Below are 57,671 nucleotides of genomic sequence, written 5' to 3'. Positions count from 1 at the left end.
GAAACTCTGAATCGAACAACCTTAGGGCAACAACATCATTCCGCTGCCTATGTCAATTTAGAAACCTCAGTACGAGTGGGTAGCAAACTCGGTGGACATTTCGTTACAGGTCATGTTGATGGCATTGGCTGCTTGCAGGAAACCGTACAAACACCTAATTCTTGGGAAATGTGTTTTGCTGCCCCTCCCGCATTAGGGGAGGTGTGGCAACGCCAAATTGCCCGCTACTTAGTTACCAAAGGTAGCATTGCCGTCAACGGCGTTAGCCTAACTGTGGCAGATTGCGACCCTCAAGGAAACTGGTTTAAAGCCGCCGTCATTCCCCATTCCTATGTCCAGACCAACCTCTCCCATCTCCAAATCGGCAGTTGGGTGAACATTGAAAGCGATATTTTAGGCAAGTACGTCGATAAACTCCTCGGTCATCGCCCAACAGCCGCTACCTATGCCGGAGAAGAAATTTCCCCCACTTTCCTAGCAGAACACGGTTATCTATGAAGTATGAAGTATGAAGTATGAAGGGTGAAGTATGAAGGGTGAAGGATGAAGGATGAAGGGTGAGTGTAGTTATCCTCTGCTCCCCTCTGCCCCTTATCTCCCCTGCACCCCTGTCCCCTATCTCCTCATCCCCCTGCTCTCGGTGCTCCCGACTCACCGACTCAGCCCTCAGCCCTCTTTTCATCCTTCATACTTCATCCTTCACACTTTCCTAAACGCCTCCAACGCGAGAATTTGCCTGGGCGGTTTGCAAACTTTTTACAAACTCAGCTAGGGAATAGTCAAGATGATTAGTAGCATCAACGGCAATCCAACCATCTGAGGTCTGGTGTCGCCATTCAAAGTGGAGGTGAGGGCCAGTAGAATTACCCGTACTGCCGACACGACCAATGACGGTTCCTTGTTCTATCCACTCACCGGGTTGAACATAGACTTCTGATAGGTGGGCATAACGAGATTCTTGCGTACCGTCTTCGTGGCGGAGAACGACCATCAAGCCATAGCCACCTTGGAAATCCGCCACTGCGACTTCACCCTCATAAGCGGCTAAAACAGGTGTTCCCATTGCTGCTCCGATATCTGTACCGTAGTGGAAGCGGCGATTCCCACTAATTGGATGCACCCGCCAGCCAAAAACTGAGGTGATCGAAGCGGGAATGGACAACGGGAAGATCAGACTTGTCTGACCATTACCAGGCAATGCCTGAGGGCGACGAATGGCATTGTATAAGATGGAATCTTTGGGCGGCTGCACCGTCTGGAATAGTGCTCGTGTCGTGCGTCGGGCAGTTTGTTGGATGCCAACAGAACCAACTGAGGTAAATCTCCGGTTGACGCGGGGCACAGCCGCAACAGATCTTTGTCTAACGGGAGGTCTGACGAATTGCGGTGTTGATGTTGATAGAGAACGCCCAGAGTTGATTATCGGTTGAGCAATGCTAGCGGTTTGTTGTCGGAGGATAGCTGTGCCTTGATTAGACCGGGCGACTGAACGAGTGGGTACAGTGACGCCACAGACTGCACTGGTGAGCCGACCATTTTGGGAAACTGTTTTGCACCCTGTCGCGCGATCGCTCAACACTACTGAAGCGGGGCTTTGGTTCCTGCGAGTTGTCCCCACACTATAATCTGTACGGTCGATATAGGCACTGCTGGCATTTCCTGGGGTACTGGCATTCTCTTGCGGGAAAGTGGGGCTGAGAATGACCTGAGGAGGTCTAGCGATCGCATCAGAAGGTACTGATATGTTGGGAGCACTCAGCGTTGGTTTCTTCGGGGCTGAGGCTGCCGTTGGCGCAGGGGTTGAAACGGATGGGGCAGGTTTGCGGAGAGCCGATGCCGGAGCGGGTTTTGGTGCCCGAGGAGGTGGAGCCTGCACGACGGGCGCGGGTTTACGACGAACCGGGGCGACTGGCGCAGGGGGAGCAAGTTTTGGTACCGCCCTAGGTGCTGGTGCTGGGGGAGGTGGAGCTTGCACTACAGGTGCTGGTGCTGGAGGCGGTGGAGCTTGCACGGCAGGTGCTGGTGCTGGGGGAGGTGGAGCTTCTGGGATAGCGGGGACAATCACATCTATAGGTGAGTCACTTTGTGCCATCACCAGACTGCCACTTAAAAAGCCGAGACTGCCCACTAAACTCAGTCCTTGGATCAGCCGAGGATGCCGATAGAAGACGCTTAAAAGTGTGTAAACCTGCTTATCTTTGGTCATTTCCGACTCACTTCTCATCACTCACTGCATAAAGTATTGTCAACGTCAGACAGCCGCTTACAGTCTTAGAAACCAACATGCTTTTACCCTGGAGTTAGAAGAATCAGCGACCGTAACCCAGACTGATTGTACCGGGCTTGAGGCATATTTCCGAAGGAGTAGTTGCTGAGTTTAGACGAACTTGCAACTCGCCTGTCGATGTAACACCGACTACAACACCCGATTGCCCGTTCACGACAACGGGACATCCCTGATGACTCAGAAGTTCCAGGTAAGACGGCAGCAAGGCTTCAATTCCGGCTTCTGACCAGCGTTGGTAGCCAAACAACAACCCCTGTAAGGTAATGGCGGCTAGGGTTTCTAGGGAGGTTATTGGAGGAGATGGGGAGAGGGGGAGATGGAGAGAGGGGAAGTTTTTTCTCTTTGTTTCTTCGTCTCTCTCCCCAGACAGACTGTTTAATTCCATCCAAGATTTCAGAGTAATGCCAGTTTCAGGGACGGAATTGTCCCAATTGATGCCGATGCCGATCACAGCTTTGGTAATTTGCCCGGAAGCAATGCGGGTTTCGGTGAGAATGCCACCAAGTTTGCGCCCATCTAAAAGTAAGTCGTTGGGCCACTTGAGGAAAGCTGGAATGCCGTAAACTCTTAAGGCTGTGGCAATTCCCCAGGCACTACAGAGGGTTAGTGGGGTACTGTTAGCGGCAGGAATGTTGGGAAAGAAGGCGGCTGAAAGGTAGAGTCCACCCAAACTGGACTGCCACTGGCGTCCCCACTGACCTCGTCCGGCTGTTTGTTGTTCTGCAATCACAATTTCCGTTGTTGCACCTTGGTCGAGAAGTTGCCAAAGGGTTTGATTTGTGGAGGGCAGGGTCTCAAAAATTTTCACCTCAGGCAGTGGAGGCAGTGCTTTGAAAAGGGCTGTTGAGGTGAAGGCGGCGGCAAACTGTTGCTGATGAAAGACCACGACAGCAGGTCAAATCAATTGTTGCTTAAGTTAGCATAGATTCAACCCTTGCGATTAAGTTTATTTGCCCTCAGGGGAGTTTTTGCCTCGATATCAAGCGAATTTGACTAAATTTCAGCAAAATCATTTTATGCATACCTGGCACTGGCACACTTGGGAAGGATTACCCTACCTAACCTGTAGCCTCTTAAAATCCTGGTCGCACGGCTTTTTTACCCAGCAGTTTTCGCCGCGCCTTCCTACAGAATTAGTTGATGTTCTCCAGCCGGGTGCTGCGGTTTATCGAGTCAAACAGGTACACGGTAATACTGTGCTAACACCGACTGAAATTGAGCAGGTAGAGGCGGTACAGCAGGACGCGGAAGTAATGGAGCGATCGCCTGCCGATGGCATTGTTACTGAACAAATAAATCAAGCGGTGTGGGTTTGTAGTGCCGACTGTACTCCGGTACTGATTGCCGATACTCAAACGGGACAGGTGGCGGCGGTTCACGCAGGTTGGCGGGGAACGGCGACGCGGATTGTCCCGGAAGCGATCGCGCGGATGATTGATTCGGGTAGCGAGTTAGAGAACTTGCTAATTGCCATGGGGCCAGCGATCGCGGGAGAAGTCTATCAGGTTTCAAATACCGTTGCGGCGGAAGTTGGAGCCAGCCTTATCGATTCCGATTCTCCAGAGGAAATTCTCTACGCCTTGCAGCAACTGCAAAATTCACCCATCCTTGATGACCCCAAACCGGGACGAGTGCGTTTAGATGTGCGGCGGGTGAATGCCTTGCAGCTTGAGCAACTGGGGATCAGCGATCAGCAAGTAGCGATCGCACCTCAATGTACCTACTCCGAACCCGACTATTTCTTCTCTTATCGTCGCGATCATCTCAAAAAAGTTCAGTGGTCAGGAATAGTAAGTAAGAAATCAGATTAATGGCTAGTATTTCCACAACTCCTCTCTACTTAACCCAAACACCTCACCGTGGCTATCACTGGGAGGGTAGTAGCGATCGCTTCTTTGAAGGTTGGTACTACCGCGTTACCTTGCCTGATTCTGGGCAAACCTTCGCGTTTATGTATTCCATGGACGACCCCATTGGAGGGAAACCCCATAGCGGCGGCGCGGCACAAGTCCTGGGCGCTGACGATGGCTATGTATGGCGTACTTTTCCAGACGTTAGTAAATTTTGGGCATCCCAGGGAGTTTTGGCGTTAGGGCATTGGGGAAAAACAGATTTAGCTGTAAAACCCACTTATCTCAACCCCGTTGAGTTTGAGCGCCACGTTCAAGAGGGCTATCAGGCAACAGCAACCCTCAATCAAGGCTTCATCCAAAATCCCGGAGATGGCTCATACTGTCGCTGGCAGTACGAAATTAAGCCGATTTACGGCTGGGGAGATGCGGGCAAGCCACAGCAGTCCACCGCAGGCTGGCTATCTTCGTTGCAAATTTTTGAACCCGGCTGGCAAATCTTGATGGCCCATGGATTAGCGACAGGCTGGATTGACTGGAATGGTAAGCGTTACGAGTTTACAGACGCCCCAGCTTATGGTGAGAAAAACTGGGGTCGTGCATTTCCTAAAAAATGGTTTTGGCTCAACTGCAATAGCTTTACCGATGCCACTGACCTAGCTTTGACGGCTGGCGGTGGCAGTCGGGAAGTGCTGTGGTGGCAAGAAGCCGCTGCCTTAGTGGCGATTCACTATCAAGGAGAGTTTTATGAATTTGTCCCCTGGAACTCTCAAGTTTATTGGCAGATTGAGCCTTGGGGAAGCTGGCAAATGCAAGCCCGCAATGAGCAGTATGACGTTACCTTAACGGGGAAAACTAATAAACCTGGAACACTCCTGCGGGCACCAACGGAGGACGGTTTACGCTTTTTCTGCCGCGATACCATGCACGGTCAGCTAACGTTGGAGCTTAGAGACAGACGCAGGAGACAACCCCGAACCATCTTGAAAGCCAACAGCTCGGTTTGTGGGTTGGAAACGGGAGGTAGCCCTTGGGAGGAGCCTTGGATATCCAGTGCCGACTACTCTTTGATTCGCCGTGTCATTCAAGCAACGGGTATGGTTTAGAATTAAATCGTACTGCCGTGGGGCTGTGGCTCAGATGGATAGAGCAAGCGCCTCCTGAGTTAATTGGGCACCGTGGAGGAAACTTCATGTGTGAATGTGGTCAAATTCGGTGAACCCTAAAGAGTGAGACTACTAACACTCCAAGGCAATACCGAACCAAGCCGAATCATCAGGGATAAAGATGTTAAGCAAGATCTATATTCCTGAAATTCGGAAGGTCGAGAGACTAGACGGCCACCACCTAACGGCATTGCTGCCAATGGTGAAGGTATAGTCCAGAGAGTGGGGAAACTCACACAAATCTGAAGCGCTAGGTCGCCGGTTCAAATCCGGCCAGTCCCGTTCTTTAGCTAAATTTCAGGCAAGTTATTGGTTGCGGCTGTTAAAGGCTTGACCGATAGACTTTTCTGGCAGCTTTTGGTGGGAGTTCGCTCTATTAGAGAAAAATTTCCTTAAATTTGCCCTGAAATAGAGCGTAAGGGTCAGAAAAGTTTTATTATGCGGCTGAAGTTAATTTTTTTTCCCTTCTCAGAGCCGATTCCCCGTATCCATAGACGGGTAGGTTGGTAGGCGATCGCCATATTTCAGCAGGAGCGATCGCACTATATGTAAATCTGCACAGATTACTCACGTCACTGGTTCTCTGATTCATAACCAAGGGCTAATGACTATTGAGGAAATGCGATAAATCATCAATGTAGTGATTAAACGGGCGTGACAGTTCCCATGATCTTGAGGATTTCTTCTGGCAAGCAACGCAATTTATTTTCCCCGCCTCGGTCGTCAAAAACCCGATTATTTACCTGGTTCATGCCCTTGATGGTGGTTTCGATCTGGTTAGGTTATAAGCCGATTCAGAGCCATTTTGTCCAGCCGGAAGCGGTGTTGGTATTAGGGGGTGCGGAAGAGCGAGAACATTTTGCGGCAAAGTTGGCGCGGCGCAACCCACAACTACGAGTCTGGGTGTCTTCTGGCAGCCCAGAAGGCTATGCCAAACGGGTATTTACCAAGCACGGCATTGATCCCCATCGCCTTCACTTGGATTATCGGGCTGTAGATACGGTGACAAACTTCACCACCCTAGTTGATGACTTAGAAGCGGCGGGGATAGATAGTGTCTACTTAGTCACCTCAGATGATCACATGCGACGCGCTCGCGTGATTGGAGAGATCGTCTTAGGGAGTCGGAAAATTGTGATCAAGCCTCTCCCGGTGGCTTCGGGGCGATCGCCAGAACCAATTGAAAAAGCCCTAAGAGATGGAGCAAGAGCTGTTCTTTGGGTGACAACAGGTCATACAGGTGCCACCCTCGCTCAAATCGCTGCGAAGCTTAAGTAGCCGTCGTCTAGACAGAGGGTTCTTGCACTAGGACGTAGGGCTGTACTATCAGGGCTTGAAAGCGCTTACTTTGGTCATTATTCCACTTAACGATCTGCTCTACAGAAGGCTTTTGGATTAGTTGTTCGCTAATCCAATGCTGGACAGATAACGCATCATCGCTAGCGAGTGCCACTCCGACATCAAGCAAATCTAAATTTTGATCCACTACAACAACCACATCCCTCTGGATATGGGGTTTCAACCAATCTAATTCGGCTTCATCTAAATTTTCTGCTAATTCAGCTCTTAAATCCTTCATTTTGATATTACTAAGCGTTGACGGGAGTGCTTATTCTAGCGTCCTAGATCGTGCAGTGTATGAATTGCCTCCGTACATTGTTGAGTTACGGCTTCCAATTCCCCACGTTTTGTCGAACTAGGGGGCGCAATTATATCTCCAATCCTCACGGTGACTGGCACTGGACGGGGTATTGGTGAACCTTTTTTTAAAATTGCCTCCGTCCCCCACAGACTGACGGGCAATATCGGCACTTGTGCTTTGGCGGCAATCATCATTGCCCCTAATTTGGGTTCAGTAATCCGGGCGTCTGGTGTGCGGGTTCCCTGCAAGAACAAGCCGATTGCCCATCCTTCTGATAAACAATTGAGGGCAGCACGAATCGCACTGCGGTCGGCTGATCCCCGCTTGACGGGATAGGCACCGTACAGCTCAATTCCTTGCTTTAGAAGTGGGACGCGAAACAACTCTTCCTTTGCCATGTATGCCACAGGTCTTCTCATACAGCAGGAAAGAATTGGCGGGTCAAAGTCACTTGCATGATTACTTACCACCACCAGTGGCCCTGCTTGGGGCACCTTTTCGGCACCATAGATGCGACCGCGCAGGTATCCCTGAAAGACAGGACTAACCACTGACCATTTAAACAGGCGGTACAGGACTAAGCTGGCAAAGGGTTCGCGGTTTTTAGACATGTAATTCTTGAGAGTAAGTTTATTCAGAGCGATCGCGGACTTTTCTGTTATTTCCTAACAGGTCTACTACTTAAGGGGGTAGTAAAGCCAACTGAAAACAGTTGCATAAGCTCTTCTAATTGGGAGATATTACTACCTCAGGAGCTTAACTTGAAGGGGCGTTAACAAGGATCTGAAGCCCCTTTTCTAAACAATTCTTTTGTCCTAAGCTTTGCTTCCCTTGCTATAACTCTGTGGAGAGTGTGGGATTGTTCGCCGCCAGTTTGCATCCGTTAACGGCGACGTTTGGCGAGCCAAGAGTAGGGAGTAGAAAATTAGGGACTTCCAACAAATAAACCATCCAGAAGAGAGTTGTGCAAGGGCGGGACTTTGACCAGGATTATAATGATTTGGAAACCTACACCTACGAGCCAATAACCAAAAGTCACCGCTGGGGTACTATGGGGACTTTTGCAAGAGGTCTATTTGGAGTGATGGATAACTTCGGATTGTGCAGCTTTAATGAAAAGCTTGAAGGACATTCAGTATGACATCGAAGCGTTTTATTCCCCTGAGCGAATACCATCGCCTGCCCCAGGAACCACTGAGCGCAGAATTCTACAAACGCCAGCTGGAAGTGGTCTGTAACAATGCAACGCTCGCCCTCTTCATCATGGATGAGAAACAGCAGTGCGTGTACATGAATCCGGCGGCTGAAAAGCTGACAGGTTATAGTCTCGGTGAAGTCAAAGGGCGCATTCTCCACGATGTCATTCATCATACTCACCCCGATGGGAGTCCCTATCCTCTGTGCGAATGTCTGATCGACCAGGCTTTTCCGCAGAACAATCAAGAGCAGGGTGAGGAAGTATTTGTCCACAAGGATGGCAGCTTTTACCCCGTTGCTTATACCGCCAGTCCAATCCGAGAAGGGGACGGCACTATCGGTACGATCATTGAAGTTCGAGACATCACTCAGGATAAGTTAGACGAGCAAGCACGGCAGGAGCTAGACCGGGCGAAAACCGAGTTCTTCAGCAATGTCAGTCATGAGTTTCGCACGCCACTGACGCTGATGCTAGGGTCGGTAGAGGATGCCTTAGCCGATGAGTCAGAACCGCTGTCCCCCCGGCAGCGCGAGCGGATGGATATGCTGCACCGCAATGGTCTGCGTCTACTGAAGTTGGTCAATACGCTGCTCGATTTCTCCCGCGTGGAAGCCGATCGGATGCATGCAGTCTACCAACCAACCGATTTAGCTCAATTCACAACAGACCTTGCCAGTACGTTTCGCTCGGCAATCGAGCAGGCAGGATTAAGCTTAAGGGTCGAATGTCCGGCATTGCCAGAACCAATGTACGTCGATCGCGATATGTGGGAGAAAATTGTTTTAAATTTACTCTCTAATGCGTTCAAGTTCACGTTCCAAGGCGCGATCGCCGTGCGGCTTTGGGCAATTGAGAATCACGTTGAGTTGCAGATTGAAGATACGGGGGTTGGCATTCCGCCAGAAGAGTTACCGCATTTATTTAAGCGATTTCATCGGGTTAGTGGCACCCCGTCCCGCACCCATGAAGGCTCCGGTATTGGATTAGCGTTAGTGCAGGAGTTAGTCAACTTGCATGGTGGCGCGATCGCAGTTACCAGTCAGGTCGATCGTGGCACCACATTTACTGTGACCCTTCCTTTTGGCAGAGCGCATTTACCGCCCGATCACGTTCGAGTCACGCCGAGCCAAGAAGTTAGCGATCGCCTCCAACCCGTATCCACCGCTGTTCGAGCCGAAGCCTTTGTGCAGGAAGCTTTAAGTTGGCTTCCAGACAACATTCCTGATGGGGTGCCAGATGAAATTATTTCCTCAACCATCACGACCTCTATTCCCCCCTCCTCCACCCGAATTCTGATTGCCGATGATAATGCAGACCTGAGAAACTACCTTAAACGGCTACTGGGCAACCATTACCAGATTGAAGCCGTGAACGATGGGTTAGCTGCCCTAGCTGCGGTTCGGCAATCTCCACCGGATTTAGTCCTCTCCGATGGGATGATGCCGGAAATGGATGGGTTTGAGTTGCTGCGATCGCTGCGCTCAGATCCGCAAACACAACATATCCCGATCATCTTGTTGTCTGCCCGTGCGGGGGAAGAGTCTCGCATTGAAGGCTTAGAGGCTGGAGCCGATGATTATCTCATCAAACCTTTTTCTGCCCGCGAACTCTTAGCACGGGTGGAGGCAGCCCTGAAACTGGCTCGGCTGCGTCAGGAAGCAGCGCGTCGAGAGCAGGAATTGCGGGCGGACACAGAGTTAGCGCAACGTCAGCTCGCTCAAATTCTGGAGAATATGACCGATGCCTTTATCGCCTTGGATCGAGACTGGCGAATCACCTATCAAAACGCCGCAGGAGAGGATCTAAACGGCAAACCTCGAAGCGAAATTATCGGTAAGACGCAATGGGAGGAGTGGCCCGCTTCGATGGGGACAAATGTGGAAGTTCAATACCGTCGGGCAATGGCTGAACAGGTTCCCGTCCACTTTGAACATCATTACTACTCACCACCCACCTATGACATCTGGGTTGAGATCCACGCTTACCCTTCCGAAGAAGGTCTGGGAATTTTTTACCAAAATATTACCGATCGTAAACAGGCAGAAGCAGCCCTGCGAGAGAGCGAGGAGCGTTTCCGCACCTTGGCTGACAACATCGCCCAGCTTGCCTGGATGACAGACGAGAACGGATGGATCTTCTGGTATAACCGCCGCTGGTTTGACTACACAGGCACGACATTAAAGGAGATGGAAGGTTGGGGCTGGCAGAAGGTGCATCACCCGGAACATATTGAGCGCGTGACGGAGAAATTTCGCAACTGTGTTGAGACGGGGGAAGCCTGGGAAGACACATTCCCCCTACAGGGCAAAGATGGGCAGTATCGCTGGTTTCTCTCGCGTGCCATTCCTATTTATGACGAGCAGGGCGAGGTGCTGCGCTGGTTTGGCACAAACACTGACATTACGGAGCGCCTGCAAGCAGAACAAGAACGGGAGCGACTGTTACAGCGAGAACAGGCAGCCCGCGTCGAGGCGGAAGCGGCTAATCGCATCAAAGATGAATTTTTGGCAGTGTTGTCCCATGAGTTGCGATCGCCCCTGAACCCGATTTTGGGTTGGGTGCGGTTGCTCCAGACGCGAAAATTTGATGAAGAAAAGACGGCTCAAGCCCTAGCCACCATTGAACGCAATGCCAAACTACAGACTGAACTGATTGAAGACTTGCTGGATGTCTCTCGAATTCTACGCGGCAAACTCAGCTTGAATGTTGAGCCAGTCGATCTAGCATCCACAATCTGGGCGGCAATGGAAACCGTGCGATTATCGGCAGAAGCAAAATCAATTCAAATTCAGACCAAACTAGACCTAAATATTGGACAGGTTTCAGGGGATGCCAACCGATTGCAGCAAGCGATCTGGAACCTCTTATCGAACGCTATTAAATTCACATCCGCAGGGGGACGGGTGGAGATTCGATTAGAACGCATTGATTCTCAAGCTCAAATTACCGTCAGCGACACAGGCAAAGGCATCGCGGCTAATTTTCTCCCCTGTATCTTTGACTACTTCCGCCAGGAGGATGCTAGCACGACGCGCAAGTTTGGTGGACTGGGGTTAGGGTTAGCGATCGTCCGGCACCTGGTTGAACTGCATGGAGGAACTATTGAGGCAGAGAGTCAGGGTGAAGGACAGGGAGCCACGTTTACCCTTAGGCTGCCGCTGATGTTGACTCAACCCAGTCCAGCCCAGGATAGGGGGAGTATTGAGCTATCCACCAACTTGAACGGCATCAAGATTTTAGTGGTTGATGATGATAACGATTCGCGTGATTTTGTGGCGTTTCTGCTGGAGCAATCGGGTGCACAAGTAACGGCAGTTGCTTCTGCGATCGCGGCAGTCACGGTTCTCAAGCAATCCAAACAGGATATGCTAATCAGCGACATTGGTATGCCCGATATGGATGGCTATGCGTTGATGCGGCAAATTAGAGCCTTACCCCCAGAGCAAGGAGGACAAATTCCAGCGATCGCGCTGACGGCTTACGCGGGTGACATGGACTATCAACAGGCGATCGCCGCAGGGTTTCAAAATCATGTATCCAAACCCGTAGAACCAGCAGAACTAGTTGCGAGAATTGCAGCAATTCAACAAGCGCATTAATACTTCATTGCACAACTCTCCTAAGTAGAGAGCGATAACTGTAGCAATTATTTCTACACCAGTAGTCTGATCTGAACAAAGAATCAGACTATAGTCTGGAAAAACAATGAGGGTATTCTACATGTGTCAAGAGTGCCAGCAGGTTGTAGAACAGCTAAATATCAATGTCGATCTTTTCTTTGAAGATTTAAACAGGATTTCAGAAAAATTAGGTTTCACTAAACTCGAAGAACTTGATAAGAAAATTATTTGCCAATCTCTGTTAGGTCACTCTCCTCAAGAGATCGCTAATCTCCTAGCCAATTTCCCTTATCAAACTATTAGAGATCGATTGAGCAAGCGTATCTATGGCGCGATCGCGGAATTAATGCAAGTTGAGCAAAAGCAGATAGCCCGTAACTGGACTAGAATTATTAACTTTATACTTAATCCCCACAACGGCTACAAATTGAATCCTGCTCCTCAACTAAACAGCGATAACTTCCAGGGCAGCTTTGGCAGACAAATTTTTCTTTACCCCCCCAATCAAGAAATCGTTCAGTTTCAAATTAAAGGAACGCAACTCTATCAACGAGGGCTTTATTATCAAGCTTTGTTGTGCTTTTTAGAAGCTTGGGAACAGGAAAAAAAGATTTATGGCAGGGGAAACCCAGAAGTTTTAATCTATATCAATAATTGCTTGCTTGAATATAAACAAGCCCGTTTGCAAGAGAGGAATATCAAAACTTATACCCTTGCTGTAGTTGCTCCATTTCATCACAATCAGGGGCATGTTGCTAATGAAATTTTGCGAGGAGTTGCTCAAATTCAGTTACAGATAAATTTGCAAAGCTTTGATATGAATTACCTCAAGAGACAAGGGATTTTAGATACAGTTCTACCTAATCCGTTTTTCCCTTTAAGTAGAATGGATAACCGAATTGCCTTACGAATCCTAATTGTCAACGACCCTAATAACTTATACGATCCCTATAACCAAACAGCAGAAAATCTAGCGAACTTAGCACCTCAATTAAATCTTATTGCTGTTCTTGGTCATTATTCCAGTGAAATGACTAAAAAGGCATTAAGTTTCTATTCAAGGAATGGGCTGATTCTAATTAATTCTAGCAGTACATCTAATGAACTTTCTCATTTATCTGTGGATAAAAGTTCATCTTTTTTTAGATTGACTACTCAAGATAGTGTTAATGCTGCACAATTAATTCGTTACTTAGCAGAAACAGGTTCAGCCGCAAGTCCGAAGAAAGTAGCTATTATTTACAACAAAAATAGTAGCTACAGCACGTCCTATAAAACTACTATCAAAAAACATCTTGATCGACATAGCGAGCAGTTTGTTACCCTAAAAGAATGCGACTATATCAGCGAACATTATTATCAAGTCAAAGATTATCTAGAAAATATTAGGCAAGAGGGCGTTGATATTATTATTATCGTTCCTGATGGAGGAATCGAACCAAATTCCCTTAACAATGCGGCATTGATTAGCAGACTAAATCTCAAAAACTGCCTAGTCGCTGGTTCAGCAACATTTTACCAAGAGAATGTTTTGCATTGGATTCATGAGCAAAGTCAGTATAGTTCAATTAATCCAGATGAATGTCGGATTATCGCTTGTATTCCTTGGCACTGGAATAGCGAGAGAAATGGTTGCAATAGTTCTAATCTTCTAGCCCAGCATTTTTGTAAGCTTGGCACTCAACTCTGGGGAGACGAAAATTTAACATGGCGCAGTGCAACAGCGTTTGACTCTGTATTAATCCTTCTAAGAGTTTTAGAACAGCACCATAGTCAAGACAATCAACCGCTGCTGAACAGTCAATCTCTACTAGAGCGCATGGATTTGTATTTCAAAAGACAGGGAAGGGTAGAGGCGGGAGTTACGGGAAATATCGAGTTTGATCGAAGTGGCGATCGCATCGAGCCTCCAGCAGAAATAGTAGCTGTAAAATGGAGCGCACAACAGCAAAAATGGAAATGGACTCCACTTGGAACTTACGCCAGTAATTTGTATGTCCGCTAGTTGACTTGATAGTAGAGGATAGGAGTTTGGGAGTTTGCAGAGGTTTAAAACTTTTGTAGTCTTACACAAGATACTGCTCACGGAGTCCACGTCAACCAACATTGATTACCTTTCTGTTCTGTAATTCGGGCACCCAAGCGATGGTAAAAACTCAACCCGCGAATGTTTCGAGCGTCAGCGTTCCAAGCAAGATGAGTACAGTCATTTTCCTTAGCAATTTGAGCCAGATGGCTCATTAATGCTGCGCCTGCTCCTTGACTTCTTATCTCTTCATCTACGTATAAATCATCTAGCCATATGCTTGGTTGACCTGCAAATGATGAGTACCTGAATCCATATAGAGCGAAGCCAACCTCACGCCCGGAATCTTCTACAAACAAAACGTAAGAAAAAGGAATTGCTCCAAAAAGCGTTTTGCGGATTTTTTCCTCGGATACTCGCAAGCTCCCAGAAAAAGCACCAATATTTCGATCAAATTCTGCCTTCTTCTTGATTAACGAGAAAATCAACGACACATCATCAGGGGTAGCAGTTCTGACTTTCATCGGCAGATTCTCACCAGTTTCATGATTTTTCCCTCATCGTCTAACTTGATGTCATCTGTCTATCTATATTCAATATCACACCTGTAGTTTAAATATCCACACCTGAAGTAGAACTATTATAAATCTCATTGCTATCCTACCTCTAGAGTCGCAGAGTAAATAAAGCAACGTTAAAAGTTTCTGCTGACTGAAGTAGTGCATTTGTCGATGTTGTTGCTGTTAATAATAACTAGGCGGATCGTGCTTTTGTTTCCTACAGTTTGAGTTTAGCTAACTTCAAGAAATTTATTAGGAGATTTGTATTGTGTCAAACCTTTATTCTCTTCCTTCTGAAATACGCCAACTTTGTAGAACTAGCATGCTAGATACCCCTACCCCTGGGATGGCGTTGGGGTTTGTTCAAGCTAACTTAGTTGTATTGCCCTACTCTTTAGCCTTTGAATTTTTACTTTTTTGTCAACGAAATCCAAAGCCTTGTCTAATACTTGATGTCACAGAGGTTGGTGACTATGAACCTAAAATAATCGCTCCGGGTGCGGATATTAGGACAGATCTTCCCCGCTACAGAGTTTTTCGACACGGTGAGTTAGTTGAAGAAATAACTGACATAAGCTCATTTTGGAGAAGCGATCTGGTAGCCTTTCTCGTTGGTTGTTCCTTTTATTTTGAAAATGCCATGCTCAATTCTGGATTACCAGTACGGCACGTAGAGGAGGAGAAAAATGTCCCGATGTATAAGACAAATATTGAATGTATTCCGACTCAGAAGTTTTCTAGTCCCTTAGTAGTTTCTATGCGTCCCCTTCCTGCTAATCAGGTCGTTCGTGCTGTAGAAGTAACCAGTCGATATTACAAAGCACATGGATCTCCTGTGCATATTGGAAGTCCGGATGCGATCGGTATTAAAGAGTTAGAAAGACCTGATTATGGTGATGCTGTCACTGTTCGTGAGGGTGAGGTTCCTGTTTTTTGGGCTTGCGGTGTCACTACTCAAACTGCAATTTTTCAAGCCAAGCCTGAGCTAGCAATTACTCATTCCCCTGGGCATATGTTTATTAGCGATCTCAAGGATGAGTTTCTGACTTTTTGAAGTCAGGAGGTGTGTGAAGTACAAGGTTTTGCTGTATTCACTTCGCTACCGCTCGATTAGATGTAGCGATCGCGCTTTTAATGCACGCCTGTTTGCAGTCCACATCTGTCGCAAAACTATTCCACACCTGAACTAGAAATCCTCTAAATCCGATTGTTACTTTACCCCTAGACCATTGAGGAAATTGAGCAATGTCAAATACTAATCATTCCGCAACCGGACGCTGGCAGTTTTGGATCGATCGCGGCGGCACATTTACTGATGTGGTGGCGCGACGCCCGGATGGTGAGATCGTTGTCCACAAGCTACTCTCGGAAAACCCAGGACGCTACACCGATGCGCCGATTCAGGGCATTCGCGATGTACTGGGCATTGCCGCTGATGCGCTAATTCCGGCAGAGCAAATCGCGGTGGTGAAAATGGGAACCACCGTCGCTACGAATGCGCTGCTAGAGCGAAAAGGCGATCGCACTCTCCTGTTGATCACCAAGGGCTTCCGCGATGCGTTGTCAATTGGTTATCAAAACCGTCCCAATATCTTCGCTCGTCACATCGTTCTTCCCGAAATGCTCTATGAGCGGGTGATTGAAGTGGAGGAACGTTACACCGCTCAGGGAGAGGAGTTGCTCCCGGTTCAGATTAACGAGGCGCTGATGCAGTCACTGCAAGCCGCGTATAAAGATGGCATTCGAGCCTGTGCGATCGCCTTTTTACACAGCTACCGCTACCCCAGCCACGAACAACAGATTGAGAAAATCGCCCGCGAAATCGGCTTCACCCAAATCTCGGTTTCCCACAAAGTCAGTCCGCTGATGAAGCTAGTCAGCCGAGGCGATACCACCGTTGTGGATGCTTATTTGTCCCCCATCTTACGGCGCTATGTAGATCGCGTTGCCGCAGAATTGGAGGGCACAGGGGAGCAGGGGAGCAGGGGAGCAGAGGGGCTGGGGAGCAGGGGAGCAGGGGAGCAACAAACTATTGACACTCCTCAGGACTCAGGACTCAAGACTCAGGACTCTTTTCCTAAGCTCATGTTCATGCAGTCCAATGGAGGACTCACCGATGCTCGACTGTTCCAGGGGAAAGACAGCATCTTGTCAGGCCCGGCAGGGGGAATAGTGGGAGCGGTCAAAACTAGTGCTATGGCGGGTTTTGACAAAATCATTGGCTTTGATATGGGGGGAACCTCCACCGATGTCTCCCACTTCAATGGCGAGTACGAGCGCACCTTTGAAACTGAAGTGGCTGGAGTGCGGCTGCGTGCGCCGATGATGTCTATTCACACGGTTGCGGCTGGAGGGGGGTCAATTCTCCTGTTCGATGGTTCCCGTTATCGCGTCGGCCCCGATTCTGCTGGAGCCTATCCTGGCCCAGCTTGCTATCGTCGGGGCGGTCCTTTAACCGTAACAGACTGTAATGTGATGGTGGGCAAGCTCCAGGCAGACTTCTTCCCGACTGTGTTTGGTGAGGCAGGGAATTTGCCCCTGGATGCGGAGATTGTGGGTCAAAAGTTTGCCCAATTGGCGGCAGAGATTGGCGAGAAAGGTGGAGATCGACGCACTCCAGAACAGGTAGCGGAGGGATTTTTGGCGATCGCCATCGACAAAATGGCAAACGCGATTAAAAAAATATCCATTCAGCGCGGCTACGATGTGACGGAATACACCCTCTGTTGCTTTGGGGGTGCCGGGGGTCAACACGCCTGCTTGATTGCCGAAGCTTTGGGTATGACCCAGATTTTTCTTCATCCCTACGCTGGCGTGCTATCTGCCTATGGGATTGGTTTGGCGGATTTGCGATCGCTTAAAGAAAAGGCTGTGGAAGTCCGATTAACCGAGGACGAAATCCCCACCTTAAAGCAGGTTCTAGACACGCTGACGGCGGCATGTAGAGATGAAATCGCCGGACAGGGGATGGATGATGCTCGCATCCGCATTCTCCTAAAAGCCCATCTCCGCTACGAAGGCACGGACTCGGCTTTGGTTGTGGATTTTGGCGATACAGAAGTGATGCGCGAACACTTTGAGCAAGCTTACCAGCAGCGGTATGGCTTCACAATGCGCGACAGAACGCTGATTGTGGAAGCAGTTTCTGTAGAAGCCATCGGACAAACCACCACCTCGGAAGAACCGATTCTCCCATCAGGCAGAACCACTCCTCTAGAACCCGTTGCTACGGTTGAGATTTACACCAAAGGAAACTGGCATAAAGCTCCTATCTATCAGCGCCAAGATTTAAAACCTGGCGATCGCATCTCCGGTACTGCCCTAATTATCGAACCCACCGGAACCAACGTCATCGAACCCGGATGGGATGCAGAGTTAACCGAGCGAAATCATTTGATTCTTAGAAAAACTAAGGATTTAGCACTCAACACTCAACACTCAGCACTCAGCACTCAGGACTCAGGACTCTCCAAGCCCGATCCCGTTCTCCTGGAAATCTTCAACAACCTGTTTCGAGCGATCGCTGAAGAAATGGGCATCACCCTACAAAACACCAGCTACTCCGTCAACATCAAAGAACGCCTAGATTTCTCCTGCGCCATTTTTGATCGCCAGGGGCAACTAGTTGCCAACGCACCCCACATCCCGGTACACCTAGGCTCCATGAGCGAGAGCGTTCGTAGTCTGATCCAAGCACAAGGCAACACCCTCAAACCTGGCGATGTCTACATCTCTAATAATCCCTACAATGGCGGCACCCATCTCCCAGATGTGACGGCGATTACTCCTGTGTTTGCTGTAGAAACGTTGCCTGTAACATCTCCACAGCAGCCATTGTTCTACGTCGCCTCTCGCGGACATCATGCTGACATCGGCGGAATTACTCCTGGTTCCATGCCACCCCACAGTACCTCGGTGAATCAAGAAGGTGTGTTGCTTGACAACTTCCAGTTAGTTGACCAGGGACAATTCCGCGAACGGGAATTACTACAACTCCTGACATCCGGCACCTATCCAGTTCGCAATCCCGTGCAAAATATTGCAGATTTACAGGCACAAATTGCGGCTAATGAACGAGGCGCACAAGAATTGCTTGGCATGGTGAACCATTACGGATTGGAAACAGTGCAAGCCTATATGCAGCATGTTCAAGATAATGCTGAAGAGTCGGTGCGGCAAGCGATCGCTGTATTAAAAGATGGCGGCTTTAGGTATCGGATGGATGATGGCTGTGAGATTGCAGTCAAGATTGCCATCAATCATCAAAACCGCTCTGCCTGTATTGATTTCACAGGAACTTCACCGCAACAATCAACGAACTTGAATGCACCATTAGCCATTTGTAAGGCAGTCGTTCTGTATGTATTTCGGACTTTGGTAAATGATGACATTCCCCTCAATGCCGGATGTCTCAAACCCTTAGACATTATTGTTCCGGAAGGCTGTCTGTTAAATCCCCAATACCCAGCAGCAGTAGTGGCGGGTAATGTGGAAACCTCCCAAGCGATCGCCAATGCCCTCTATGGTGCCCTCAACATCATGGCAGCATCCCAAGGCACAATGAACAATTTCACCTTTGGCAATGATCAACACCAGTATTATGAAACCATTTGCGGCGGTTCTGGAGCTGGGGCAACCTTTAACGGAACTGATGCGGTGCAAACTCACATGACTAACTCACGCCTCACCGATCCGGAAGTACTGGAGTGGCGATTTCCCGTTTTGGTGGAAAATTTTGCCATTCGCTCTAATAGCGGGGGTAAAGGACAACATCATGGCGGGAATGGCGTCATTCGCCGGATTCGGTTCCGGGAGGCAATGACGGCGGCAATTCTATCAGGTCATCGGGTGATTCCGCCCTTTGGGTTAGATGGCGGGGAACCGGGGGCGAGAGGTCGCAATTACGTTGAGCGCAGTCATGGCGCGAAGGAACCCCTGGAAAGTAAAGCTGAAGTCCAGATGCATCCGGGGGATGTCTTCGCGATTGAAACTCCTGGGGGAGGAGGATTTGGTCAAACCTTCTGATCCCTTGTAATGCTATGGCAGCCCCCATCTTGGCTCATCCCTATGACAAAGAACATTGTTGTTTTTGCAATGTGATAAATCTGTAAACAAAAGTAACAGTACTAGAGGTCAGCAATGTACGTATTAATTGGCGGAGCTGGAATGATGGGGCTACGCTTGGCACAACAGTTGTTAGAGATGGGGCATACCGTTGCGGTCATTGATACAGACCCCCTTGCCTGCCAGTATGCTCGCGAGAAAGTCGGCGTCATGGCATTTGAAGGTAGTGCCGTCAGTACGACAGTCCTGGTAGAAGCCGGAATTTCCAAAGCTGACGCAGTGGCGGCTACCCTCAGAAATGATGCTTTGAACTTAGCCTTAGTCATGCTGGCTAAACACTACGGCGTTCCCCATATCGTAGTTCGTATGAGAGAGCGCGATTTTGCCGAACCCTATCGGCTTGCCGGAGCAAGCCACATCATTAGCACGATTGACCTAGCAGTCACGACAATGGCAAATGCCATTGAATATCCCGAAATCCAATCGATGATGCACTTCGAGCAAGGTCAGGTAGAGGTACTAAAACTCCCAGTTCCAGGCGATTGCTATGTTGCTGGTCGTACAGTTGCTCACATCGCTCAAGACCCTCGATTTCCCGCTGGCTCTTTGATTATTGGCTATCAGTGCCATTCATGTGCTGATCTGGTGATTCCGAATGGCAGTACTGTTCTAGAGTCAGGGTCAACCATTCTGGTCGTCACTAAGCCGGGGTTGATGCACCAGATGATTGATTTTCTGGGGCTTTGTACTAGTCATCTTCCAACCCAAGAAGTTGCTCATTAAGGTTTTTGATATACGCTTGCACCCGATCTTCCGAAAGGATGCGCTTGCGTAGAGCATCATTCACTGCCCCTTTTTCTGCCAGAAGGAGTCGCCGACGAATAACATCCAGTTGGTTCAGGTTCCCGTCGAGCGATCGCAACTTCATTGAGCGCTGGTTGTAGAGGTCGCGTAGAATTCTTTCAGAAGTCGCCACTCGCGCTTGGTAGGAAGCTCGCATCTCTTCGTAGACAGCCTTTGGCAAAACCCCTGTTTTCAAGAGGCTGTCTAACTCATCTTGAGCGGCTTTGGAAGCAATCAGTTGGAGTTGTAACTCCTCAATCTGCTGGCGAGTCTCAGAAATGTGAGATAACTTCAAGCGTTTTACCAGCCAGGGCAAACTCAGCCCCTGTCCGACTAAGGAAATTAGAACACTGCCATAGACTAAGGCAATCAATCCTCCTCTCCCTACTAGAGTGAGGGGGATACTTAATGCCAAAGCCATTGAGAGAGAGCCTTTGATATTCCCCAAAAATAAGACGTGCTGCCAACGCAAGGGGATAGGGCGGTCAAACCAACGAACCCCAGCCAACAGCAAATAGACCGAGAGAACCCGTGCCACTTGGTAAGCTAGAACGGCAAACAGAACTGCGGGCAGCGTCCTCCAAAGTGTCACCAGATCTATTTCTAAGCCAATTAGCAGAAAAATAAAAGTATTAACACTAAAGCCAGCATATTCCCAGAAACTCAACAACGTGATCCGATCAGAAGCGGAAGTACTGCGAGAAAGCCCAAAATTCCCGAAAATTAATCCAGCTATAACCACAGCCACCGCACCTGATACACCTAAAAATTGCCCAACTTGAAAAGTTCCTAATGCAACGGCAACCGTCAGTAAGAGACTACTTAGGGGATCATTCAATCGGGTAAATACAGGTATGCTCAAGTAGCCCAAGATTAACCCCAGGAGGCTGCCTCCCAGAGCGACAAATATCAGTTGTTGGATTCCCTGTAATACCGTAAGTGAACCTGTCGAATAGACTGTTAAAATCAGGTTGAATGAAACTAAGGCAGCGGCATCGTTGAACAGGGTTTCTCCTTCAACAATAGTAGAAAGCCGGGAGGGTATATGTATCTCTTTAAAGACGGCGATCATTGACACCGTATCATTGTTTGCCAAAATTACTCCTACAAGTAGCGCCGGTATCCAATCCAACCCCAGCCCCAACTTCAACAGAGCGGCAATAATCGCAGAGGAAAACACAGCTCCTGGTCCAGCCAAGAGGGCAATTGGTTTAAACGTGCTTCGTAGGCGGCTGATATCTGTGTTGATGGCAGCTTCAAAGATGAGAATTGGTAGGAAAAGATTCAAAATCAGGGAAGGGTCTAGACCAATGCGGCGGGGCAAAAGTTCAGTAATTGCTAACCCTGCCAAAACTAAACCTGTGACGTAGGGAGTACGCAGCCGCTGCGTCAGCAGCGCCACCCCTGTAGCAACTAGCAGCAGAATAATCAGAATCGTTACTAATCCTGCAACATCTCCTTGATTTTCGCTAGCTATAGAACTCAGGTCTGCTAAAAGTAACTGTCTCCAAGACCAATCCATTACTGATTCCACCCCAAATAAACTCCTGATGCTAAGTTAGTCTTGAGTTGAGCAACTTACCGCTTACTTAAGTTTCTGAGCAGCCCAGGAATTTCAGCAAAAAAAATTGCTGTGGTACAGTAAATTGCAAACTCAATCCTAGTTCCTAGCCCGCTGACTCTGAAAGTCTGTCTAAAACTGTAATGAGATAATCTTGTAATTCAGCATTTTCTGCATTAATTGTCGCTCATTTTTGTAAATTAACAATTTTGGCAAAAAAACTTGAGTTGTAGGTAAACATGAACAGAAACTCTCAAATCCGTCAGCTAAGTTATCTACTTCAAATCGTATCGGTTTCTTTGGGTTTTATTGTCTTTTTTGCTGCTTTGTATTGGGCAATAGATACGCTGAACTGGGGTTGGGTGCTAAGCCGGGAGGGTAATCGTGCAGACTCCTTCCTGAGTTTTGTTTATTTCAGTATGGGAACATTTTTCCGGATTGGTTATGGGGATCAAGTACCAGTTGGGTTAACTCAATGGATCGCAGGACTTGAAGCTATGAGCAATTTCGCCATCGAGATTCTGATCATTACAGAATGGGTGACAGCGGCTTTGGAGAAATCTACGTTCTTACATACGCGAGAACGCTTAGAGAACCTTCTCCCTCGACGCCGCTAGAGTAAACACGTTAAAGAAAGTAACCATAGTTACCACCACCAGTGGTTCTTCTTGCGGCACCTTTTCTCACCATAGATGCGATCGCGCAGGTAACCCTAAAAGGCAGGACTAACCACTGACCATTATAAGTTTTAGAGACATTATTAAACTCGGCTGACCTATGATACTGTCACTCCAAATAGAACATCGTAATAGCTTATTATGACAAACCTACCGTCAGACTAAAATCTGCGGCTATTACATTTAAAACCTGCCGACTCAGGCTAATTATATTACGGTTAATTAACTAGATTTGATATCACTTAATAGTCTTATAATTTTAATTTCTACTAGATTTATTCATTTTACATGATCAGATGTCAATTTTTTCCTCGATCAGTTGGTATTAATAAAGATATCCAGAAAATTGTTGAGTGTTCTATTAAAGTTGAAGCTCAGATAAAATCACCAGAAAACACTCTGAATAGTAATCAAGTACTGGCTATTTTGCGACCACACTGACAGAAATCGGCATGGTTGTAGAGGAGGGTAAAGCAAAAATTCAAAAAATGGATATTATCTATTTAAAATTGCGGTTCCTGTTAAATTTGCTAAGGAATTAGCAAGTAAGATACTATTAGATATTCAGGAATACCTAATGGTAGGTTATTGTAGCTGTCTGCGTCAGGTTCAATCTTGTACTCAGTTAGGTCTAATAGATACTGTTGCTATTTCCAGTAACAGGTGAGTAGTGATTTGTTTCCACGCCTTGAACCCAGACAGCTTTTTAAACCTATTTAGACAAGTCTTCGGCGCTACTAATATTTTCCAGTACTAAGTCCGGACACATCCGCTTAATTAAGCCCGTTAGCACCTTACCAGGGCCAACTTCGACTACCCGCTCAATACCTTCTTCAGGGAGACGCAGGGACAGTTCTCGCCAGCGGACTGAACCAGTCATCTGACGCTGGAGGCGACTCTTTAGTTCGGTGGCTTCAACGGTGGGCGAGGGTTCCACATTCGATAGTACAGGGATGTTGGCTTTGGCAAAGGGAACCGATTCTAGGACTTTTTGGAATTCCTCTGCCGCCTCTGCCATTAAGGGGGAGTGAAAAGCTCCAGAGACGTTGAGCGGGACGGCACGTTTAACCTTGATATTATCTAAAACACTTTTTACGGCGTCTGGTGTTCCAGAAATGACGGCTTGAGCGGGGCTGTTGTCATTAGCAAGGACAACATCAGGCGTCTGCTGAATTTGTTGTTCGAGCTGTTCCCGGTCAAAGCCAATCAGCGCTGCCATCATCCCGTCGGAAGCACTGTCCATCAGTTCCGCCCGACGATTCACTAGGCTCAACCCAGCGTCAAAATCAAAAACCCTAGCGACGTAGAGGGCAACGTACTCTCCTAAGCTGTGACCTGCGACTAAATTGGGGATATTGCCGCGCTCAATGAGAAAGTCAGCGAGGATACTCTCGATAACGTACAAACAAGGTTGGGTGTAGAGTGTGCGAGAGAGTTTGTCTTCTTGGCTTTGACAAACCTCTAAAACGTCCCAACCGAGAACTTGCTTGGCTTGCGCGAATTTAACTTGAGCAAAGGGCAGATCTGCTAGATCTGCTCCCATCCCAACTGCTTGGGAACCTTGTCCCGGAAATACCCATGCTGTTTTAGTCATTTGTTGGCGATCGCTTGTTGTAGTAAGTCCTGAGTCCTGAGTCCTGAGTCCTGAGTCGGGGAGAAAGTGTGAAGGATGAAGGATGAAGTATGAAGTATGAAGGATGAAGTATGAAGGGTAAGAGGTAAGAGCTTCTCCCCATCTCCCCCGCTCCCCCGCTCCCCCGCTCCCCCGCTCCCCTGCACCCCTGCACCCCTGCACCCCTGCACCCCTGCTCCTTACCTTCCCCATTGGAAAATAGCAGCACCCCAGCTGAGTCCGGCACCGAAGCCGGAGGTGGCGATGATATTGCCGGGTTGGACTTTGCCTTGTCGCACGGCTTCGTCGAGGGCGAGGGGGATGGAGGCGGCGGAAGTGTTACCGTAGTTGGCAAGATTGCTGAGAACGCGCTCATTGGGAATCTTCAGGCGTTGGGCGACGGCATCAAGAATGCGTTGATTGGCTTGGTGTAGCAGGAGCCAGTCTACTTGTTCTGCCGTCAGATTTGCCCGATGTAAGGCTTTTTCAATGACTTCTGGCACTTTTTGGACGGCAAAGCGATAAACTTCTTTGCCGTTCATGGTGATCGGGTGGAATGTGCCTTGAGCGACCGTGACACCTGGGAGCAATTCTTTAGGTTGTGGCTGATAAGCCAGTTGCAGACAGTTATTTTGGGTGCCGTCACTGCGGAGTTCAAATCCTAATAGGCGATCGCTTGTATTTGCCTGCATGACGATAGCACCCGCACCATCGCCGAATAAAATACAGGTGCCGCGATCCGACCAATCAACCCAGCGGGACAGAATATCTGCACCGATTACCAAGACGTTTTGGTAAACGCCAGTGCGAATAAACTGAGCAGCAGTGGCTAAGGCAAAGACAAATCCGGAACAGGCGGCTGTCAGATCAAAGGCAACGGCTTTTGACGCGCCTAGTTGATGTTGAATCTGGCTAGCCGTGCCAAACAAATCATCAGGTGTCGAGGTTGCCAGGACGATCAGGTCTAAATCCGTTGGGGCAATACCCGACATGGCGATCGCGTTTTTTGCTGCCTCAGTTGCTAGTTGACTGACGCTAACTTGGGCATCTGCCAATCGCCGCCTCTCAATCCCTGTGCGAGCCTTAATCCACTCATCGGATGTCTCAACCCATTGACTGAGTCCGTGGTTATCAAGAGATACTACTGGTGTTGCTGAACCGCTGCCGGTAATCGCAATCCCTGTCTGTAATTGATTCAACACTACTCTCCATCCGTCAGGTAGTTTCTAGCCGCAGATATTTAGATTAAAGCTCCGGCTGACTGCTGATTGCAGGCTTTTGACTGACATAATCTTCAGACTGAATTCGCTCTAGTACCTGGTTATCGATTGCTTCTTTTGCCAAACGAACAGCATTAAAAATTGTCGGTGCTTGGGAACTACCGTGACTAATAATACAAATTCCATCCACCCCTAACAGTAGCCCACCGCCATGTTCAGCATGGTCAATCCGCTGCTTAATCCGCTTCAGGTTCGGCTTCAACATCGCTGTTCCCATTTGACCGCGTATTCCTTGGGGAAGTTCTTCCCGGAGAATTTGCAGCACCACATCACCCACCGCTTCTGCAAACTTGAGCAAGATATTGCCGACAAAGCCGTCACAGACAATTACATCGAAGCGACCCGAAAGCACATCTCTTCCTTCCGCATTGCCAATGAAGGAAATTCGAGAATTCTCTTGTAACAACTGGTGAGTACGGACGGCTAAATCATTACCCTTAGAGGTTTCTTCGCCAATATTTAGCAGGCCGATTTTGGGTTCACTAATTCCCAAAACGTACTCGCTGTATACCGAACCCATCACAGCAAATTGCTCTAAATATTTAGGGCGGCAATCGACGTTTGCCCCAACATCCAGCACAATCACAGGCTTCCCGGCGATTAGGGTGGGGAAGACTGCTCCAATCGCTGGGCGGTCAATACCTTTGAGGCGTCCTAAGCGCAAGAGAGCGGCTGCCATCGCTGCCCCTGAGTGACCTGCAGAGACTACAGCCTCAGCTTTTCCCTGCTTGACCAAGTCCATTGCCACATTAATTGAAGCCTTGGGTTTCCGCCGGACACCAATCAAGGGTTCTTCGTGCATGGCAACCACGTCTTCTGCTGGCACGATTTCCAGCTTGCTTGAGGTGTTGTGCTTTTCTAGGGCAGATTCAATCTGATCAGGATCGCCCACCAGCAAAACATCTACATCTAATTCCGCTTGTGCCCTAATAGCTCCAGCAACGATTTCGGCAGGGGCGTGATCCCCTCCCATAGCGTCAATTGCGATCCGTGCGCGAGTCGATCCCATTGATTAAAGTGATAGAAGCCTTAAAAATTCTACCAGAAGCCCTCCACGCAACATTCTACTGGATGAAGTCTTTCTTAATTTGGCGATCTGGTGATTAGCAATCTTCGTTATTAGCCATGAATTATCTTGGCATAGCAGCAGCAGAGCGCCATCCAAGAACCCTGAAGAGCTAACTAAAGACGGATGACTCAGGATTAATAATTAACAAAAGACTTTTCAGAAGGTCGTTAACTCTTTAAAATAAAGCACCGTGCAGCAGAGAGGAAATAGGCACGATGCTACTACAACGACTTAGCTCTGGATTAATGGCGTTAATGCTAGAACTGGTAGGCATTCAGCCCGCTCATTTGAATACGGTTCAGTTATTGGCGTGGCAGGATGCGGCGTTATTTAGCCTACCATCAGAGCCAGATCCAGCAGCGGCGTCTGTGATTAAGCAGTCTCTAAAAGGGTGGAGTACTAAAGGATTAGCTACGTCTAATCAGGGCGTGTGGATGCAGTCGGGGATGACGAGATTGGCAAACAATCAGGGAACGGTTCCCCTACCCGCTGCTTCCTTAACCAAGATTGCAACGACGTTGGCGGCGTTGCAGCACTGGGGGCCCAATCATCAGTTTGAAACCCTTGTGAGTGCGACAGGGCCGATTAAAAATGGAGTGTTGCAAGGGGATTTGGTGATTACGGGGAGTGGCGATCCGTTCTTTGTGTGGGAAGAAGCGATCGCCCTCGGTAATACCCTCAACAAACAAGGCATTCGCCGCGTGACAGGACGTTTAATTGTCACGGGCGATTTCTATATGAATTACCAAGAAAATCAGCTACTCTCTGCTCAGATGCTTGCTTCTGGGATGAACTCCGCCCTGTGGTCAAGAGCCGTCACGCTCCACTACAGCCGCATGCGTAAAGGAACTCCCAAACCGCAAGTAGCGATCGCTGGTGGTGTCGCTATAGCCTCCTATCCGATTCCGAAAAAATACGAATTGATCCGTCACCGCTCTTTGCCCTTAACGCAAATACTCAAAGAGCTGAATATCTATAGCAACAATGCGATGTCAGAAATGCTGGCAACCTCCCTCGGTGGTGCCAAAGTTGTCGCGAAGTTAGCATCACAAACGGCTGATGTTCCTCAACAAGAAATTCAGCTCATTAATGGTTCTGGCTTAGGGATGGAGAACCGTATCTCACCCCGCGCCGCCTGCGCGATGCTAATGGCTATTGAGCGTTCTTTAAAGCCGCATCAACTTACTGTTGCCGATCTATTCCCTGTCTCTGGACGCGACAATCGGGGCACCCTGTTGACACGCAATATTCCTCAAGGGACTGTAATCAAGACCGGAACGCTACGAGAAGTGAGTGCTCTAGCCGGAGTAATGCCAACTCGCGATCGCGGGTTGGTTTGGTTTGCGATCATTAACCGAGGTGGTGATATTGCTAGCTTCAAAGCCCAGCAAGACCAGATCCTGACTCAGCTCTCTAAACAGTGGGGAACAGCCTCCCTCCCTAAAGTGACGACAACCAATATTCAAGCAAGTCTCGGTGATACTCGTCGCAATGAAATCATTAGTGAGGTGAGGATTCCTCTTGAGGACTTAAAGATTAGGGAATCAAAAAGCAACAGTTGACAGAAGATTGGGAACTAGTGAGCTGGCGAAGCAGCAAAGTGAGGTATTCAACTAACGCGTCAGAACCGGGACGACAATTCGTAGCAGCATTAACAGACCCTGGTAGTACTAAAGCGGTAAACAGCAAGGTTGCCGTGCGTTTTAGGGTAAGTGGGAAAACAGTTGAGCGTGTGGGCGTCATGGTGTCTCCTGGGCTTTGACAAGACGTGCAAGGAAGGTGTCAGGTTGCGTAATACCTCAATGTAGGGTGAGTTGAGGCGATCGCACTTCACCGCGTTGGCTGATCTTACCGGGTGAATTTGAACAGCTATCAGCGTTGAAACATTACGGAAAAGCCAGTTTACAGCGTTGGGATTGCTTTGCTTTCTGGCTGCACTTTTGCAAGGTTATTCGTAATCTTTTGATGAATTTGTAACCATTCAATACTTTTGATAGATGAGCGATCGCTATTTTTTATGTCGTCTCTTCTCAAGAGTTTGTTTCTTAGGCTACATGGCAATTTGCTCTGTTTCTGGCTAGCTGCAATGGCGCGATCGCTAGTTACTGACAAGAATGAACTCAACGGCTGGCAAGACGTTAACCACTTACACCTCACGAAAGTTAGTTACTCACCCCTAGTTCAACTGAAAGTGATTTAAATCACTTTTTAGACAATTTTTCTCCCCAGTTTGTACGGATTTCTTAACATTTGACATATTCTGAAAAAAACTGTCAAAATAGATACAGAAATATTTTTGATGACTACATCTGACAACGGAACATTATTCCCAGTTAGATGATTTGAGAAAAACAACAAAAAGTAGATAACAACATATGAAACTTACTTATCGCGGTGCCCAATACGAATACGAGCCATCCAACCAGGAAGTAACGGAAGGTGAAATCGGAGGAAATTATCGGGGACAGCCTTGGCATGTCCACTACCCCAAACACATCCCCGTTCCCCACTCCATTAAAAACCTGACTTATCGTAGTGTTGCTTACTCTACTGGAAGACCTGTAGCCGCGAAGCCACAAGCCGTAACTCGGCTTGCTGCGGCGCTGGAAAACAATAGCATCTGGTCAACCCGCAATCCCGATGTGATAGATGAGGCAGCAAGAATCCACCTAGCTAATATCCGCAGCAGCCTAGAACGCCGATTAGCAGTTGCTAAGGCTAAGGGAGATGAGAACTTAGTTCGTATGCTCGAAAAAGAGTCAAAGCAGTTGTCGCATTCTCTCTAGTTGCTGAGTTAGACCTCAATTAACTTAGAGGCATACCTAGGAAACCCGCTCAAGGCGGGTTTTTTAGTGACTGAATGCCGCCGTGTTCTCTTTTGCGTTCTTTTGCGTAGGGAAACTTTTCTAGAGGATTATCCTTCTCATAGACCCGTCGTTCAATTGGTAAAAACTACGCTGCATCACCTTGCACTTGAGTTTTAACCGATGTACTAGCAACAAGGAGACATCGTGGTGAAAGGACGCTGGTTTTTACCCAGCTTAATGAGTGTTTTTCTGTTCTCTTCTGCGGCGCAAGCGGGTAGCTTAGCGTCTTGGAACTTTGATCCTACTCGCCGTCAGCTTGACCTAGTTACAGATGAGGGCGTTGAACCAAAAGCCTTTGTCATTGCTAATCCCACTCGACTTGTGGTTGATTTACCAGGAATCAAATTGGGACTCTCTCAGTACCACCCCAAGAGCAATCCATTGATTAAGGAAGTTCGTCTGGGACAGGTTAACAGCAAGACTACCCGAATGGTGATTGAGTTAGCTTCGGGCTATACCCTAGACCCAACGAAAGTGAAGGTTCGCGGGAATTCTCCAACGCGTTGGGTGGTGCAGTTACCCTCCTTTGAACCGGGTCAACTAACAACGGGTACATCCGAAATCAATATTCCTTTGGAGCCAGCACCATCCTTTAAGTTGGCTGGGGTGGTTCCTTTAAAAACAGAAATGTCGGGGCTTCAGTCTCAACTTGAAGCGTTGATGGTTCGCTATAGTTTCCTGGAGCCAGGAATGTTTTTTCTGGATTTGGATAGCGGAAATTATCTGGATATTAATGGCGATCGCGTATTTCCGGCAGCCAGTACAATCAAACTGCCCATCCTCATCGCCTTTTTTCAAGACTTAGACGCCGGGAAGGTTCGTTTGGATGAAACCCTGGTGATGCGGCGTGACCTGATGACTGGCGGCTCTGGAACGATGCAGCAGCAACGAGCGGGGACTAAGTATAGCAGCTTAGAAACAGTTACCAAGATGATTGCCATCAGCGACAACACCGCCACAAACATGATCATTGACCGTTTGGGCGGTATTGACAAGCTCAACGCGCGTTTCCGGAGCTGGGGACTGGAAAAGACAGTGATTCGCAATCTACTGGGTGACTTCCGAGGGACAAACGTCACCAGTGCAACCGACCAAGTGCGTTTGCTAGCACTGCTTACCCAGGATAAGTTGCTTTCTTCATCAAGCCGGGAGCAGGCATTAGGGATTATGCGCCAAACTAAGACTCGCACCCTACTACCTGCTGGTTTAGGGAAGGGAGCCACAATTGCTCACAAAACTGGGGATATTGGCTTTTTGATTGGGGATGCGGGAGTGGTTACGATGCCCAGTGGCAAGCAGTACTTAGCAGGGATTTATGTCCGCCGTCCCTACAACGACACCAGGGGTAGGGATTTTATTCGTCAAGCTTCCAGTTTGGTCTACAACTACCTGAACTAAGGGTGTCAGCGCCTAGTCAACGCTTCCACAAAATTTTCACCACAGTGAGGCTTTTAATCAACTTTATAGACGCGCCTAGCGGCTTGCAAGGCGAGGACGTTAAGAAAAGCAGAAAAATGTCAGGTTTTCCTGGCGTTGTTCGCTCCCTAGAGCAGGGTATCTGACCGTATAGAGAACAGAGTTGATCCGGCATTCTCTGTTGACTCTTTCCAGCTTCAACGTTATGGGTGTTTAATCGCAGTTACACGTTTTGAGAGCGAGTAAAAGTTTATAGCAGGCGTGGCACCAAGCTTATTCTTTCTCTGTTTCTAACGGCTCTACCTGGCGGGGAAATGGTTTTGTGGAGCTAGAAACCCCAGTGATGTTCATTGCCTGTGTGAGGGTGGTGCAGTAGGGCGGTAAGCCAAAGGTAGCGGGGTTAACAGCGTTTTTGTAGGTGAAGTGCCGATAGTCGAGGCAGAATCTATCCCAAGCTGCCATCTGAATGCGGAACAAGGCGATGAAAAAGTTAGCCAGCCAAGGTTGGAGTGGCAGACGGAAGTAGATTTGTTTATGGAAATAGTGGCAAACTTCTTCTATGGCTTGATTGACGGTGAGGGGCTGATTTCCTAAGACGAGGCGGTTAGCGGGAGGATTGTCTGGCTCTGCACTGTAACTCGCGGGTGGATGGTCAACCAGGTAGCGAACGACTTGAGCAATATCCCGCGCGTGGATGAAGTGAAAACTTCCGTCGGCTTTGAACCAGCGAACTAAGTCCACGTATTTGACGACTTCTGGTAAGCCTGTGGAGAGATGGGAGTAAGGTTTATTGCTGTCGCCGCCTAGAACTAAGGTGGGAAAAAGGGTGGTAATTTTGGGAGCGATCGCCAATTTTTCTAAGCGCGTCAGACAATCGTACTTAGAGCGAATATATTCTGTACCCAGTTGACCCGCTTCTTTGAGTAATTGGTTATCGCGGTCAAGGACACTAGCTGTGGAAAAGTAAATTACCTGCTCACAGTAATTAGGGTTAAGCAGGCTCATCAAGCGGATTGTTTTAACAACGTTGATGTCAAAAGAGTCTCTTGCTCCTCCCCACGCTGTGGCAGCGAGGATTGCTACATCTATGGTTTCGAGCAAGTCAGCGAACAGGTCAATTTCGCGCAAGTCTGCTTTCAAAATTGTGACGCCAGGACGAGCTTCGTAGTCAAATCCCAGTTTGGCTGGATCTCTGACTAACAAATACAGCTCGTGATTCGTCTCCTGAATCAACGCTTCGGCGATGTAATGACCTATACAGCCACTAGCACCTGTCAAAAAAATCCGCTTGGGAGTCATGGTTCTGTGCAACGTGCAGCGATAAAGAATTTAAGCGCGAACGGCAAGTAACTGATCCGCTTGCTTGGCAGTTTCAAAGAAGAACCTGACATTATCTTCGGGAGTTCCCGGTAAGACGCCGTGACCAAGATTGAGGATGTGACCTTTGTTCCCAGCTTTACGAATGGTATCAAGGATGCGATCGCTAATGATGTCTTGCGAACCAAATAGCACGCCAGGGTCCATATTTCCCTGCACGTTCATCTCTGCACCTAAACGCTGTCTTGCCTCTGCCATATCGACAGTCCAGTCCACGCTGATAATATCGACGCCAGACTGCCCCATCCGTTCCAGTACTCCAGCGCTACCGCTGATATAGAGAATCAATGGTGTATCAGGGTGAGTCTCTTTAACCGCACGCACTATGCGCTGCTGGTAGGGTAAAGCAAAGGTTTCATAGTCTTGAGGACTGAGTTGCCCTGCCCAAGAGTCGAACATCTGGACGACTTGAGCACCGCAGTCGATTTGGTAACGGACATAAACAGCGATCGCATCAGCAATTTTGCCCAAAAACTGATGCAGCAAGTCAGGCTCAGAGAATGCCATCCCTTTGATGACAGAGTAGCTTTTAGAGGTTTTTCCCTCTATCGCATAAGCTGCCAGCGTCCAGGGCGCACCTACAAAGCCCAGTACGGTTGACTTATTGCCTACTTCCTGGCGCAGCGTCTGCAAGATTTGTTTAATAAACGGCAGCGATTCCTCTGGGTTTAGAGGGTGCAGCTTGTCAATTTGTTCTTGAGTGCGGATAGGCGGGTCAATTATTGGCCCTTTGCTTTCAATAATTTCAAAGGGAATACCTATCCCTGGCAAGGGCGTCAGAATATCTGAAAACATGATCACCCCATCCGGCTGAAACGCTCGCCAAGGTTGCAGTGAAATTTCAATGGCAATGTCTGCTTTTTCAGAGCGTTCGCGAAAGGAAGGATACTTATCCCGCAAATCCCGATAAACCTTCATATAACGTCCTGCCTGCCGCATCATCCATACAGGCGGGCGGTTTAATACTTCACCACGAGCTGCCCGTAACAGATAGGGAACCTCGGTTGAGCCAGTCATCTAATCTTTTCCCCAGATAGTTTTAAAACGCATTTGTTAGCTTATCACTTCGGGTTTGTCTATTCGGAGGTTTGGAGGAAGGTTGAAGGGTAGGGATTGGGGGCGAGGATTAGAAAATTGAACGGGTAGTGTCATCGCATCTCCTTGCTCCTGGGCTTCATTACTTCGGCTCAAAGCTCAAGCAACCCCTGTCGCCATCCAGCTCGGCGAAAACACCAACAGGGAGAGCGGCGTTGACACCGTCGTGACCGAAGGGGAGGTTGGAAACAACGGGAATGCCGAGACCACTGAGGCGATCGCGTAATACTTCTTCAATTTTCCAACTTGGTATCCCTGAAGGAGCTTCACAACGGCTAAACCGCCCTAAAGCAATTCCTTTAACGCCTTTAAATGCCCCACTCATCCGCCACTGAGTCAACTGACGGTCAATGCGGTAAGGAGCCTCTGTCACGTCTTCTAGCGCTAGAATCACGCCCTCTAAGGGGGGCATAATGGCAGTGCCAAGGAGATGAGTTGCCACGGTGAGGTTGCCAGGGAGGAGAATTCCCCTCGCTTTACCACCTCCCCAGCCGTTCCCTTGCAAGGGGTCTAAGGTGTGTTTTTCTACCCAGTTAAATAGCCGCTCAATTGACCATTCGGGTTCTGCGGCGATGGTCGTTAATACAGGTGCGTGAACGCCAGAGATGCCGATGTGGGATAAGCTCCAGAGTAAGTTGGTGATGTCGGAAAAGCCGATTAGCCACTTTGGGAGTCCTGAGTTCTGAGTTCTGAGTTCTGAGTGGTAAGGGAGGGCTGTTTGTTCCTGTAGCTCCCACGTCCAATCTTCCAGCAAACGAGTGCTACCGTAGCCCCCTCTGGCAGAGAGAATGCCTTTACATTCAGGGTCGTTCCAAGCCTCGGCGAGTTGGCGGCGACGTTCGGAATCTGAGCCTGCGAGGTAGCCGTCCTTGGCATCCCAGTTACTCGGAAGCTCGACTTTGTAGCCACGCGATCGCCAAACCGCAATTCCTTGTTGAAACGCCTCAAACTCTCGCAAAGCACCGCTAGGAACAATCACCCGCAGCAAGTCCCCCGGTTTTAGCGGTGGCGGTGGCTGGCACTTAAGAGATTTCAATAGAAGTTTATCCTTATTCACAACTGGCACTCAAATTTCAACGTCACCAACGACAGGCGCTGTAGACGCAAATATTTGAGGAAAGTCTATTTTATCGGCTCCGAACTGGTGGATTTCCAAGGAAGACGCCCAGGCTCGTTGTTATGAAAATCTCCTTTTTTGAGGTGAAATTCAATTTAACCGTGCGGTACATTCTAAAATCAGCTTTTGGTTAATCAAGGCATAAGGCTGAATTTCTAAAGCGTTGCGGAATGCTTGAATGGCGGTGTAATACTCACCTAATGCAGCACAACACAGACCTAGACCGTGAAATGCACCGAAATGCACCGGATTTAGCTCAAGAACTCGATTGCAGTCATTTTTTGCCTTTTCGTACTCTCCGATGATGTAGTAGAGGACTCCACGCCGATTCCATGCTTCTGCAAAATCTGGTTGGTTCTCAATCAGTTCGGTGAGCAGTTCTTCAGCTTGTTTAATTTCTCCAAAGGTCAACAGCACCTGACTCCGCTCAATGAGTTCTCTACCATACATGCCCTTCTGCTGAAACCAGATGCGCCAGAGTTCTACTGTCGCCCGATTGCGAACAGCCTCATCTGGGTTTTTCAAATCTTCAAGTAAGGCTTCAATTGATGTCTCGCTCATAGCTGTACAGGTTTTTCGCACTAGAAAGTGACAGCATTTTTGTCTTTACTCTAGTTAGTATTGTTGCCCTGTTCAGTTTTAATAACCTCTCAGGAGCAGTAGACTTTTTGAGTCAGAAGGATGAGATCAAGTGCTTTATATCTCCGTGTGAACGGAGAGACTACTGTAGCTGATGGTCTAGTTCCTAGCCTCTGATCAGCCTAAAATGTCGTTGAACCAATGTTCAACGCGATCGCCCATGGCTTGATTTGAGTATTCCTTAACCACTCGTTGACGGCAAAGCTGACGGTCAATTTCCCCCAAGCGCCCAATTGCTGCTACTAGCCCCTCTACGCTGTCGGGTTCCACCAAAAAGCCTGTTTTCCCATCCTCGACGATTTCCGCTGGCCCACCGCGACGATAGGCGATCGCTGGAACACCACAAGCCAAGGCTTCAATAGCGACATTGCCAAAGGCTTCCACCCAGCGCGGCGTCACGAGTAGCGCCCGACATTCCCCTAGGCGCTTTTGTAACTCTGCCGTTTCTAAAAATCCTTCATAGTGAATAGGGGCGTTTGGGTAATCCTGGTTAATTTGCTGCCAGTAGGCTTTATTTTCCATAAAGCCCATAATCTTCATAGGAATTCCCGTAATCTGCGACGCCGCCACCGCATCTTCTAAACCCTTCTCTGACGAAATTCGACCCACCCAAGCTAACCCAGCTGAGGGGTGTTGGCAAAAGTCGTACTGCGATAAATCAATACCATTGCCTAAATATTGGCACTGACTCGCAAAGGGAAATGTCTGAGCCTGAGCGTAACTGTGAACGCCAATCGTACCGGGAAACTGCGTTGCTACCCGTGCGATCGCCTCATCCATCACATCTGTTAGCGAACCCATACTGACTAAATGAGCGATCGCACAGTTAAAAAAAGGCGTCAGGTAAAACGGCAACCAATCATAGGCAAAATTAACAATCAGATCATAATTGTCCTGTACTTGTCGCGCGTAATCCCACAGATTCGCCAAGACTGAATTGTGGGGAATTACGACTGGAGCAGAGCGTCCTTGAGTTTGAGCGCTAATTTGATGGGAACCCGCAATTTCTACCAAAGGCATTCCCCAAGCTGTAGATCCCTGAGGCGCTACGATCGTGACCCTGTAGCCCCGCTGCACCAGTTCAGTGGCGATATTACGCAACGTCAACTCTACCCCTCCCCCCAACCCTGACCCCAATGTGCCAATGGAGGTGGAGACAAATAAAAGTTTTTTGGTCATCAGTTACTAGTCAGTTATTGTTAGTCCTGAGAGGGGGTGCAGGGGAGCGGGGGTGCAGGGGAGCGGGGGTGCAGGGGAGCGGGGGTGCAGGGGAGCGGGGGGTGCAGGGGAGCGGGGGTGCAGGGGAGCGGGGGTGCAGGGGTGCAGGGGAGAACCTCTTACCCTTCATACTTCATACTTCATACTTCACCCTTCATACTTCATCCTTCATACTTCACTCAGGACTCAGGACTCAGGACTCAGGACTCCCAAAGTGGCTGCTACTCCTTCGGATTGTCCGAGCTTTTGGAAGGCGGCAAACTATCTAATGTAGATGCGTTGTGGATGCGGTTGAGTTGGTTTAATGCCCAGCGGGCTGTATCCTGAACTTCCGGGTTGGGGTCATCAGCCGCATGGCAGAGTAATTGGCTAGCTTGCGAGACTAATTCATAAATGCGGGTGACATCCCGAATGGCATTTTTCCGTACCTCGGCGTTTTCGTCTTGCAGAGAAATTGCTAAGGCTCTATTCATCGGTTTGAGGGTTCTTGTACCAATTTGCGACAACGCTTCTAGGATTAAGCTGCGCTGCTTGGAATCAGAATCAACCATCAAGTCTATCAGGGGTTGTACTGCCCTGGAATCCCCCCGTTGAGCAAGTTCCCAAATAGCCTTCCGCCGCTTTGTTGGGTCAGGTGCTTGTAAATCTTTGATTAAAGCATCAACAATATTGATTTTGGCAAGGCGAGTAGTTTTTTGCAGGGGGATGGAATCATTAGGATTCTGGCGGCTGGCTCGATTGTCGGGATTATTTGTATCGGCAACGGGTGAAACAGCAGCGAGGTGCCCATTACTATCAACTTCATGATGCCGCGCCTCTTCTTGGAAGTCTTGCGGACTGGCATTTAGATTGCTGAGTAAAAATTTATCGTCTTGTCTGGAGGTCGATTTGGGAAGGGCGGTTTTTGGAGGGCTATTAAACCACCTGAGTAGCAAGAAAAGTCCTCCACCTAGGGTGACAAGGGCGACGCCTGTACCAACCAATACCCAAGGAATTTTCCTTCCTGGGCTAGCTTGTGCCGCATCTGTTGTCGGGTTTGCTGGGGTGGCTGACGCCGTTGGCTCGGCCTCTGCACGTTGTTTTAGGCTGTTACGAGTTGCTTGCCCGGCGACGCCATCGGCAACTAAACCGATTGAGGTTTGAAATTCGGAGACGGCACTTTGTGTACTTTCGCCGTAGGTGCCATCAGCTAAGCCATCGTAGTAGCCGAGGGTAATTAGCTGTTTTTGCAGCTCAATGACGGGTGCGCCGCGATCGCCTAATTGGAGTACTGGTTGATTGGCAGACACTGGAGGCGCTTGCGCCACTTCTAGGGGGTAGACCTTGGCAGCAGTCCAGGCATTCGCTAGCCCCAAGAATTCGGAGGGGCGGCTGGAACTGGGATTAATACCCAGGCAGGTAATGCAGGTAGCTATAAGTACAGTAAATCGGTAGCGAATCATAGACTAAGCAAGGTCTTAAGGGTGCAGCCAGTGTTACCCGTCTAGAAATTACTTGAACTAAACTAGCTCAATCGTAACTGCATCAAGTGCAGAAAATTGATTCGTAACCTATCAAGTTCAGGACTGATGCACCATCAAGAAATTTTGGTTAGTAGACGTTCGCCCCTCGCCTTCCTTAAAGCACCAAAGTAGAGAATAACCGTATTGCTATTGTTTTCTAAGTCTACTAACGATTGTGCAACATTTCGGTGTCTGATTGATCAGACCCTAAGAGGTGATTTAGAGGCGTCTGGTAGTGGCTTTTTCTCGTCCAACTCATTTTCTATTTCCTGAGTCGCTGTTTCTGAGGCGATTGATTGAGTATTTAGCTGGCTAGGCGATCGCTGTGCCAGATTTTCTCGTTGATTGATTAAATAGATGCTAATTAAAGTAAAATTGACTCCTATCCACTGTAAGGGGCTTAGGACTTCAGATAAGATTAAATTTCCTAATAAAAGAGCAAAAACGGGTGTAAGAAAGGTCAAAGAACTCAAGCTGGTGAGATTTCCCTGAGAGGCAAAGTAGAAAAATAACCCATAGGCGATCGCACTGCCAAAAATCGTCGAGTACGCTAGCGCCATCCAGCTAGAGAAGTCGAGCTGCACCCACTGCTGAGTTTCCCAAACACCAGAAAGGGCAAACATGATCGCCCCGCCCAAAACCATATGCCAACCTGTCGCCATCACCGGATCGACGTAACGGCAGACAAAGCGAATCATCACCGTTCCCAATGCCATCGACAGCGCCGCTAACAACATTAGCCACTCGCCACTCTCAAATAGCTGCTGGAAACCTACAGATGCCGTAATTTCCTTGCCTTGTAGGAGATTAAAAATCCACTCGTCCGGTAAGCCAATCAAGCTGATGCCGAAAATACCAATACCCAGTCCCAGCCAGCCCCACAGCCCAATGACTTCGCCAAACAGCCACGCCGATAAAATTGCCACGGCTAGGGGTTGGGAGTCAATCATCACGCTCCCCAAACCTGCCCCGGTTTTCACCAATCCTTCAGCTAAAAATCCTTGAAACATCGCCCCATCTACTAGGGCAAACAGGCTAATCCATAGCCACGCTTTCCAGCCTTGCGGTTGGGAACGCCCCATGAAGATTGCGGCTCCCAACACCAAGGCTCCCGCAGGTAACAAACGCACCCCCGCCATAAACAACGGTGTTGTATTAGGAATCACGCTTTTCATTGCTACCATTGCCGTTGCCCACAAAAAGAAGGGGGCAATCAGGAGTAAGGCAGAAAAGACAGATTGCTGGTTAGTGAGCTTAAGCTGCATAAGATTGCTTTGGTGTGGGCTAAAGAACGATTAAAAATGAATTTTTAGAAGTGTATTTCTTGAATTGTACTCAATTCCTAAATTTTGTTAAGTAATTGTACAAGTTTCTCCGCCAGCACTAGTAGCTATGAGCGAGCAACAAAATCACCAATCCTGGCTGAATCGTGCAAACTAGAGAAAGGTTTGCACATTTGCAGCGATCGCCTAGCGTAGGGTGTGTCGCGACCTTACTATCCCACTTCTCACATTTAAGATTCGTTCCTAAAATCACCCATGGTCTGGCCCTTTAAGCCCAAAACTCGAAAGCAAATTGCCCGTATTGAAATTACAGGTGCGATCGCTAGTGCAACCCGCAAACGGGTTCTGGATGCACTGCGTACTGTCGAAGAAAGAAAGTATCCCGCCTTACTACTGCGAATTGATAGCCCTGGCGGTACCGTTGGCGACTCCCAAGAAATTTATAGTGCTTTGCTGCGCCTGCGAGAGAAAGTCAAAATTGTTGCCAGCTTTGGCAATATCTCAGCATCAGGTGGCGTTTATATCGGCGTGGGAGCAGAACATATTGTCGCCAACCCCGGCACGATCACCGGTAGCATCGGTGTGATTCTGCGCGGGAATAACTTAGAACGCCTGCTCGATAAAATTGGCGTTTCCTTCAAAGTGATTAAATCTGGCCCCTACAAAGACATTCTCGCCTTCGATCGGGAACTGACTGAGCCAGAAAAAAATATTCTGCAAGAACTAATTGATACAAGTTATCACCAATTTGTTCAAACAGTTGCCGAGGGACGCCGACTGACGGTAGAAAAAGTAAGAAGCTTTGCTGATGGTCGAATTTTCACAGGAGAGCAAGCCTTAGAGTTAGGGGTTGTTGACCGACTGGGTACTGAGGAAGATGCCCGCCGTTGGGTGGCAGAACTAGCTGGGCTTGACCCAGAAAAAACCAAGTGTCACACCATTGAGGAACCCAAACCTTTCTGGAATCGCCTTGTATCTAGTGGACAAAGAGCATCAGCACTATCGGCTGGTATAGACTGGGTAGAATTTGAACTGTCTACTAGTGGTCAGCCCTTGTGGTTATACAGACCTTAATTAAGGGGGATAGGGAAATCAAAAGAAGTAGCGCCAAGCAGCTCTTATTAAAGAGACGCTGACCTTGTCTCAGGAGCTAGTAAATGCTCTAGTTTTTTTGATTTTTCCTAATTCCCAGTCCCTAGAAAAGGAGGATTTAACGTGGAGTGGCGAGTCAGAGCAATCCGTGGAGCAACAACTGCCTCAGCTAATACAGTTGAGGCAATTCGAGAGGCAGTGTCAGAATTGCTAAACGAACTGGAAACTCATAACCAGATCGACTACGAAGAAGTTATCAGTGCCATCTTCACAACGACAAAAGACTTAGATGCGATTTTCCCCGCAGCGATCGCACGAGAACGTCCCCAGTGGGATAATGTTCCTTTGTTAGATGTTCAGCAGATGCACGTTGAAGGCAGTTTAGAGCGTTGCATCCGGTTTCTGATTCACGTCAATACTCCAGCATTACAAGCAGAAATTTACCATCCCTATCTCCGTCAAGCAAAAAATCTTCGCCCTGATTGGAGCCAGTCTCAAGTAGCTTTACCCACTTCGTCAGCGAGACAATCCCGCTACCGATAACATCTCAGCGTCAGATCATCGTCGGTAATGCCCAATCAGAAATAAAATTAATTCATCCCAAAAATTGCCATAACAAAAAAGGGAGCCTGTCAGATCTGCTCCCCTTGGTTTGCTGAACTTGCGAGATGCTAGCGCTTGGGATCTCCGACTTCTTAGGGAAGCCGGGGGTCTCGCCTTACTTGTTTAGCTTAAGCCTTTTCTATTTGCTTGTTGTCGGGTTTAGCAAACAGGTGAATGCCGACAAATATATCGTAGATAAAATGCCAGAAGTCTTTTGGTCTCAGCAGTCCTAAGGATTGCTCGCAGCCTTTCTCATCTAAAAGAGGTTTAGCCACGTAGTAAGCCGATTGATAGTTGTACCAGGGAATAGACGGCCACAAATGATGAATCAGGTGGTAATTTTGTCCCCCAATTAGCAAGTTTAAGACACGGTTGGGGTAAACTCTGGCATTTTTCCAGCGATCGCGCTCTTGATGAGGGCGATGGGGTAAGTAATCAAAAAATAACCCCAGTGCTAGTCCCACGATGGCGGACGGGATAAACCAAAAATTAAGGATATAGCCTAAAAAGCCATGAGTACAGGCAATATAGAAAATACTCCCGACAAATAAACGGCTCAAGAACCATTCTAATAATTCATATTTACGCCATAATCTGCGCTTGAAAAAGAATATTTCGTGATAGAGAAACCGGGCATTGATTAACCACAACGGCCCTCCTCTAGAAACAAAGTAATCCGGGTCGTTTTCTGGGTGGTTAACATTGGCGTGATGCTGCAAATGAACCCGCGTAAATACAGGAAAAGAAAACGCTAACAGCAACGCACTACTATGCCCCATGATGGCATTAATAATACGATTGCGATGAGCGGAATTATGACAGGCATCGTGAATTACTGTCCCTGCCAAATGTAGGGCAAGAACGTTGGTGGTAAAGCAGCACCAATCTGGCCAGTTCCAGAGCCAATAACCAAAGTTTGATAGCACGACCATCAAGAGCGAACTCACAAACATTACAAAGGTGGGACTGCGGTACCCAGGGGTCTCCAGTAATTCTCTTGGGACTGTTAGTGGCTTTGTTGCCTCCACCATCGTTGTAATTGCTCCTTGTTATTGTCTTTTTGTAGTATAAGATACTTATCAGATTATATAAAGATTTATTAAAAAATTGGTTTATAAAAATACTTGGATTGATAACTTGAGCTGAAAGTTCGGCTCTGATAGGTATGTTGGCTGAGCACAAAGCTGACATTGATGATGGGAACAGCTGAGACTGTGGGAGAGCAGGTTTATAGAATACGGCTCCTGTGGTTGAAAGGTAGAAAGATTTCCGTTTTTCTGCAATCTACGCCAGTATCTAGTAATTTTAGATATTGCAGATAGAAAGCTACTAACTTGAGAATAATAAATACCCTATCTCTTTAATTTTATATATATATCTAGTTTTAATATTGGCTTTCTATTTTAGATTGACCATTTGTAAAATAATTATAGGCGAATAATATATCCACAACAGTAAATTATTTCCTACTATTTAGAATAGCTAAAAACTTGGGGAGATTAGTAGTTTTTAGTAGGCGTCAAGCTAGAACAGAGGCTATGATGCCGATATTAATGGCAAGCAATTTAGAAGTGGAGTTTTAGTGATGCCACAGCGCTTTAATTGTCTTTTGGGGTTTAAGTGGCTGGGTTTTTCGGTTGGTGTAGCAGCTTTACTAGGAAGTAGTACCTCGGCTACAGCGATCGCTCCCAGTCAGACACAGGTATTGGCTCAGAATGTAGAGGTAGAAACAGAGTCTCAGACTTCGGAGGCTAATGATGTGAATCGGTTTGCTTGCCAGCTTTTGAATGGAAAATACACGGTTATCTATTACCCTCAAAGTCAACCGGATGAAGCCTACCCTTGGGCAGTACCGAGTGAATTGGGTGGAGGCTGGACGCCTGAACGCCGTTGCAACACGATTGGCGATCGCTTAGAGTCTTATCGTCCTGATGGTTTGCTGGAAATGCAGACGGCGGTTGAAAATAACCACAACATCGTTTGTGTGACCACGCAGCAAGATCCTAGTTGTCGGATTGTCCTAACGGTACCTCCAGGTCAAGATCCAGGAATTATACGCGATCGCGTTTTCCAGAACTTAACGATTGCTGATAGTGGTCAGGAAACAGAAGCCGTGAATACTTTTGTCGGTCGGGGTAGCAATTCCCAACTACTGAATCAAATTTTGAACCAAGGCTTATCTGTGTTAGGGGTAGGAAATGAGCGTGTTGGACAAAGTAACAGTATTAACCTGCGTCCATTTTTAGACCGAGCCGATGGTGGTACAGGTACCCGGTTAAATGGTGGTGTTCGGACGCCTGCTAATCCTCGCCTGAACCCAAATAATTTTCGCTAAGTTGAGTGGAGGTTTTGAGCGCGATCGCCTCCATCGGGCAAGGTGATGAATAAGATGACGCTGGATGATTTATAAGTAATTGCTTCCGCTTGTATGGATCAACAGCAAGGTCAGAATCGGAAAAGCTTTGAGAGCGATCGCTGCCAAGTCATGAATTGACGTTGAAATATAGCGATCGCTCAATTTTTTGAGAACTTTTAAAAGCTGGTGACAGGATTTGAACCTGCGACAGGCTGATTACAAATCAGCTACTCTACCAACTGAGTTACACCAGCAGCTAAAAACAATATATCAAATTCTGTGAACCACTGCCTGGGCTTCTGAAGATTTTACTTGTTTCAGATTCTGGATAATTAGCTGTGGCGATCGCCCTGACTCCTTCTACAAGGGAAAGCATCTGCTGGCTATCGGGTTAACTCGACGAAATTTATGGCAAATTGCACAAAAAAGTCTTCGTCTGCGTTAGTATCTATTGTCATACCTACTAAGTCCGGTATCCCGACCGATTAACTGGGGATTAAGACGAGGACGTTCTATGCACTTATGGCAAAAAATCACTCAGCGATCGTCACCGCTATTAAAGAGTCAATGGCTCCCAAACTGGCTACACCTAGCTCCCCTCAAAAAGTTTGCGTGCTTCTTTTTAGTAGGGGTTAGTTTCAGTGTAGCGATCGCCTCCTGCTCTGCCCCCGTTACCTCCGCAGGAAAAGACCGAGTTGAGCTAACCCTCGTCTCCAACGTTGTTACCAGAGCAGCATACGAAAAAATCATTCCCCAGTTCGCAAAAAAGTGGAAACAAGAACATAACCAGGACGTGACTATCTATCAAAGCTACGGTGGCTCTGGCGCTCAAACCCGTGCTGTGATTGATGGATTAAACGCCGATGTCGTTTCCTTGGCGTTAGCACTAGACGTAAAGAAAATAGAAAAAGCCGGACTGATTGAACCGGGATGGGAAAAAGAAGCACCGAACAATTCGATTCTTTTTCAATCAGTTGGGGCAATTGTTACTCGCCCAGGCAATCCCAAAGGAATTAACTCCTGGGAAGACTTAGCCAAAGATAATATTAGTGTCGTTACCGCTAATCCCAAAACTTCCGGCGGTGCGCGGTGGAACTTCCTTGCCTTGTGGGGTTCAGTGACTCAGGCGGGAGATGACGCCTCCAGTGAGTCTGGGCAAGTTGGCGAAGCCCTAGACTTTACCAGCAAGGTCTACAAAAACGTTCCCGCCCTTCCCAGAGACGCTCGTGAAGCCAGCGATGCCTTCTTTAAGCAAGGGCAAGGCGATGCGCTGATTAACTACGAAAATGAAATTATTCTGGCAGCAAAACATGGCTTAATACTTCCTTATGTGGTGCCTGACGTAAATATTTCGATTGATAATCCCGTTGCTGTAGTGGATAAAAACGTCGATAGACACGGCAACAGAGAAGTTGCTGAAGCCTTTGTGCAGTACCTCTTTACCCCAGAAGCGCAACGGGAATTTGCCAAAGCTGGACTTCGCCCTGTAAACCCAACCGTGGCAAAGGAAGTAGCAACTCAGTTTCCCAAGGTCAAAACCCTATTTACTGTTCAAGACATGGGAGGTTGGAACGCAGTCCAGGAGAAGTTCTTTGCCGATGGTGCCATCTTTGACGAAATCCAATCTCGTATTCAGTAGGGAATTTAAAAAGCACGAAAAGAAAGCCGACTTTTTAATTTTATTGAGTTGTTCATGACTTCTACCTCTCAACGAACTCCAGCTTGGAAAAATTCAGTCCGCCAGCTTACTCAGCTTTCTTTGCCTTGGCGGATTACGATCGGGTATCTCACGATCATGCTGCTGTTACCCGTATCGGCATTGCTCTTGAAAGCAAGCATGGTCAGCCCCAGCAAGTTCTGGAGCATTGCCACCAGCCCGATTGCACTGGCTGCCTATGAGGTTACCTTTGTCACAGCCTTGGTGGCAGCACTGATCAATGCCGTTTTTGGCGTGTTAATTGCTTGGGTGTTAGTCCGCTATGACTTTCCCTTCCGACGGTTGATTGATGCGGCGATCGATTTGCCCTTTGCCCTCCCAACCGCTGTGGCTGGTTTGACACTGGCAACGGTGTACAGCGAGAACGGCTGGATTGGCTCTTTGCTGGCACCATTGGGAATCAAAGTTGCGTTCACTCGTCTGGGAGTCGGCGTTGCCATGCTGTTTATCTCCTTGCCCTTCGTGGTGCGGACATTGCAACCTGTGTTGCAGGAACTAGAGCCGGAAATGGAAGAGGCAGCATGGAGTTTGGGAGCCTCGCAATGGCAAACCTTTTGGCGAGTCTTGCTACCACCCCTGATCCCGGCGATGTTGACAGGTGTGGCATTAGGGTTTTCCCGTGCGGTTGGGGAGTATGGTTCGGTGGTGATTGTTGCTGCGAATATTCCCTTTCGTGACTTAATCGCTTCGGTGCTGATTTTCCAGCGGTTAGAACAGTATGACTATGAAGGTGCAACTGTGATTGGCACGGTGCTGTTAGGGATTTCCCTATTAATTTTGTTGGCAATCAATCTGTTACAAGCTTGGGGGCGACGTTATGAACTCTGATTTAGGAGAGGTTTTTCAGCCAGGAACTTCTACGGAAAAACCATTGCAGGCAAACCGAGAGAAAGCCTGGGTTAAACCTGTTTTGATTGGGATAGCGCTTACCTATTTAGGCTTAGTCTTATTTATTCCCGCCATTAATGTCTTTGTACAAGCTTTTCAAGGTGGGGTTGATCCGTTTTTCGCCAATCTGACAGAACCTGCTTTTCTTAATGCCGTTAAGCTGACTCTGATCATTGCCGTGATTGTTGTGCCGATCAATATGGTATTTGGGCTATGTGCAGCATGGGCGATCGCGCGGCATCAATTTTGGGGACGCGCCTTAGTTGTGAGCCTATTAGATATTCCCTTTGCCGTCTCTCCCGTCGTTGCAGGCTTGATGATTGTGCTGCTTTACGGACGGAGTGGTTGGTTTGGCCCCTTCTTGCAGGGAGCAAATATTCAAGTGATTTTTGCCCTACCTGCAATGGTGCTAGCAAGTGCGTTTATCTCTATGCCGTTTGTTGCTCGCGAAGTCATTCCAGTTTTAGAAGAAGTGGGTTCTGAGCAAGAAGAAGCGGCAAAAACTTTAGGAGCGAACAACTGGCAAATTTTCTGGCGTGTCACCCTGCCTAATATCCGTTGGGGGCTTTTGTATGGTGTGATTTTAACCAATGCCAGAGTTATGGGGGAGTTCGGTGCTGTATCAGTTGTCTCTGGCAACATCATTGGTAGAACCCAAACCCTACCGCTGTTTGTGGAAGAAAACTATAAACAATACCTAACGCAATCTGCCTTTTCCGCCGCTGTGCTGCTTGCAGGACTTGCCTTTGTAACGTTAGTACTCAAAGAAATCCTCGAACGTAAAACCCGAATTGAGGAGGTTGAATAGAAGTTGCTATGACCCTTAACAATCCCGAAAAATTACATGAAGAGCCCCTAGTTGCATCGTCATTAACTCAGAATGATCAAGGAGCCGACAGACCGACTCAAACTCGCATCCGCATCCGCATTCCGAAAGAATACAACGACGAACCTATTATTTCACGGCTAGTTTCTCACCACGGTGTCACGGTCAATATCGCAGCGGCTCTGTTAGGGGCAAATGCACGCGATGACGGCTGGTTTGATCTAGAGCTACGAGGATCAAACCGCCAAATTCAAAGCGCGTTGATCTACTTAGATGAAATGGATTTGGAGACTTGGAGGGGAGCTAATTCAGAAGAAGATGGTTGGTAAGCCCTGTTGCTTTTAACCATTTCTTCTAACTATTAACCTTTACCTACTTCAAGCCATATTGCTTTCAATTGCCCAACGTGCTAACTCCGTTCGGTTATGAAGTCCTGTTTTACCTAGCATGTTAGAAACATGGCTCTCAATGGTTCGTTGACTGACATTGAGTTTCTCGGCGATTTCACGATTTGCCATGCCTCGGGCAACAAATTGCACGACTTTCAACTCAGTTGGCGTCAACTCAACATCAGCAGGAACCTGAAGTTTTGGCCCGCTATCTGCACCTGTGCCAGAGTGATGAATTAGACGGCTAGCCTGCTTTAGGGATGACTCGACTTGGGCAACTAGTTCTTCCGGTTCAAAGGGTTTGACCATGTAAACATCAGCCCCTGTACTCAGCCCTTTAACTCGGTCTTGACTTTGACCTTTGGCAGAGAGAAATAGCACGGGAATCCAGCTGGTTTTCTGGTCTTGTCGGACATGTTCTACCAGAGCATAACCATCCATCTCCGGCATCATCACATCACAAATGATCATGTCGGGGACTTCTTGCTCTAAGACTAAGAGTGCTTCCCGACCATTCTCAGCCGTGATCACTTCGTACCCACGAAACTCTAAATAATCCTTGACTAGCAAGATGAGATTGGGGTCGTCATCAATCAGCAGCAGTCGCTTATTCTCTTGGACACCGTTTTCTTTCATACTATGACACTCATCATGCCTTGCTTGCTGAAAATTAGCTAATTGCCTTCTATGTATTATCCACGAGATCATTACTCGTTACTAACTTTACCGCTACTCAGTGAGTTCACACAGGAAAGATGTAATTTTTCCTTACTTTGGAGAGCAAAATGGGCAGAGGGTTTCACTGAGGACAGTCTCGTAAATCCTAGAACTTACGTAGGCGATGTAGGTCTTATGCTAGTGTACTGAGTTTAAAAAAACTTATGCTAAAGCCGTCATATAGCTTAAAAGGCTCTTAATCCTGGCGATCGCTTTTTTGGTCTAACTTCCGGTGAATAATTACCGGAAAATTCGGTCGTGCATCCCTAAGGATTAGCGGGTTTTGTATCCTGTTCTCCCGGAGTGTCTGAGCTTGGTGCGGCGTCTTTCTTTGCCTGATCAGCCGCGTTAACAGGAAGACACTCCGGTTGGGGTAAAGGATGAACCAAAAAGGCATATTCCTCTACAACGTTGTTACCGATGAGATGCTCTTGAATGATTTGCTCGATGACGTCGGGAGTGGCATGGCGATACCAGACCCCATCGGGATAGACGACTAAAATTGGCCCTGCTGTGCAAACACGCAGACAGTTCGCTTTGGTGCGGAAGACACAGCTAGGACGCTCGTTGGTTGGTTGGTCGAGTTTCAGTTCCTTGAGGCGTTTTTTTAGGTAGTTCCAGGCTTCGATGCTGCTTTCTTTGGTGCAACATTTAGCCACAGTCTGGTCAGCACAGATGAAAACGTGTCGTTGAATTCGATCGAGTTTTAGGCTTTGTACGCTGAGTGTTAAATCGTCTGGCTTACTTTCCGCTGTCACGTTTGGTGTGGCTTCTGAGTTAACGGCGTTTTGGGAAAGGGTTAGGGCTGGGGCTTGGCGATCGCTTTTTTCTGCTGGCATTGTACCTATAGTTCTGTGAAAGCTAGCTGGCTGTCTTTGCGCCGCTATCATACATAAGTTCGGGAACCCGTACCCATGATTTTGTTGCGCTCACTGGCTTATTTTAGATAAATTAGCACTCAGGGGTTGAGAGTGCTAACTTAACTCCTACAGTAGATGAAGTGGAGAGAAATGTATGGCAGCTGTAACTCTAAGTGTTTCAACCGTTAAACCATTAGGCGATCGCGTTTTCGTAAAAGTAAGCGCCGCTGAAGAAAAAACTGCTGGTGGAATCTTGCTACCAGACAATGCTAAAGAAAAACCCCAAATTGGTGAAATCGTCTCCGTTGGCCCTGGAAAGCGCAACGATGATGGGTCTCGTCAAGAGCCAGAAGTGAAAGTTGGCGACAAGGTTCTTTACTCCAAGTATGCGGGTACTGACGTCAAGCTAGGCAATGAAGAGTACGTTCTACTTTCTGAAAAAGATATTCTTGCCGTCGTTTCCTAGTTTTTAGTTTAAGTTTTTGGTTTTTAAAACTAAAAACCTGTAATTAATTAACCCGTAACTCACCACATAACCACTCACACCAACAAACAACTAATATGGCTAAACGCATCATTTACAACGAGAATGCTCGTCGCGCCCTCGAAAGAGGTATGGATATCCTAGCGGAAGCCGTTGCTGTTACCCTTGGCCCTAAAGGTCGCAACGTTGTTTTAGAGAAGAAATTCGGTGCGCCGCAGATTGTTAATGACGGCGTCACCATTGCTAAAGAAATCGAACTAGAAGACAACGTCGAAAACACTGGCGTTGCTTTGATTCGTCAAGCCGCTTCTAAGACCAACGATGCGGCGGGTGACGGTACCACAACCGCAACCGTGCTGGCACATGCCATGGTCAAAGAAGGCTTGCGGAACGTCGCGGCTGGTGCCAATGCTATCTCCCTGAAGCGCGGTATTGACAAAGCCACAGGCTTCTTGGTGGAAAGAATTGCTGAACACGCCAAGCAAATCGAAGATTCTAAAGCGATCGCCCAAGTCGGTGCTATCTCTGCCGGGAACGACGATGAAGTCGGTCAGATGATCGCCGATGCGATGGACAAAGTCGGTAAAGAAGGCGTCATCTCCCTAGAAGAAGGGAAGTCGATGACCACCGAGCTGGAAATCACCGAAGGGATGCGCTTTGACAAAGGCTACATCTCTCCTTACTTCGCCACTGATATGGAGCGGATGGAAGCCGTCTTTGATGAGCCTTTCATCTTAATCACCGATAAGAAAATTACCCTGGTACAAGACCTTGTACCCGTGCTAGAGCAGGTGGCTCGTTCCGGTCGTCCCTTAGTGATTATTGCTGAGGACATCGAGAAAGAAGCCCTAGCTACCCTAGTAGTCAACCGTCTGCGTGGTGTGCTGAACGTCGCCGCAGTTAAGTCTCCTGGATTTGGCGATCGCCGTAAAGCGATGCTGGAAGACATTGCTGTCCTCACTGGTGGTCAACTGATCACCGAAGATGCAGGTCTGAAGCTGGACAATACCAAGCTAGAAATGCTGGGTAAAGCCCGTCGCATCACCCTAACCAAAGACAACACCACCATCGTCGCCGAAGGCAACGAGAAAGAGGTTAAGAGCCGTTGTGAGCTGCTCCGTCGTCAAATCGAAGAAACTGACTCTTCTTACGACAAAGAGAAGCTGCAAGAGCGCTTGGCTAAACTGGCTGGCGGTGTCGCTGTAGTCAAAGTTGGTGCGGCTACCGAAACCGAGATGAAAGACCGCAAGCTGCGCTTGGAAGATGCTATCAACGCTACCAAAGCAGCCGTTGAAGAAGGTATTGTCCCCGGTGGTGGTACAACCCTGGCTCACCTTTCTCCTCAGTTGGAAACTTGGGCAAACGAGAATCTGAAAAATGAAGCTCTAACGGGTGCGTTGATCGTCGCTCGTGCCTTGGCTGCACCTCTGAAGCGAATTGCTGAGAATGCTGGTCAAAACGGTGCTGTTATTGCTGAACGGGTGAAGGAAAAAGACTTCAACGTCGGCTACAACGCAGCTACCAACGAGTTCGTTGATATGTTTGAAGCTGGTATCGTTGACCCTGCTAAGGTGACTCGTTCTGCTCTGCAAAACGCGGCATCTATCGCTGGTATGGTGCTAACCACCGAGTGCATCGTTGTGGATAAGCCTGAGCCGAAGGATGGCGCTGCTGGCGCTGGTGCTGGCATGGGCGGTGACTTCGACTACTAATTCTCTACTAGGGCGAGCAATGTTCGCCTAATTACTGAAATAGCTGTTTCCTGGTGGAGACAGCTATTTTTTTTGTTTTTAATCCTGCACAAATAAAAAAAGATTGGGCATACAAGTTCACCAGATTGACTCGCTCCCTCCTAGGAAATTGGTGATGCAGCACGAAGCCACCCTTCCTTCCATCCCCTCCCTACTCCGCAATAGCAATGCGCTTCGCTGTTGCTGCACTGGGTTAGAGGAAGGGAATTCCTGGTGAGTCACGGTTAAGAGGCTATTTATAAAGTAAATCTAAAGAGGAGCAAAGAGGTTAAACACTAACGATAGGATGCTGACAAGAAACAAAGATAAGCGCAGGCGTGGTGTAATCCTGACATCACAGGGATTTCAGAAGTTACAGACCGCAATATCTAAAGCAGAATTTTTTGAAAACTCCGGCAATCGGTATACTCTCGAAGATATGAGCGATCGCACGGGCTTGGTTGTGAATACTCTGATGAAGGTATATGCCTGCGAAGCTAGGGTTGATAAGAAAACCCTAAAAAGCTGCTTCAGTGCTTTTAATTTGACTTTAAAGCCAACTGATTATTTCCGGGTCTCTCCTCAGATAGAGGAGGTTGAGGTATCAGACAATACACAGCCAGAGAAAGCTATAGAGCTGGAATTACCGGGTGGTCAAGTACCTCTGGATTCATCCTTTTATGTGGAGCGTCCCCCGATAGAGTCTGAGTGTTACAAGACAATTTTACAATCGGGGGCGCTCATCCGGCTCAAAGCTCCCAGACGGATGGGGAAAACTTCGCTAATGTCGAGGATTCTCGATCAAGGCGCAAATCTTGGCTTACGAACGGTGTCTTTAAGCTTTCAGTTAGCCGATGGAAAGATTTTCCAAGATTTGGAGCTATTCTTACGATGGTTCTGCGCTAACGTGAGCCTAGGTTTGCAACTCCCTAATCAGCTAGGGGACTATTGGGATGAGGCTTTTGGGAGTATTGTTAGCTGCAAGATGTACTTTGAGCAGTATTTGCTAGCCTCAATCGCCCAGCCTCTGGTGCTAGGTTTAGATGATGTCGATCGCTTGTTCTCCTATCCTGACTTGGCGAGTGATTTTTTTGGACTTTTGCGAACCTGGCATGAGGAGGCAAAGAATCGGGAAATTTGGCGAAAACTCCGGTTAGTTGTGGTATGCTCTACCGAAATTTATATCTCGCTGAGTGCCAATAAATCAGACTTAAATGTGGGGCTACCGATTGAGCTGCCGCCATTCACAAGCGAACAGGTGCAAGATTTGGCTCGACGGCATGAACTGGATTGGTCAGATGAGGAGGCACAGCAACTGACGGATTTCGTGGGTGGGAATCCCTTTTTAGTTCGGGTTGGACTATATCACATTGGACGTGGGGATGTCCATCTCAAGCAGGTGTGGCAAACGTCCTCTACAACAGGGGGAATTTATAGCAATCACTTACAACGACAATTATGGAACCTGCAACAAGAGCCTTCGTTGGCAGCAGCGTTTGGTGAGGTGGTGAGGAGCAAGGCACCTGTGGAGTTGGATTTGGTGGAGGCGTTTAAGTTGCAAAGTATGGGGTTGGTGCATCTTGTAGGCGATCGGGCGACGGTGAGTTGCCAGTTGTACGTGAGGTATTTTCGCGATCGCATAGCGAGCTAATTTATTGGTTTAATGACTTTCGATATATTGAAGGAGGAATTTGTCCGATGGATTCACTAAAACTTCTGTATCGGGACATGAACGAAAAAGTGCTGGAAGATTAGGCTAACTTTTTGGGTGGCGACGAAGAAGTCCAAGTGGAATTAGTACGGGAGCTGTCTTCGCGTTGGCGTAGCCGTATAGCAGGAGACTCGCTACCTTTTGGTGGAAACGGGATGGCAACAGGGTTATCGTATCTATGGAACTTTGTTACATTACACATCGATATTATCGAGCGCTTGCTCGCTCATTGCTGCATGATGGCTTATATAAAGGAATTGCTGTAGATGAGAGTTGCGGCGGGAATCCCTAAACAGCAGATTTTTTTGAGCTAAAGAAGCCTCGAACAACGATTTCTGACAGAGGAAAGCGATTTCGTGATAGGTGGAGTGCGATCGCTCCCTCCACTTCTTCAAAGTTGTCTCAATTCAAATAAAAATAGAGGGGTGATCGCGCTTGAGGAATGATGCCAAGGGTGGTAAAGTCAAGACTCAATTAAGGGCGCTCACTTTCCTCGGTAATAAATGTGGGTTTAAGGAGGGGGGGCAAGTTTACGCAGTTATTCCCATTAGTTGTAAATGGGATTGCTCTTTTGGTAGATCTAGCTCTTTACTTTCTTTCCATTCAGTCCATTCTTCTGGTAAAAACGTGATATCAGACTTTGGCACGGGGGAATAGTCTTGCTTGAGGGCGCAAAGGCGGTGGTGTTCGTTGATGTATTTATCGGGTTCGCGAACGTAATCGCCTCGGTGCTTGCGGACTGCCCGTTCGGTTTTCCAGCCTTCGACAATACTTAGAAATCCTCCCGATGAAGCTGCCTTGGCAATTTCGCTGAGTTTTGGCATCATTTCGTTGTAGAGTTGGTTAACTTCATCGCTAGATAGCTTAAATTCCTCTGCCATAGGAGTCCCATGTGCAGTTAAAAACTGCCATGCCAGATGCCGACATAAAGTCGCACTGTTTTTTACCAGTGGATGACTGAGGTTAACATTAACGACATCAGAATGATTGCCGGGTATGGGTAAAAAATGGACGTGTGGCTTGATATGTTCGGGATTGAGGCTATCTGGATTGCCACCTTTGCTATGCTCGCTCTTGGGTGCAAGGAGTTTAATTTCAGTGCGATCTGTGGGTTGAAAGTTACCACCGTCTGCATCTAGGGCGAGAACTGCCAAGTAGTTGCGGACGTTGGGGGGAATGGCTAGCATATCCAGGGTTCTGCTAGTATAGCCGCCTGGTACTGGGTCAATGGCAAAGATATTAACGTTGAGGGTATCTTCAAATACTTCAAAAAGCTTGTTGGCTATTTTTAAACAGGTGACTGCTCCCCGACTCCAACCGATAATGTTGACGGTATCGATGGGTTGGCTCATCTCGAATTTGAGGTGAATGAGCATCCAAACAGCTTTATAGACATTATCATCCCAACCGTTGCCCAAAGCTCTCCCCATTTGTCTCCAGACTTCGGGAGTGTTGCCCATGAAGGATAATTGAAATTCGTCGGCTTGCCTTTCTCCGAACAACCAATATTGTTTGGGTCCTTTGAGCGTGAGTCCACGATTTTGAGATTGTCCTTGACCTTTTTCTATACCCAAAATAGGGTTGAATTTACCGGGATAAGCATGGTGTACTCCGCTTTCAGAATCTTCTGCGGAGACTTCTTCGGAACCTGGCCCTTCGCAGATAAAGTAAGTGGGGTTTTCAGACTCTAACTTGAAGGGATAGGGGTTCTCTTCGGTGCGCTCACCAGTCTGGACGATTCGCGCTTCTCTTCCGATCATTACTATGCTCAATTGGCTAATTAGTTCATTGGGATTGGCGTCGCGATGAAAGTCTGTGCCGTGGTTGAAGATTGTAAAAACATTGTTCGACATGGGAATCATCCTACTTACTTGCTAAAGCGGCTAGCGGACTAATATCCCTCTTCTGTCACTCTCCGGTTTTTCGTAGGATTAGTAATTCCCAAAGACAAGGTATGCTGAGCCATGCAGGGGTTGGCGATCACATTTTGACCAATTTCGTATCTCCAAGAATTTCTACTCAGAAAAAATTGCGCGATCGCTTGCTCCATCTACACTCTAGAATTCAGAAAACGCAAGGCTTTTCGGAGAGTGACAGAAGAGGGATATCAGCTTCCTGTTTGACTCAATTCATTGATTTTTACTTCATACTGATCGATGAATTTCTGCACTTTATCAGATCTTTCCTCAAATTGATCTTCATCAAGCTGATTTTCTGCGTATTGGTTACCGAGATCTTCAAGTTTCTCTCTAAATGAAACCAGAAGATTTGAATAGAGCTGAATATCTTCTAATGCTTCTGATGATGCTGCCTGTTTAAAAGAATACTTCACTTCGTAAATGTAGAAGTATTGATAAATTTGTTCATTATTAAAATACTCCCTTGCTTTGTAAGAATCAGCAACAACAGTGGCAAACAAAGTTATACCAGGAACAATTGGCATAACTTGAGAGTAAGCGGAAAATGTCATAGAAGATTTGTTGCCAAAAGTGTCAAGAATTCCAGTTAAGACTTCAAAAGTTTTACCTGCAATGTAAAGCTCCCTGTTAGCCATCTTTACCACATTTTTTCCAACGTCTTCAGGCTTTTCTATGATAACGCCTTCAGGAGGTTTATTGCCCCCAAAAATTGCTTTAGTAACGCGCTCAATTACAGTTTTTAAGTTATTAAGCGACCAGTCTTTTTCATGCAAAAAATCAACGTTTTTTCCTGAAATAAAGTTTTGTTTGTCCCAGTTGTTCTCCTCGTAGTAACTACTGATTGTTTTGTTCTGTTCCTCCTCGTATGAGTCAGCTCTTTTTCTCAATTCCTCTTCTAGGTATTGAATGTATTGACGATATTTATCTTCCTTGGCTTGCATTTCTTGGATAGTTGGCGAGTGACCCATGAGATTTACCTCAGTTGCACAATCTTGCGTATGATTTAAGATGAACTTACATTGCATCATCCAATCGGACTAAACCACTCAAGTTTTGCATTTTAATATCTCAACTTAAGGATTTCACCTCTTCAATTGACCAAACTCAGTAATATCTTGGGTTTGGGTCATTGTAAAGTTTTCCCATTCGTTAAAGGCAACTCGCCTAACTTGGGAAATTTTTCCTTATCTTTTTAAGGAAGGCTCTAAAGTGTAATCAATCTGAGTTAAGTCCATCGATCGCAATCAGAGCGAGCGCTGCGATGATACCGATGCATCGACACAAAGATAAGCGCAGGCGCGGTGTAATCCTGACAGTTCAGGGATTTCAGAAGTTACAGACAGCAATATCCCAGGCAGAATTGTTTGAAAAGTGCGGCAATCGGCATAATCTCGAAGATATAGTGCATCTACAGAGGCGCGATCGCACGACAGTCAGTTGCCAGTTTTCCGCCCAGTATTTGCGCTCACGCCTCAGTAGCATAAGGCTTCAGGGCGCAGATGCTAGCGGAGATTTCCGCCGAAGATTGCTTATTTGCCGAGGGACGTCCAAATCCTTTCGCTTTGGGCAGGAGGGGTTGCAAAATCTCCCATTCCGCATCGCTTAAGTCACTGGCATAGGGTTGGCGGTTTGGATTGGCAATTTCAGGCAGACGAGACATTTGTCGGACTATCACTCAGCTTGTCCTAGTCTAAAATCGGCTTAAGGCTGATCCCGTGCTACTTCGGTTTTTCTTTATAAATCAGCTCTAAGGCTGTTGATGACGTGGTGGAAAACTGGGCAGTTCAATTGCCGCTAGGGAAGGTCGTTTTTTTGGAGGACGTAAGGGATAAACCACAGGCGAGGGCCAGTTTGATTGGTAAAGCATGGAGTCTTGGGAATAAGCTGATTCATCATCGAGAAAATCTTCATCCTCATACTCTGACTCCAGGTCATTTTCCGCCAGTAACTCAGAGAGGGGAGTTTCCTCACCGTCACTAAAGGGTAAATCCGTGCTAGTGGGTGGGTATAGTGACAAATCCGGGTCATGAGTAATTCCCGACGCCGCCGCGAGGGAGGACATTTCCGCTAGCAATTGCTGCTCCCACTCCTGCTCTGCTGCCAAGCTGCCATCAAATGCTGTCAGTTCTGGCTCGTTGGCGGTAGAGGCATAATAAAATTCCTCTTCAGAGGAACTGGCGTCAAAGTTGTCAAACTCTGTTGTAGTATTCGTGGCAGGGGATTCAGGTAGGGAAAGATCGCTCTCATGAGGAGCGAAATCATCAGCATCGTCTAGGAAATCTGGATCTGCTGACCAAGGTTGAATGGGTGGCGCTTTAGGGAGAGATTGCACCAAAGGGAGTATGTTGGCATTGCTAGGCGCTGGCGAAGCCTCACTGAGCGGTGGGGAGACTTCTAGGCACTTTTCTAGCGCTGCTTTAAATTGCAAGGTTTGACGTTGCTGCCGATGCAGGCGCGTTCTCAGTTCCCGACAGGTATTTGCTGATTGCAAGAGTTGGTGAGATTGTTCATCATAGTGCTGCTGGGTGAGGGCACATTCCCGCTCCATCTGGGCGATGCGTTCTTGGGTGCCTTCTAGCTGCTCAGACAAAGTTTCCACCAAAATTTGCTGACGCTGGGCAGCTTGATGAGAAGATTCTAGTTCGTGGAATAGACGGCTAACTTGCGATTGAGCAGTCTCTAATTCCAGATTTTGTTGAGCAATGAGCAATTCCCGTTCTTGGAAGTGTGCGGCTTGCACCTGTAGCTCGGCGTTGCACTCACTCAATAACTGTTCTAGTTGAGTGACTTGAGTGAGCAATTGTCGGTTGCGTTGACGAAGCTTTTGCACAACGGCAAACCAACTCGACTCTTTTTCTGACTGAGCTGTTGCTGGCACAGGGAGTTCGGTGCTACTAAGTAGCTGCCTAAAGTTTTGAGCTGCCATCGCCGGGGGCGGGGTCAGGTCAGAGTCCACAGGCTGTTGTGCGGACGCCTGAGGAGGGTCTGACGCATCGGTGGATTGAATGTCTATCGGTTCCGGAACGGGCGGGTTGTTTGGGGTGTCAGCTTCACTCATGGCTCTTCATCGATGAGGTCACAAATCTCAGGGCAGAGACTAATAAGGGCGATCGCCTCCACGCTGCTAGGATTGGGGTCTATCTAAACAATTGCCGTTCAATGCTTTACCCTGACTTGAGTGTGGGAGAGTAGGTTTTAACATCTCGTCCCTCAGCTAATCGAAAGTAGTGAGCAATTATTCCTCAGACCACAAATTCTTAGCTAAACAGACTTTAGCAGACTGTACCCTTTGAGACGAGTAGGAGCACCTTTTATCAATGGTTTATTTTCCCTACTCATGTCTGCTCAACCCACATTGACTTAAGATAAAGCGCTGATTAATGAATCTCGATGCATTAAGGCTCGGTCTA

Annotated in this window: 50 protein-coding genes and 1 tRNA gene (2 of these 51 cut by a window edge); 24 read left to right on the top strand and 27 right to left on the bottom strand. The window is 47.7% G+C overall.

Annotation, left to right across the window (positions count from 1 at the left end):
- Positions 1–498, top strand: partial view of a riboflavin synthase gene (locus tag AC5JR3_RS19405; RefSeq protein WP_495848204.1) — the 3' portion only. 198 nt of this gene lie to the left of the window's left edge; 498 of the gene's 696 nt are visible here — the last part of the coding sequence; its start codon lies off the left edge, out of view; its stop codon occupies positions 496–498.
- Between the two features lie 211 nt (positions 499–709).
- On the opposite strand, the gene AC5JR3_RS19400 is transcribed toward AC5JR3_RS19405, so the two are convergent.
- Together AC5JR3_RS19400 and AC5JR3_RS19395 are read right to left on the bottom strand one after the other, a co-directional pair.
- A complete protein-coding gene (locus AC5JR3_RS19400) occupies positions 710–2,206 on the bottom strand; it encodes a M23 family metallopeptidase (RefSeq protein WP_495848203.1) in 1,497 nt (498 codons plus the stop codon).
- A gap of 103 nt (positions 2,207–2,309) precedes the next feature.
- The gene (locus AC5JR3_RS19395; RefSeq protein ID WP_495848202.1) at positions 2,310–3,173 is read right to left on the bottom strand and encodes a biotin--[acetyl-CoA-carboxylase] ligase; all 864 of its coding nucleotides are present in this window, start codon (positions 3,171–3,173) and stop codon (positions 2,310–2,312) included.
- A 130-nt stretch (positions 3,174–3,303) separates the two neighbouring features.
- On the opposite strand from AC5JR3_RS19395, the gene pgeF reads away from it, so the two are divergent.
- Positions 3,304–4,098 (top strand): peptidoglycan editing factor PgeF, encoded by a 795-nt coding sequence (gene pgeF, locus AC5JR3_RS19390; protein WP_495848201.1) that lies wholly within the window; start codon positions 3,304–3,306, stop codon positions 4,096–4,098.
- The gene (locus AC5JR3_RS19385; RefSeq protein WP_495848200.1) at positions 4,098–5,243 is read left to right on the top strand and encodes a tocopherol cyclase family protein; all 1,146 of its coding nucleotides are present in this window, start codon (positions 4,098–4,100) and stop codon (positions 5,241–5,243) included. The genes pgeF and AC5JR3_RS19385 overlap by 1 nt, the downstream gene beginning before the upstream one ends.
- 496 nt (positions 5,244–5,739) lie before the next feature.
- On the opposite strand, the gene AC5JR3_RS19380 is transcribed toward AC5JR3_RS19385, so the two are convergent.
- Positions 5,740–5,874: a hypothetical protein gene (locus tag AC5JR3_RS19380; RefSeq protein ID WP_495848199.1), complete on the bottom strand. Its 135-nt coding sequence runs from the start codon at positions 5,872–5,874 to the stop codon at positions 5,740–5,742.
- A gap of 95 nt (positions 5,875–5,969) precedes the next feature.
- On the opposite strand from AC5JR3_RS19380, the gene AC5JR3_RS19375 reads away from it, so the two are divergent.
- The gene (locus AC5JR3_RS19375; RefSeq protein ID WP_495848260.1) at positions 5,970–6,581 is read left to right on the top strand and encodes a YdcF family protein; all 612 of its coding nucleotides are present in this window, start codon (positions 5,970–5,972) and stop codon (positions 6,579–6,581) included.
- 7 nt (positions 6,582–6,588) lie between these two features.
- Here the strand turns inward: AC5JR3_RS19375 and AC5JR3_RS19370 are convergent, their stop codons facing one another.
- Both AC5JR3_RS19370 and AC5JR3_RS19365 read right to left on the bottom strand, forming a co-directional pair.
- Positions 6,589–6,882, bottom strand: coding sequence for a DUF2288 domain-containing protein (locus tag AC5JR3_RS19370; protein WP_495848198.1), 294 nt, complete (start codon positions 6,880–6,882; stop codon positions 6,589–6,591).
- A 35-nt stretch (positions 6,883–6,917) separates the two neighbouring features.
- Positions 6,918–7,556, bottom strand: coding sequence for a lysophospholipid acyltransferase family protein (locus AC5JR3_RS19365; protein WP_495848197.1), 639 nt, complete (start codon positions 7,554–7,556; stop codon positions 6,918–6,920).
- Positions 7,557–8,082: 526 nt separating this feature from the next.
- On the opposite strand from AC5JR3_RS19365, the gene AC5JR3_RS19360 reads away from it, so the two are divergent.
- Together AC5JR3_RS19360 and AC5JR3_RS19355 are read left to right on the top strand one after the other, a co-directional pair.
- Positions 8,083–11,742: an ATP-binding protein gene (locus tag AC5JR3_RS19360; protein WP_495848196.1), complete on the top strand. Its 3,660-nt coding sequence runs from the start codon at positions 8,083–8,085 to the stop codon at positions 11,740–11,742.
- 106 nt (positions 11,743–11,848) lie between these two features.
- Positions 11,849–13,768, top strand: a complete 1,920-nt coding sequence (locus tag AC5JR3_RS19355) for an ABC transporter substrate-binding protein (protein ID WP_495848195.1) — start codon at positions 11,849–11,851, stop codon at positions 13,766–13,768.
- 77 nt (positions 13,769–13,845) lie between these two features.
- Here AC5JR3_RS19355 and AC5JR3_RS19350 read toward each other — a convergent pair whose 3' ends face one another.
- Positions 13,846–14,313 (bottom strand): GNAT family N-acetyltransferase, encoded by a 468-nt coding sequence (locus AC5JR3_RS19350; RefSeq protein ID WP_495848194.1) that lies wholly within the window; start codon positions 14,311–14,313, stop codon positions 13,846–13,848.
- A gap of 304 nt (positions 14,314–14,617) precedes the next feature.
- Between AC5JR3_RS19350 and AC5JR3_RS19345 the strand changes: the two genes are divergently transcribed.
- The 3 genes from AC5JR3_RS19345 (at position 14,618) to AC5JR3_RS19335 (ending at position 20,196) form a co-directional block, all read left to right on the top strand.
- On the top strand, positions 14,618–15,403 hold the full coding sequence (locus AC5JR3_RS19345) for a putative hydro-lyase (protein WP_495848193.1): 786 nt from the start codon (positions 14,618–14,620) through the stop codon (positions 15,401–15,403).
- A gap of 191 nt (positions 15,404–15,594) precedes the next feature.
- Positions 15,595–19,374, top strand: coding sequence for a hydantoinase B/oxoprolinase family protein (locus AC5JR3_RS19340; protein WP_495848192.1), 3,780 nt, complete (start codon positions 15,595–15,597; stop codon positions 19,372–19,374).
- A 114-nt stretch (positions 19,375–19,488) separates the two neighbouring features.
- A complete protein-coding gene (locus AC5JR3_RS19335) occupies positions 19,489–20,196 on the top strand; it encodes a potassium channel family protein (protein ID WP_495848191.1) in 708 nt (235 codons plus the stop codon).
- On the opposite strand, the gene AC5JR3_RS19330 is transcribed toward AC5JR3_RS19335, so the two are convergent.
- Positions 20,162–21,778, bottom strand: a complete 1,617-nt coding sequence (locus tag AC5JR3_RS19330; protein ID WP_495848190.1) for a cation:proton antiporter — start codon at positions 21,776–21,778, stop codon at positions 20,162–20,164. The two genes, AC5JR3_RS19335 and AC5JR3_RS19330, sit on opposite strands and share 35 nt — an antisense overlap.
- 278 nt (positions 21,779–22,056) lie before the next feature.
- On the opposite strand from AC5JR3_RS19330, the gene AC5JR3_RS19325 reads away from it, so the two are divergent.
- Entirely contained in the window at positions 22,057–22,434 is a 378-nt protein-coding gene (locus AC5JR3_RS19325; protein WP_495848189.1) for an ion channel, read from the top strand.
- Positions 22,435–23,206: 772 nt separating this feature from the next.
- Here AC5JR3_RS19325 and fabD read toward each other — a convergent pair.
- The 3 genes from fabD to plsX all read right to left on the bottom strand — a co-directional run bounded on the left by fabD (position 23,207) and on the right by plsX (position 26,395).
- Positions 23,207–24,088, bottom strand: a complete 882-nt coding sequence (gene fabD / locus AC5JR3_RS19320) for an ACP S-malonyltransferase (protein ID WP_495848188.1) — start codon at positions 24,086–24,088, stop codon at positions 23,207–23,209.
- Between the two features lie 218 nt (positions 24,089–24,306).
- Complete coding sequence (locus AC5JR3_RS19315; RefSeq protein ID WP_495848259.1) at positions 24,307–25,305, bottom strand: beta-ketoacyl-ACP synthase III; 999 nt, start codon at positions 25,303–25,305, stop codon at positions 24,307–24,309.
- Positions 25,306–25,351: 46 nt separating this feature from the next.
- Positions 25,352–26,395, bottom strand: a complete 1,044-nt coding sequence (plsX, locus tag AC5JR3_RS19310; RefSeq protein WP_495848187.1) for a phosphate acyltransferase PlsX — start codon at positions 26,393–26,395, stop codon at positions 25,352–25,354.
- Between the two features lie 275 nt (positions 26,396–26,670).
- Between plsX and AC5JR3_RS19305 the strand changes: the two genes are divergently transcribed.
- The 4 genes from AC5JR3_RS19305 to AC5JR3_RS19290 all read left to right on the top strand — a co-directional run bounded on the left by AC5JR3_RS19305 (position 26,671) and on the right by AC5JR3_RS19290 (position 30,720).
- Positions 26,671–28,017: a D-alanyl-D-alanine carboxypeptidase gene (locus AC5JR3_RS19305; protein WP_495848186.1), complete on the top strand. Its 1,347-nt coding sequence runs from the start codon at positions 26,671–26,673 to the stop codon at positions 28,015–28,017.
- A 455-nt stretch (positions 28,018–28,472) separates the two neighbouring features.
- Complete coding sequence (locus AC5JR3_RS19300; RefSeq protein WP_495848185.1) at positions 28,473–28,655, top strand: hypothetical protein; 183 nt, start codon at positions 28,473–28,475, stop codon at positions 28,653–28,655.
- Between the two features lie 175 nt (positions 28,656–28,830).
- A complete protein-coding gene (pirA, locus tag AC5JR3_RS19295; protein ID WP_495848184.1) occupies positions 28,831–29,241 on the top strand; it encodes an arginine synthesis PII-interacting regulator PirA in 411 nt (136 codons plus the stop codon).
- 228 nt (positions 29,242–29,469) lie between these two features.
- Complete coding sequence (locus tag AC5JR3_RS19290; protein ID WP_495848258.1) at positions 29,470–30,720, top strand: serine hydrolase; 1,251 nt, start codon at positions 29,470–29,472, stop codon at positions 30,718–30,720.
- Between the two features lie 291 nt (positions 30,721–31,011).
- Here AC5JR3_RS19290 and AC5JR3_RS19285 read toward each other — a convergent pair whose 3' ends face one another.
- The 7 genes from AC5JR3_RS19285 to AC5JR3_RS19255 all read right to left on the bottom strand — a co-directional run bounded on the left by AC5JR3_RS19285 (position 31,012) and on the right by AC5JR3_RS19255 (position 38,951).
- Positions 31,012–32,037: an NAD-dependent epimerase/dehydratase family protein gene (locus tag AC5JR3_RS19285; protein WP_495848183.1), complete on the bottom strand. Its 1,026-nt coding sequence runs from the start codon at positions 32,035–32,037 to the stop codon at positions 31,012–31,014.
- 30 nt (positions 32,038–32,067) lie between these two features.
- Positions 32,068–33,132, bottom strand: coding sequence for a uroporphyrinogen decarboxylase (gene hemE / locus AC5JR3_RS19280; protein WP_495848182.1), 1,065 nt, complete (start codon positions 33,130–33,132; stop codon positions 32,068–32,070).
- 160 nt (positions 33,133–33,292) lie between these two features.
- Positions 33,293–34,246 carry a S66 peptidase family protein gene (locus AC5JR3_RS19275; protein ID WP_495848181.1) on the bottom strand — a complete coding sequence of 318 codons (954 nt, stop codon included), beginning with the start codon at positions 34,244–34,246 and terminating at the stop codon, positions 33,293–33,295.
- A 171-nt stretch (positions 34,247–34,417) separates the two neighbouring features.
- Positions 34,418–34,888, bottom strand: coding sequence for a tetratricopeptide repeat protein (locus AC5JR3_RS19270; RefSeq protein ID WP_495848180.1), 471 nt, complete (start codon positions 34,886–34,888; stop codon positions 34,418–34,420).
- 195 nt (positions 34,889–35,083) lie between these two features.
- Positions 35,084–36,145, bottom strand: coding sequence for a glycosyltransferase family 4 protein (locus tag AC5JR3_RS19265; RefSeq protein ID WP_495848179.1), 1,062 nt, complete (start codon positions 36,143–36,145; stop codon positions 35,084–35,086).
- Between the two features lie 260 nt (positions 36,146–36,405).
- Positions 36,406–37,626 (bottom strand): peptidoglycan-binding protein, encoded by a 1,221-nt coding sequence (locus tag AC5JR3_RS19260; protein ID WP_495848178.1) that lies wholly within the window; start codon positions 37,624–37,626, stop codon positions 36,406–36,408.
- A 260-nt stretch (positions 37,627–37,886) separates the two neighbouring features.
- Positions 37,887–38,951 carry a DMT family transporter gene (locus AC5JR3_RS19255; protein ID WP_495848177.1) on the bottom strand — a complete coding sequence of 355 codons (1,065 nt, stop codon included), beginning with the start codon at positions 38,949–38,951 and terminating at the stop codon, positions 37,887–37,889.
- 273 nt (positions 38,952–39,224) lie between these two features.
- On the opposite strand from AC5JR3_RS19255, the gene sppA reads away from it, so the two are divergent.
- Complete coding sequence (gene sppA / locus AC5JR3_RS19250) at positions 39,225–40,043, top strand: signal peptide peptidase SppA (protein WP_495848176.1); 819 nt, start codon at positions 39,225–39,227, stop codon at positions 40,041–40,043.
- Between the two features lie 141 nt (positions 40,044–40,184).
- Positions 40,185–40,604 carry a chorismate mutase gene (aroH, locus tag AC5JR3_RS19245; RefSeq protein WP_495848175.1) on the top strand — a complete coding sequence of 140 codons (420 nt, stop codon included), beginning with the start codon at positions 40,185–40,187 and terminating at the stop codon, positions 40,602–40,604.
- Between the two features lie 188 nt (positions 40,605–40,792).
- Here aroH and crtR read toward each other — a convergent pair whose 3' ends face one another.
- Entirely contained in the window at positions 40,793–41,695 is a 903-nt protein-coding gene (gene crtR / locus AC5JR3_RS19240) for a beta-carotene hydroxylase (RefSeq protein WP_495848174.1), read from the bottom strand.
- 554 nt (positions 41,696–42,249) lie between these two features.
- Between crtR and AC5JR3_RS19235 the strand changes: the two genes are divergently transcribed.
- A complete protein-coding gene (locus AC5JR3_RS19235) occupies positions 42,250–42,999 on the top strand; it encodes a COP23 domain-containing protein (RefSeq protein WP_495848173.1) in 750 nt (249 codons plus the stop codon).
- A 202-nt stretch (positions 43,000–43,201) separates the two neighbouring features.
- Here AC5JR3_RS19235 and AC5JR3_RS19230 read toward each other — a convergent pair.
- Positions 43,202–43,274 (bottom strand) — tRNA-Thr (locus tag AC5JR3_RS19230).
- 260 nt (positions 43,275–43,534) lie between these two features.
- Between AC5JR3_RS19230 and AC5JR3_RS19225 the strand changes: the two genes are divergently transcribed.
- The 4 genes from AC5JR3_RS19225 to AC5JR3_RS19210 are packed head-to-tail and all read left to right on the top strand — an operon-like array spanning position 43,535 to position 46,780.
- Positions 43,535–44,659 carry a sulfate ABC transporter substrate-binding protein gene (locus tag AC5JR3_RS19225; RefSeq protein ID WP_495848172.1) on the top strand — a complete coding sequence of 375 codons (1,125 nt, stop codon included), beginning with the start codon at positions 43,535–43,537 and terminating at the stop codon, positions 44,657–44,659.
- Positions 44,660–44,713: 54 nt separating this feature from the next.
- Entirely contained in the window at positions 44,714–45,565 is an 852-nt protein-coding gene (cysT, locus tag AC5JR3_RS19220) for a sulfate ABC transporter permease subunit CysT (RefSeq protein WP_495848171.1), read from the top strand.
- Positions 45,555–46,433 carry a sulfate ABC transporter permease subunit CysW gene (gene cysW, locus AC5JR3_RS19215; protein ID WP_495848170.1) on the top strand — a complete coding sequence of 293 codons (879 nt, stop codon included), beginning with the start codon at positions 45,555–45,557 and terminating at the stop codon, positions 46,431–46,433. Before cysT ends, cysW begins: the two co-directional genes overlap by 11 nt.
- An 8-nt stretch (positions 46,434–46,441) precedes the next feature.
- The gene (locus AC5JR3_RS19210) at positions 46,442–46,780 is read left to right on the top strand and encodes an NIL domain-containing protein (protein WP_495848169.1); all 339 of its coding nucleotides are present in this window, start codon (positions 46,442–46,444) and stop codon (positions 46,778–46,780) included.
- Between the two features lie 48 nt (positions 46,781–46,828).
- Here AC5JR3_RS19210 and AC5JR3_RS19205 read toward each other — a convergent pair whose 3' ends face one another.
- Positions 46,829–47,476: a response regulator transcription factor gene (locus AC5JR3_RS19205; RefSeq protein ID WP_495848168.1), complete on the bottom strand. Its 648-nt coding sequence runs from the start codon at positions 47,474–47,476 to the stop codon at positions 46,829–46,831.
- Between the two features lie 347 nt (positions 47,477–47,823).
- Positions 47,824–48,396 carry a (2Fe-2S) ferredoxin domain-containing protein gene (locus tag AC5JR3_RS19200; RefSeq protein WP_495848167.1) on the bottom strand — a complete coding sequence of 191 codons (573 nt, stop codon included), beginning with the start codon at positions 48,394–48,396 and terminating at the stop codon, positions 47,824–47,826.
- A gap of 175 nt (positions 48,397–48,571) precedes the next feature.
- Between AC5JR3_RS19200 and groES the strand changes: the two genes are divergently transcribed.
- The 3 genes from groES to AC5JR3_RS19185 all read left to right on the top strand — a co-directional run bounded on the left by groES (position 48,572) and on the right by AC5JR3_RS19185 (position 52,282).
- Positions 48,572–48,883, top strand: a complete 312-nt coding sequence (groES, locus tag AC5JR3_RS19195) for a co-chaperone GroES (RefSeq protein ID WP_495848166.1) — start codon at positions 48,572–48,574, stop codon at positions 48,881–48,883.
- A 95-nt stretch (positions 48,884–48,978) separates the two neighbouring features.
- Entirely contained in the window at positions 48,979–50,613 is a 1,635-nt protein-coding gene (gene groL / locus AC5JR3_RS19190; protein ID WP_495848165.1) for a chaperonin GroEL, read from the top strand.
- A 325-nt stretch (positions 50,614–50,938) separates the two neighbouring features.
- Positions 50,939–52,282, top strand: a complete 1,344-nt coding sequence (locus tag AC5JR3_RS19185; protein ID WP_495848164.1) for an AAA-like domain-containing protein — start codon at positions 50,939–50,941, stop codon at positions 52,280–52,282.
- Between the two features lie 254 nt (positions 52,283–52,536).
- On the opposite strand, the gene AC5JR3_RS19180 is transcribed toward AC5JR3_RS19185, so the two are convergent.
- The 6 genes from AC5JR3_RS19180 to csaB all read right to left on the bottom strand — a co-directional run.
- On the bottom strand, positions 52,537–52,737 hold the full coding sequence (locus tag AC5JR3_RS19180) for a hypothetical protein (protein ID WP_495848163.1): 201 nt from the start codon (positions 52,735–52,737) through the stop codon (positions 52,537–52,539).
- Between the two features lie 135 nt (positions 52,738–52,872).
- Complete coding sequence (locus AC5JR3_RS19175; RefSeq protein ID WP_495848162.1) at positions 52,873–54,195, bottom strand: hypothetical protein; 1,323 nt, start codon at positions 54,193–54,195, stop codon at positions 52,873–52,875.
- Between the two features lie 254 nt (positions 54,196–54,449).
- Positions 54,450–55,229 carry a hypothetical protein gene (locus AC5JR3_RS19170; RefSeq protein WP_495848161.1) on the bottom strand — a complete coding sequence of 260 codons (780 nt, stop codon included), beginning with the start codon at positions 55,227–55,229 and terminating at the stop codon, positions 54,450–54,452.
- 497 nt (positions 55,230–55,726) lie between these two features.
- The gene (locus tag AC5JR3_RS19165) at positions 55,727–55,921 is read right to left on the bottom strand and encodes a transposase (protein WP_495848160.1); all 195 of its coding nucleotides are present in this window, start codon (positions 55,919–55,921) and stop codon (positions 55,727–55,729) included.
- Between the two features lie 87 nt (positions 55,922–56,008).
- Positions 56,009–57,319, bottom strand: coding sequence for a hypothetical protein (locus AC5JR3_RS19160; protein ID WP_495848159.1), 1,311 nt, complete (start codon positions 57,317–57,319; stop codon positions 56,009–56,011).
- Positions 57,320–57,621: 302 nt separating this feature from the next.
- Positions 57,622–57,671: the final stretch of a polysaccharide pyruvyl transferase CsaB gene (csaB, locus tag AC5JR3_RS19155; RefSeq protein WP_495848158.1), read on the bottom strand. Its footprint extends 997 nt past the window's final position; only the last 50 of its 1,047 coding nucleotides appear in the window; its start codon lies beyond the right edge, outside the window; its stop codon occupies positions 57,622–57,624.

It is taken from the genome of Kastovskya adunca (assembly GCF_059505785.1).
The sequence above is the reverse complement of the archived record's forward strand: the minus strand, read 5'-3'. Positions and strand labels throughout refer to the sequence as shown.

Coding starts and splice junctions, on each gene's coding strand:
- plsX (WP_495848187.1), bottom strand. CDS start 26,395: ATGGGATCGACTCGCGCACGGATCGCAATTGACGCTATGGGAGGGGAT.
- AC5JR3_RS19205 (WP_495848168.1), bottom strand. CDS start 47,476: ATGAAAGAAAACGGTGTCCAAGAGAATAAGCGACTGCTGCTGATTGAT.
- AC5JR3_RS19265 (WP_495848179.1), bottom strand. CDS start 36,145: ATGACCAAAAAACTTTTATTTGTCTCCACCTCCATTGGCACATTGGGG.
- AC5JR3_RS19340 (WP_495848192.1), top strand. CDS start 15,595: ATGTCAAATACTAATCATTCCGCAACCGGACGCTGGCAGTTTTGGATC.
- fabD (WP_495848188.1), bottom strand. CDS start 24,088: ATGACTAAAACAGCATGGGTATTTCCGGGACAAGGTTCCCAAGCAGTT.
- groL (WP_495848165.1), top strand. CDS start 48,979: ATGGCTAAACGCATCATTTACAACGAGAATGCTCGTCGCGCCCTCGAA.
- AC5JR3_RS19370 (WP_495848198.1), bottom strand. CDS start 6,882: ATGAAGGATTTAAGAGCTGAATTAGCAGAAAATTTAGATGAAGCCGAA.
- AC5JR3_RS19185 (WP_495848164.1), top strand. CDS start 50,939: ATGCTGACAAGAAACAAAGATAAGCGCAGGCGTGGTGTAATCCTGACA.
- AC5JR3_RS19160 (WP_495848159.1), bottom strand. CDS start 57,319: ATGAGTGAAGCTGACACCCCAAACAACCCGCCCGTTCCGGAACCGATA.
- AC5JR3_RS19375 (WP_495848260.1), top strand. CDS start 5,970: ATGATCTTGAGGATTTCTTCTGGCAAGCAACGCAATTTATTTTCCCCG.
- crtR (WP_495848174.1), bottom strand. CDS start 41,695: ATGGTGGAGGCAACAAAGCCACTAACAGTCCCAAGAGAATTACTGGAG.
- AC5JR3_RS19165 (WP_495848160.1), bottom strand. CDS start 55,921: ATGTCTCGTCTGCCTGAAATTGCCAATCCAAACCGCCAACCCTATGCC.
- AC5JR3_RS19235 (WP_495848173.1), top strand. CDS start 42,250: ATGCCACAGCGCTTTAATTGTCTTTTGGGGTTTAAGTGGCTGGGTTTT.
- AC5JR3_RS19210 (WP_495848169.1), top strand. CDS start 46,442: ATGACCCTTAACAATCCCGAAAAATTACATGAAGAGCCCCTAGTTGCA.
- AC5JR3_RS19285 (WP_495848183.1), bottom strand. CDS start 32,037: ATGACTCCCAAGCGGATTTTTTTGACAGGTGCTAGTGGCTGTATAGGT.
- AC5JR3_RS19400 (WP_495848203.1), bottom strand. CDS start 2,206: ATGACCAAAGATAAGCAGGTTTACACACTTTTAAGCGTCTTCTATCGG.
- pirA (WP_495848184.1), top strand. CDS start 28,831: ATGAAACTTACTTATCGCGGTGCCCAATACGAATACGAGCCATCCAAC.
- AC5JR3_RS19305 (WP_495848186.1), top strand. CDS start 26,671: ATGCTACTACAACGACTTAGCTCTGGATTAATGGCGTTAATGCTAGAA.
- groES (WP_495848166.1), top strand. CDS start 48,572: ATGGCAGCTGTAACTCTAAGTGTTTCAACCGTTAAACCATTAGGCGAT.
- AC5JR3_RS19350 (WP_495848194.1), bottom strand. CDS start 14,313: ATGAAAGTCAGAACTGCTACCCCTGATGATGTGTCGTTGATTTTCTCG.
- AC5JR3_RS19365 (WP_495848197.1), bottom strand. CDS start 7,556: ATGTCTAAAAACCGCGAACCCTTTGCCAGCTTAGTCCTGTACCGCCTG.
- AC5JR3_RS19255 (WP_495848177.1), bottom strand. CDS start 38,951: ATGCAGCTTAAGCTCACTAACCAGCAATCTGTCTTTTCTGCCTTACTC.
- AC5JR3_RS19330 (WP_495848190.1), bottom strand. CDS start 21,778: ATGGATTGGTCTTGGAGACAGTTACTTTTAGCAGACCTGAGTTCTATA.
- AC5JR3_RS19175 (WP_495848162.1), bottom strand. CDS start 54,195: ATGTCGAACAATGTTTTTACAATCTTCAACCACGGCACAGACTTTCAT.
- sppA (WP_495848176.1), top strand. CDS start 39,225: ATGGTCTGGCCCTTTAAGCCCAAAACTCGAAAGCAAATTGCCCGTATT.
- AC5JR3_RS19300 (WP_495848185.1), top strand. CDS start 28,473: ATGTCGTCTCTTCTCAAGAGTTTGTTTCTTAGGCTACATGGCAATTTG.
- AC5JR3_RS19270 (WP_495848180.1), bottom strand. CDS start 34,888: ATGAGCGAGACATCAATTGAAGCCTTACTTGAAGATTTGAAAAACCCA.
- pgeF (WP_495848201.1), top strand. CDS start 3,304: ATGCATACCTGGCACTGGCACACTTGGGAAGGATTACCCTACCTAACC.
- hemE (WP_495848182.1), bottom strand. CDS start 33,132: ATGACTGGCTCAACCGAGGTTCCCTATCTGTTACGGGCAGCTCGTGGT.
- AC5JR3_RS19385 (WP_495848200.1), top strand. CDS start 4,098: ATGGCTAGTATTTCCACAACTCCTCTCTACTTAACCCAAACACCTCAC.
- AC5JR3_RS19360 (WP_495848196.1), top strand. CDS start 8,083: ATGACATCGAAGCGTTTTATTCCCCTGAGCGAATACCATCGCCTGCCC.
- AC5JR3_RS19335 (WP_495848191.1), top strand. CDS start 19,489: ATGTACGTATTAATTGGCGGAGCTGGAATGATGGGGCTACGCTTGGCA.
- AC5JR3_RS19170 (WP_495848161.1), bottom strand. CDS start 55,229: ATGGGTCACTCGCCAACTATCCAAGAAATGCAAGCCAAGGAAGATAAA.
- AC5JR3_RS19260 (WP_495848178.1), bottom strand. CDS start 37,626: ATGATTCGCTACCGATTTACTGTACTTATAGCTACCTGCATTACCTGC.
- AC5JR3_RS19225 (WP_495848172.1), top strand. CDS start 43,535: ATGCACTTATGGCAAAAAATCACTCAGCGATCGTCACCGCTATTAAAG.
- cysT (WP_495848171.1), top strand. CDS start 44,714: ATGACTTCTACCTCTCAACGAACTCCAGCTTGGAAAAATTCAGTCCGC.
- AC5JR3_RS19325 (WP_495848189.1), top strand. CDS start 22,057: ATGAACAGAAACTCTCAAATCCGTCAGCTAAGTTATCTACTTCAAATC.
- cysW (WP_495848170.1), top strand. CDS start 45,555: ATGAACTCTGATTTAGGAGAGGTTTTTCAGCCAGGAACTTCTACGGAA.
- AC5JR3_RS19355 (WP_495848195.1), top strand. CDS start 11,849: ATGAGGGTATTCTACATGTGTCAAGAGTGCCAGCAGGTTGTAGAACAG.
- AC5JR3_RS19200 (WP_495848167.1), bottom strand. CDS start 48,396: ATGCCAGCAGAAAAAAGCGATCGCCAAGCCCCAGCCCTAACCCTTTCC.